The sequence below is a fragment of the Bacillus sp. ISL-4 genome (assembly GCF_018613275.1).
GTDB classification, from domain to species: domain Bacteria; phylum Bacillota; class Bacilli; order Bacillales; family DSM-1321; genus Peribacillus; species Peribacillus simplex_E.
This window is the reverse complement of sequence record NZ_JAGGQN010000010.1, coordinates 57,672-115,342: the sequence shown is the minus strand read 5'-3', so window position 1 is coordinate 115,342 and position 57,671 is coordinate 57,672. Positions and strand designations below refer to the sequence as shown.

At 39.0% G+C, this 57,671-nt stretch carries 55 protein-coding genes and 1 riboswitch (1 of these 56 only partly in view); of the genes, 47 read left to right on the top strand and 8 right to left on the bottom strand.

The window, feature by feature from the left end; all coding sequences use genetic code 11:
- Nucleotides 1-121: 121 nt before the first annotated feature.
- From J7J00_RS06885 to J7J00_RS06835, 11 genes are all read left to right on the top strand, one after another.
- Nucleotides 122-1,639: a carboxypeptidase M32 gene (locus J7J00_RS06885; protein ID WP_214789192.1), complete on the top strand. Its 1,518-nt coding sequence runs from the start codon at nt 122-124 to the stop codon at nt 1,637-1,639.
- Between the two features lie 258 nt (nt 1,640-1,897).
- Nucleotides 1,898-1,999, top strand: a riboswitch (purine riboswitch).
- A gap of 161 nt (nt 2,000-2,160) precedes the next feature.
- Complete coding sequence (locus J7J00_RS06880; protein ID WP_214789189.1) at nt 2,161-2,760, top strand: xanthine phosphoribosyltransferase; 600 nt, start codon at nt 2,161-2,163, stop codon at nt 2,758-2,760.
- Nucleotides 2,753-4,066 (top strand): nucleobase:cation symporter-2 family protein, encoded by a 1,314-nt coding sequence (locus tag J7J00_RS06875; protein ID WP_214789186.1) that lies wholly within the window; start codon nt 2,753-2,755, stop codon nt 4,064-4,066. The genes J7J00_RS06880 and J7J00_RS06875 overlap by 8 nt, the downstream gene beginning before the upstream one ends.
- A gap of 1,002 nt (nt 4,067-5,068) precedes the next feature.
- Entirely contained in the window at nt 5,069-6,157 is a 1,089-nt protein-coding gene (locus tag J7J00_RS06870; RefSeq protein WP_214789183.1) for a type III polyketide synthase, read from the top strand.
- Nucleotides 6,157-6,687, top strand: coding sequence for an isoprenylcysteine carboxyl methyltransferase family protein (locus J7J00_RS06865; RefSeq protein ID WP_214789180.1), 531 nt, complete (start codon nt 6,157-6,159; stop codon nt 6,685-6,687). The genes J7J00_RS06870 and J7J00_RS06865 overlap by 1 nt, the downstream gene beginning before the upstream one ends.
- 150 nt (nt 6,688-6,837) lie before the next feature.
- Complete coding sequence (locus J7J00_RS06860) at nt 6,838-6,996, top strand: hypothetical protein (RefSeq protein ID WP_214789177.1); 159 nt, start codon at nt 6,838-6,840, stop codon at nt 6,994-6,996.
- 190 nt (nt 6,997-7,186) lie between these two features.
- The gene (locus tag J7J00_RS06855; RefSeq protein WP_214789174.1) at nt 7,187-10,900 is read left to right on the top strand and encodes a dynamin family protein; all 3,714 of its coding nucleotides are present in this window, start codon (nt 7,187-7,189) and stop codon (nt 10,898-10,900) included.
- Nucleotides 10,901-10,916: 16 nt separating this feature from the next.
- Nucleotides 10,917-11,678, top strand: a complete 762-nt coding sequence (locus J7J00_RS06850; RefSeq protein WP_214789171.1) for a nucleotidyltransferase domain-containing protein — start codon at nt 10,917-10,919, stop codon at nt 11,676-11,678.
- A gap of 12 nt (nt 11,679-11,690) precedes the next feature.
- On the top strand, nt 11,691-12,518 hold the full coding sequence (locus J7J00_RS06845; RefSeq protein ID WP_214789168.1) for a sulfurtransferase: 828 nt from the start codon (nt 11,691-11,693) through the stop codon (nt 12,516-12,518).
- Nucleotides 12,519-12,603: 85 nt separating this feature from the next.
- A complete protein-coding gene (locus tag J7J00_RS06840) occupies nt 12,604-13,479 on the top strand; it encodes a 5'-3' exonuclease (RefSeq protein WP_214789926.1) in 876 nt (291 codons plus the stop codon).
- Nucleotides 13,480-13,588: 109 nt separating this feature from the next.
- Nucleotides 13,589-13,882 carry a DUF6123 family protein gene (locus J7J00_RS06835; protein WP_048688421.1) on the top strand — a complete coding sequence of 98 codons (294 nt, stop codon included), beginning with the start codon at nt 13,589-13,591 and terminating at the stop codon, nt 13,880-13,882.
- A 44-nt stretch (nt 13,883-13,926) separates the two neighbouring features.
- Here the strand turns inward: J7J00_RS06835 and J7J00_RS06830 are convergent, their stop codons facing one another.
- Together J7J00_RS06830 and J7J00_RS06825 are read right to left on the bottom strand one after the other, a co-directional pair.
- Nucleotides 13,927-14,835 carry a DMT family transporter gene (locus J7J00_RS06830; protein ID WP_214789165.1) on the bottom strand — a complete coding sequence of 303 codons (909 nt, stop codon included), beginning with the start codon at nt 14,833-14,835 and terminating at the stop codon, nt 13,927-13,929.
- The gene (locus tag J7J00_RS06825) at nt 14,819-15,232 is read right to left on the bottom strand and encodes a reverse transcriptase-like protein (RefSeq protein WP_214789162.1); all 414 of its coding nucleotides are present in this window, start codon (nt 15,230-15,232) and stop codon (nt 14,819-14,821) included. The genes J7J00_RS06830 and J7J00_RS06825 overlap by 17 nt, the downstream gene beginning before the upstream one ends.
- Nucleotides 15,233-15,446: 214 nt before the next feature.
- Here J7J00_RS06825 and J7J00_RS06820 point away from each other — a divergent pair, with 214 nt between their 5' ends.
- From J7J00_RS06820 to J7J00_RS06805, 4 genes are all read left to right on the top strand, one after another.
- Nucleotides 15,447-16,118 (top strand): reverse transcriptase-like protein, encoded by a 672-nt coding sequence (locus tag J7J00_RS06820; RefSeq protein WP_286201219.1) that lies wholly within the window; start codon nt 15,447-15,449, stop codon nt 16,116-16,118.
- A gap of 5 nt (nt 16,119-16,123) precedes the next feature.
- Entirely contained in the window at nt 16,124-16,309 is a 186-nt protein-coding gene (locus tag J7J00_RS06815) for a zinc-finger domain-containing protein (RefSeq protein WP_214789160.1), read from the top strand.
- Nucleotides 16,310-16,394: 85 nt separating this feature from the next.
- Nucleotides 16,395-16,565, top strand: coding sequence for a hypothetical protein (locus J7J00_RS06810; protein WP_214789157.1), 171 nt, complete (start codon nt 16,395-16,397; stop codon nt 16,563-16,565).
- Nucleotides 16,562-17,440 carry an HD-GYP domain-containing protein gene (locus J7J00_RS06805; protein WP_214789154.1) on the top strand — a complete coding sequence of 293 codons (879 nt, stop codon included), beginning with the start codon at nt 16,562-16,564 and terminating at the stop codon, nt 17,438-17,440. The genes J7J00_RS06810 and J7J00_RS06805 overlap by 4 nt, the downstream gene beginning before the upstream one ends.
- Here J7J00_RS06805 and J7J00_RS06800 read toward each other — a convergent pair.
- Nucleotides 17,392-17,856, bottom strand: a complete 465-nt coding sequence (locus J7J00_RS06800; protein ID WP_214789151.1) for an RrF2 family transcriptional regulator — start codon at nt 17,854-17,856, stop codon at nt 17,392-17,394. The two genes, J7J00_RS06805 and J7J00_RS06800, sit on opposite strands and share 49 nt — an antisense overlap.
- Nucleotides 17,857-18,027: 171 nt before the next feature.
- Here J7J00_RS06800 and hmpA point away from each other — a divergent pair, with 171 nt between their 5' ends.
- From hmpA to J7J00_RS06730, 15 genes are all read left to right on the top strand, one after another.
- A complete protein-coding gene (hmpA, locus tag J7J00_RS06795; protein WP_214789148.1) occupies nt 18,028-19,236 on the top strand; it encodes an NO-inducible flavohemoprotein in 1,209 nt (402 codons plus the stop codon).
- A gap of 171 nt (nt 19,237-19,407) precedes the next feature.
- Entirely contained in the window at nt 19,408-19,608 is a 201-nt protein-coding gene (locus J7J00_RS06790) for a hypothetical protein (RefSeq protein WP_048688448.1), read from the top strand.
- Nucleotides 19,571-20,659 carry a glutamate 5-kinase gene (proB, locus tag J7J00_RS06785; protein WP_214789145.1) on the top strand — a complete coding sequence of 363 codons (1,089 nt, stop codon included), beginning with the start codon at nt 19,571-19,573 and terminating at the stop codon, nt 20,657-20,659. The genes J7J00_RS06790 and proB overlap by 38 nt, the downstream gene beginning before the upstream one ends.
- 38 nt (nt 20,660-20,697) lie before the next feature.
- On the top strand, nt 20,698-21,945 hold the full coding sequence (locus J7J00_RS06780; RefSeq protein ID WP_214789142.1) for a glutamate-5-semialdehyde dehydrogenase: 1,248 nt from the start codon (nt 20,698-20,700) through the stop codon (nt 21,943-21,945).
- An 80-nt stretch (nt 21,946-22,025) separates the two neighbouring features.
- Complete coding sequence (locus J7J00_RS06775; protein WP_214789139.1) at nt 22,026-22,460, top strand: general stress protein; 435 nt, start codon at nt 22,026-22,028, stop codon at nt 22,458-22,460.
- 144 nt (nt 22,461-22,604) lie between these two features.
- A complete protein-coding gene (locus tag J7J00_RS27930; protein ID WP_286201218.1) occupies nt 22,605-22,736 on the top strand; it encodes a hypothetical protein in 132 nt (43 codons plus the stop codon).
- Nucleotides 22,737-23,150: 414 nt separating this feature from the next.
- A complete protein-coding gene (locus tag J7J00_RS06770; protein WP_214789136.1) occupies nt 23,151-25,085 on the top strand; it encodes a sigma 54-interacting transcriptional regulator in 1,935 nt (644 codons plus the stop codon).
- Nucleotides 25,086-25,272: 187 nt separating this feature from the next.
- Nucleotides 25,273-26,247, top strand: a complete 975-nt coding sequence (locus J7J00_RS06765; RefSeq protein ID WP_214789133.1) for a hydroxyacid dehydrogenase — start codon at nt 25,273-25,275, stop codon at nt 26,245-26,247.
- An 8-nt stretch (nt 26,248-26,255) separates the two neighbouring features.
- Nucleotides 26,256-26,525: a DUF3311 domain-containing protein gene (locus tag J7J00_RS06760; protein ID WP_309487149.1), complete on the top strand. Its 270-nt coding sequence runs from the start codon at nt 26,256-26,258 to the stop codon at nt 26,523-26,525.
- Complete coding sequence (locus J7J00_RS06755; RefSeq protein ID WP_214789130.1) at nt 26,525-28,051, top strand: sodium:solute symporter family protein; 1,527 nt, start codon at nt 26,525-26,527, stop codon at nt 28,049-28,051. The genes J7J00_RS06760 and J7J00_RS06755 overlap by 1 nt, the downstream gene beginning before the upstream one ends.
- A 50-nt stretch (nt 28,052-28,101) precedes the next feature.
- Nucleotides 28,102-29,766: a thiamine pyrophosphate-dependent enzyme gene (locus tag J7J00_RS06750; RefSeq protein ID WP_214789127.1), complete on the top strand. Its 1,665-nt coding sequence runs from the start codon at nt 28,102-28,104 to the stop codon at nt 29,764-29,766.
- An 85-nt stretch (nt 29,767-29,851) separates the two neighbouring features.
- Nucleotides 29,852-31,033, top strand: coding sequence for a Glu/Leu/Phe/Val family dehydrogenase (locus J7J00_RS06745; RefSeq protein WP_214789125.1), 1,182 nt, complete (start codon nt 29,852-29,854; stop codon nt 31,031-31,033).
- Nucleotides 31,034-31,091: 58 nt separating this feature from the next.
- Nucleotides 31,092-32,522, top strand: a complete 1,431-nt coding sequence (locus tag J7J00_RS06740; protein WP_214789122.1) for an amino acid permease — start codon at nt 31,092-31,094, stop codon at nt 32,520-32,522.
- Between the two features lie 75 nt (nt 32,523-32,597).
- Entirely contained in the window at nt 32,598-34,040 is a 1,443-nt protein-coding gene (locus J7J00_RS06735; protein ID WP_214789119.1) for an aldehyde dehydrogenase family protein, read from the top strand.
- 65 nt (nt 34,041-34,105) lie between these two features.
- Complete coding sequence (locus J7J00_RS06730) at nt 34,106-35,137, top strand: aromatic ring-hydroxylating oxygenase subunit alpha (protein WP_141993513.1); 1,032 nt, start codon at nt 34,106-34,108, stop codon at nt 35,135-35,137.
- Between the two features lie 195 nt (nt 35,138-35,332).
- Here J7J00_RS06730 and J7J00_RS06725 read toward each other — a convergent pair whose 3' ends face one another.
- On the bottom strand, nt 35,333-35,779 hold the full coding sequence (locus tag J7J00_RS06725; protein WP_214789116.1) for a DUF5392 family protein: 447 nt from the start codon (nt 35,777-35,779) through the stop codon (nt 35,333-35,335).
- 510 nt (nt 35,780-36,289) lie between these two features.
- Here J7J00_RS06725 and J7J00_RS06720 point away from each other — a divergent pair.
- Nucleotides 36,290-36,670 (top strand): hypothetical protein, encoded by a 381-nt coding sequence (locus J7J00_RS06720; protein ID WP_286201217.1) that lies wholly within the window; start codon nt 36,290-36,292, stop codon nt 36,668-36,670.
- Nucleotides 36,660-37,130 (top strand): endolytic transglycosylase MltG, encoded by a 471-nt coding sequence (locus J7J00_RS06715; protein WP_214789113.1) that lies wholly within the window; start codon nt 36,660-36,662, stop codon nt 37,128-37,130. The genes J7J00_RS06720 and J7J00_RS06715 overlap by 11 nt, the downstream gene beginning before the upstream one ends.
- Before the next feature lie 261 nt (nt 37,131-37,391).
- Here J7J00_RS06715 and J7J00_RS06710 read toward each other — a convergent pair whose 3' ends face one another.
- Together J7J00_RS06710 and J7J00_RS06705 are read right to left on the bottom strand one after the other, a co-directional pair.
- Nucleotides 37,392-37,979 (bottom strand): DUF2238 domain-containing protein, encoded by a 588-nt coding sequence (locus J7J00_RS06710; RefSeq protein WP_214789110.1) that lies wholly within the window; start codon nt 37,977-37,979, stop codon nt 37,392-37,394.
- Between the two features lie 20 nt (nt 37,980-37,999).
- Nucleotides 38,000-38,575, bottom strand: a complete 576-nt coding sequence (locus J7J00_RS06705; RefSeq protein ID WP_309487148.1) for a DUF2238 domain-containing protein — start codon at nt 38,573-38,575, stop codon at nt 38,000-38,002.
- Nucleotides 38,576-39,483: 908 nt separating this feature from the next.
- Between J7J00_RS06705 and J7J00_RS06700 the strand changes: the two genes are divergently transcribed.
- The 11 genes from J7J00_RS06700 (at nt 39,484) to J7J00_RS06650 (ending at nt 50,233) form a co-directional block, all read left to right on the top strand.
- Nucleotides 39,484-39,837: a GNAT family N-acetyltransferase gene (locus tag J7J00_RS06700; protein WP_214789104.1), complete on the top strand. Its 354-nt coding sequence runs from the start codon at nt 39,484-39,486 to the stop codon at nt 39,835-39,837.
- A 771-nt stretch (nt 39,838-40,608) separates the two neighbouring features.
- Nucleotides 40,609-42,297: a spore germination protein gene (locus tag J7J00_RS06695; protein ID WP_286201216.1), complete on the top strand. Its 1,689-nt coding sequence runs from the start codon at nt 40,609-40,611 to the stop codon at nt 42,295-42,297.
- A 35-nt stretch (nt 42,298-42,332) separates the two neighbouring features.
- On the top strand, nt 42,333-42,860 hold the full coding sequence (locus J7J00_RS06690) for a Ger(x)C family spore germination protein (RefSeq protein WP_214789101.1): 528 nt from the start codon (nt 42,333-42,335) through the stop codon (nt 42,858-42,860).
- Nucleotides 42,861-43,520 (top strand): Ger(x)C family spore germination protein, encoded by a 660-nt coding sequence (locus J7J00_RS06685; protein ID WP_286201248.1) that lies wholly within the window; start codon nt 42,861-42,863, stop codon nt 43,518-43,520.
- Between the two features lie 6 nt (nt 43,521-43,526).
- Nucleotides 43,527-43,760, top strand: coding sequence for a hypothetical protein (locus J7J00_RS06680; RefSeq protein ID WP_053535516.1), 234 nt, complete (start codon nt 43,527-43,529; stop codon nt 43,758-43,760).
- 13 nt (nt 43,761-43,773) lie between these two features.
- On the top strand, nt 43,774-44,859 hold the full coding sequence (locus J7J00_RS06675) for a GerAB/ArcD/ProY family transporter (RefSeq protein ID WP_214789095.1): 1,086 nt from the start codon (nt 43,774-43,776) through the stop codon (nt 44,857-44,859).
- A gap of 317 nt (nt 44,860-45,176) precedes the next feature.
- The gene (locus J7J00_RS06670) at nt 45,177-46,163 is read left to right on the top strand and encodes an SIS domain-containing protein (RefSeq protein ID WP_214789092.1); all 987 of its coding nucleotides are present in this window, start codon (nt 45,177-45,179) and stop codon (nt 46,161-46,163) included.
- 116 nt (nt 46,164-46,279) lie between these two features.
- Nucleotides 46,280-47,566, top strand: a complete 1,287-nt coding sequence (locus J7J00_RS06665; RefSeq protein ID WP_214789088.1) for an ABC transporter substrate-binding protein — start codon at nt 46,280-46,282, stop codon at nt 47,564-47,566.
- A gap of 41 nt (nt 47,567-47,607) precedes the next feature.
- Nucleotides 47,608-48,486 (top strand): carbohydrate ABC transporter permease, encoded by an 879-nt coding sequence (locus tag J7J00_RS06660; protein WP_214789085.1) that lies wholly within the window; start codon nt 47,608-47,610, stop codon nt 48,484-48,486.
- Between the two features lie 2 nt (nt 48,487-48,488).
- Nucleotides 48,489-49,379 (top strand): carbohydrate ABC transporter permease, encoded by an 891-nt coding sequence (locus tag J7J00_RS06655; protein ID WP_214789082.1) that lies wholly within the window; start codon nt 48,489-48,491, stop codon nt 49,377-49,379.
- Nucleotides 49,380-49,396: 17 nt separating this feature from the next.
- Nucleotides 49,397-50,233, top strand: coding sequence for a PfkB family carbohydrate kinase (locus J7J00_RS06650; protein ID WP_214789079.1), 837 nt, complete (start codon nt 49,397-49,399; stop codon nt 50,231-50,233).
- 38 nt (nt 50,234-50,271) lie between these two features.
- On the opposite strand, the gene J7J00_RS06645 is transcribed toward J7J00_RS06650, so the two are convergent.
- Nucleotides 50,272-51,030 carry a GntR family transcriptional regulator gene (locus J7J00_RS06645; protein ID WP_214789076.1) on the bottom strand — a complete coding sequence of 253 codons (759 nt, stop codon included), beginning with the start codon at nt 51,028-51,030 and terminating at the stop codon, nt 50,272-50,274.
- A 360-nt stretch (nt 51,031-51,390) separates the two neighbouring features.
- On the opposite strand from J7J00_RS06645, the gene J7J00_RS06640 reads away from it, so the two are divergent.
- Both J7J00_RS06640 and J7J00_RS06635 read left to right on the top strand, forming a co-directional pair.
- On the top strand, nt 51,391-52,584 hold the full coding sequence (locus tag J7J00_RS06640; RefSeq protein ID WP_214789073.1) for a M14 family zinc carboxypeptidase: 1,194 nt from the start codon (nt 51,391-51,393) through the stop codon (nt 52,582-52,584).
- Between the two features lie 252 nt (nt 52,585-52,836).
- Complete coding sequence (locus J7J00_RS06635; protein WP_286201215.1) at nt 52,837-53,901, top strand: M14 family zinc carboxypeptidase; 1,065 nt, start codon at nt 52,837-52,839, stop codon at nt 53,899-53,901.
- A 227-nt stretch (nt 53,902-54,128) separates the two neighbouring features.
- On the opposite strand, the gene speB is transcribed toward J7J00_RS06635, so the two are convergent.
- On the bottom strand, nt 54,129-55,097 hold the full coding sequence (gene speB / locus J7J00_RS06630; protein ID WP_214789069.1) for an agmatinase: 969 nt from the start codon (nt 55,095-55,097) through the stop codon (nt 54,129-54,131).
- A gap of 420 nt (nt 55,098-55,517) precedes the next feature.
- Between speB and J7J00_RS06625 the strand changes: the two genes are divergently transcribed.
- Nucleotides 55,518-56,864, top strand: coding sequence for an APC family permease (locus J7J00_RS06625; RefSeq protein ID WP_309487147.1), 1,347 nt, complete (start codon nt 55,518-55,520; stop codon nt 56,862-56,864).
- 229 nt (nt 56,865-57,093) lie between these two features.
- A protein-coding gene (locus J7J00_RS06620; RefSeq protein ID WP_214789066.1) for a Glu/Leu/Phe/Val family dehydrogenase crosses the window boundary here: on the top strand, nt 57,094-57,671 show its 5' portion. Its footprint extends 700 nt past the window's final position; the window shows 578 of its 1,278 coding nt (coding positions 1-578); the start codon lies at nt 57,094-57,096; its stop codon lies off the right edge, out of view.

Below are 57,671 nucleotides of genomic sequence, written 5' to 3'. Positions count from 1 at the left end.
ATCCAAAATAAGAGCCAAGGTGCCCCTTGGCTCTTATTTTGTTTTAATTTAAATCGAAGTGGTTCTGATATGAAAGATTTTTGTATAATATGGTAAAGTGTAGTTGGAAGGAGCAGTGAATATGAAAAAAAAGGGTATAAATCTGATAGAAAAAGAGTTTAAAGAATATGTAAAGAAAATCTCGGCCTATAATGAAGCTCTCGCGTTAATTTTTTGGGATTTGCGTACAGGTGCACCGAAACAGGGAGGCGAGCAGCGTTCCGAAGTTATCGGCGTGCTTTCCTCCGAGGTGTTTAATATGAGCACAAGTAAAGAAATGGAATCCTTCATTGCAGAACTTGCTCTGGAGAAAGCCACTCTTAGTGAAACAACGAATAAAATGGTACAAGAGTGTAAAAAAGAGTTTGAAAGGAATAAGAAAATTCCTGCCAACGAATATAAGGAATTCGTCATTTTACAATCGCGTTCTGAAAGTGCATGGGAAGAGGCAAGGGAAAAAGCAGATTTTTCATTATTTCAACCTTATCTGGAGCAAATTGTAGCTTATACCCGTAGGTTCGTAGAGTACTGGGGATATGAAGGGACGAAATATAATACCCTTTTAGATATGTATGAACCAGGCATGACCGTAGATATACTTGACAGCGTATTCAGTGAGCTTCGGGCGAGGATCGTTCCATTGGTAAAACAGATTGCCGAAAGCGAACATAGACCTGAAACAGCGTTCCTTTATAAAGAATTTCCAAAAGAAAAACAGCATCATCTTAACTTGGAAATTTTAAAACAGCTAGGATACGATTTCAAGGCTGGCAGGCTGGATGAAACAGTTCACCCTTTTGAAATTAGAATAAACAGGGGCGATGTCCGGGTGACGACCCGATACGATGAAAATGATTTTAGGGGGGCAATCTTTGGTACCATCCATGAATGCGGACATGCCATTTATGAGCAGAATATCGCCGAAGAATTAACTGGAACACTTCTCGATGGCGGGACATCAATGGGAATCCATGAATCACAATCATTGTTTTTCGAAAACTTCATTGGACGGAACCATAGCTTCTGGAAAAATAAATTCTCCTTATTAAAAGAATATGCTCCCGAACAATTCAAAGATGTGACACTGGATGAATTTTACCGGGGCATTAACGAATCAAAACCATCGTTCATCCGTATTGAAGCAGATGAACTGACGTATCCTCTACATATTATGATTCGGTATGAACTGGAAAAGGCTCTCTTTAATGGAGAACTTGAAGTGAAGGATTTACCGGAAGTATGGAATGAAAAATATAAGGATTATTTGGGAATCGTGCCTGAAAATGATGCCATGGGCGTGTTGCAAGATGTACACTGGGCAGATGGCAGCTTTGGTTATTTCCCTTCTTATGCATTGGGATATATGTATGCAGCTCAAATCAAGCAATCGATGCTTAAAGATTTGCCTGATTTTGATGGCCTGTTGGAAGCGGGTGATATTGCTCCAATCAGGAAATGGCTTAATGAAAAGATACATAAATACGGAAAAACAAAAAAGCCTCTTGAGATTTTGAAAGAAACGACAGGAGAGGGCCTGAATGTTCAGTATTTAATAAAGTATCTTGAAAATAAATATAAAGAAGTTTATAAAATTAAATGAATCAAAAGAAGAAGGACTTGGATTAAATGCCAAGACCTTCTTCTTTTTTATGGGTAGTTGCAAAAGTGACCTTTGTGATACCAGTAAATGGAACATGAAGATGGGGTGATTTTTTCTTTAGATAGGAAAACCCTGTTGGCTTTGTGATTTCGCAATTTTCTAATAATACGAATGATAATTTGATTTTTTAAATGAAAGTTCGGTTTTTATCAAAAATTACTTTTCAAATAGAGCCAGCGTTGTTATAATTCATATATTAATAAAATATAAAGTTTCACTCGTATAATAGCAGGGATATGGCCTGCAAGTTTCTACCGGATTACCGTAAATAATTCGACTATGGGTGAGTAATAGATCTTGTTGCATAATGAAGGCTTTAGCTGATTCATTTTTCATTCATGCCCAAGAAGTATTGCTTCACTCCAAAAAAGTGTCGCAATGTTTCTTGGGCTTTTTTATATGCCGGGAAATGATTGCGTGGTTTATGGGTCAATAATCATCCAAGATTGGGAGGAACCTTCATGCAACTTTTAAAGGAAAAAATCTTGTCCGAGGGTCAAGCTTTATCAGAAGATATCTTAAAAGTAGATTCATTCTTAAATCATCAAATGGATCCTATTCTAATGAAAGAAATTGGTAAAGAATTCGTAAAACGTTTCGAGCAAAAGGAAATAACGAAAGTACTGACGATTGAATCTTCAGGCATTGGACCTGGTTTGATGGCTGCGTTGGAATTGGAAGTTCCGTTAATTTTTGCCCGTAAACGTAAATCACTTACTTTAACAAATGATTTAGTGACCGCGTCCGTTCATTCCTTTACAAAAAAGGAAACCAATACTATTACGGTTTCTAATAAATATATTGAAGCTGGGGATAAGGTTTTAATCATCGATGACTTCCTTGCGGTCGGACAGGCAGCCAGGGGCTTGGTGGAAATCTGTAAGCAGGTTGGAGCAGAAGTGGCCGGAATCGGCATCGTGATTGAAAAGGCATTCCAAAGTGGTGGTAAGGATCTTAGGGAACAAGGTTTTCAAGTCGAATCACTTGCGAGGATTGCTGAGTTGAAATTCGGTGAGATTACGTTCGCTGAGGAAATGGAAGGAGCAACCGTCAATGTCTAATCAATCACCTTTAAAGGTTGCTTCCTTAGGATTACAACATGTCCTTGCCATGTATGCCGGTGCAGTCGTCATTCCATTGATTGTCGGTGGGGCGCTGGGATTGACTGCAGCGCAGTTGACTTATTTAGTTTCGATAGACATTTTGATGTGCGGGATAGCAACATTATTGCAAGTGTGGAAAAATAAATTCTTTGGAATTGGGCTTCCGGTCGTCCTAGGCTGTACATTCACAGCAGTTAGCCCGATGATTGCAATTGGTACGCAATATGGAATCAACTCCATTTATGGATCTATATTGGTGTCGGGATTGATCGTCGTTATCATTAGTAAATTCTTCGGAAAACTGGCAAGGTTTTTCCCACCCATTGTCACTGGATCTGTCGTTTTGATTATTGGCATAACGCTCATTCCTGTTGCCATCAACAATCTTGGTGGAGGTCAAGGTGCTGCTGATTTCGGAGACTTGAATAATGTAGCTCTTGGTTTTGGAACTTTGTTATTCATTATATTCATGTATAAATTCTCATCGGGATTCCTACGCTCCATTTCTATTTTATTGGGGCTGTTAGTCGGAACATTTGCAGCTTTCTTCCTTGGAAAAGTGGATTTTAGCTCAGTGGCCAGTGCCACTTGGCTGCATATGCCTCATTTTTTCTACTTTGGAGCTCCGACATTTAACGTCACGGCAATCATTACGATGACATTGGTGGCGATCGTCAGCTTGGTGGAATCGACTGGTGTTTATTATGCCCTTGGTGAAATCACGGATAAAGAGATATCAGAAGACGATCTGGCTCGCGGATATCGTGCTGAGGGTCTGGCCATCATGATTGGCGGTTTGTTCAATTCGTTTCCGTATACGGCATTTTCACAAAATGTCGGATTGATTCAATTGTCAGGCATTAAAACAAGGAATGTCATATACACAACAGCGGGCATTCTCATTTTCATAGGATTTGTTCCAAAAATTGGTGCATTCACGACGATTATCCCTTCATCCGTGCTTGGCGGTGCAATGGTTGCGATGTTCGGGATGGTAATTGCCGCTGGAATTAAGATGTTGAGCAAAGTGGATTTTGCTTCTCAAGAAAATTTATTGATCATCGCTTGTTCAGTAGGTATGGGACTTGGTGTGACGGTCGTTCCTGAACTATTTGCGCAAATTCCGGAAAGCTTTCAAATCTTAACGGAAAACGGTATTGTAGCCGGAAGTTTGACAGCCATTTTCTTGAATATCGTCTTTAACATCGTCCCTACAAAAGGGAAAGTGAAGGAAGCTCGTATTGAAGGGCAAAAAGTAGCCTGATTAAAAATAGATTCGGTAAACTTGATAGATTCACCATTTAATGCCCAAAATCCTCAGGTGATGAGGATTTTGGGCATTTTTTCATTTATGGCGAAGCAAATCATTGATAATGAAATTGGAGTTTTGTCAGATAAAAGGAAACTCTCTTCACTTTTTGAATATATTGATAGTATATGTTCAGGAAAGTAGTGATAGGGATGGAGAAAAAATATTGTATTCATTGTCGAACCATTTTAAGCCAGGAGTTTAGGTGCAGCGTTTGTGGAAAAGAGGAGTTTCAAAATATCATTATTCAAGTGCAAAATCAATCTTCTGTAAAGAAAGAAGAATGAAAACGCCCCCTTACCGATTTTAGGTAAGGGGGTTTAATATTCTGTGATTACATTTCGATCATTATGATGGGGAGTACCTACGCCTTTTAATGACATGGGTAAATGGATTGCTTCGTGAACCCATACATTTTGGTATTGCACACAAAAACGGTGGGAGGGGTAATATCATTAAATGCATCCCCGCCTGCTAAAGAAGTGGCGATATTCCCGGCAAGCATGTTGCAAGTTCTGCTGCAAAAGATTCAGCATCTCACCTTCTAACGGCATGAAAAACCTGCTTTCACCTAAATTGCTCATGCATCCCCGTTTGTTCCCTCAATCATTATTCTCCCGCGGATATCACCTGTCATGCCAATAAGGATGCTTATGGATTCCTGTTCGAAAGACTGTTTTATGATTTACGGTTTAAAGAGAATGGAATTACGGACTTAACGGCCACGATGGTTCCATTTAACACTTTTGTGATTATAGTGTTGATTCCATTTTCATTTCTTCGCTTGTGTGGTCATGTTCTCTATTTTATCAATTTCTTAGTCTTTTTTACCTAGTTTTTCAAGAACAAAAGAAATAATATTCTGAACCATCAATAAATATGACCATTTATCAATAAAGCATAATTGATATCCTGGTGGGTATATTAACCATATCATGAATAATAAGGGGTGCAATCATGCCGTATTTATTATCTGCATCACATATAAAGCTGCCGCATTTACTTTCTCAGGAGAAAATCATGGAATTTTCGAGAGAAATATTTGGAGCCTCATTTAAGAATATAGAACGGTTACTTAAAGCCTTTAAGAATGGACAAGTGGAAAATCGATATTTTTCTAATGATCTTGATTGGTTTAAAGAGGATCATTCTTTTGCCGATCGGAATGATTTATATATTCAACAGGCAGTCAAGTTTGGGAAAGAAGCTATAGAAAAATGCTTAGCCAACACAGAATTTTTAAAAGAAGAACTGCAGGCAAACGAGCTAGATGCCTTCTTCTTTATCTCAAGCACGGGTATTGCTACCCCGACCATTGATGCCAGGATAATGAATGAACTTCCATTTAGCCCGCATGCTAAAAGGATTCCGATTTGGGGGCTTGGCTGTGCAGGGGGAGCAAGTGGCCTATCGCGTGCATTTGAATATTGCCAAGCATACCCGACGGCGAAGGTCATTGTTTTATGTGTGGAGTTATGCAGTCTGACATTTCAAAGGAATGATATCTCCAAAAGCAATTTAATTGGAACTTCTTTATTTTCTGATGGAGTAAGCTGTGTATTGGTTTGCGGTGATGAGGTGCCTGATGAACAATTTTCCAAAAAAGTAAGACATCTGCAATTTTTGAATTCGCAATCCACGCTAATGCCGAATTCATTGGATGTAATGGGTTGGGATGTTAAAGATCAAGGGTTATATGTGATCTTTTCCAAAGATATCCCTACAATCATTAAGGAATGGCTTAAACCGAATGTTCAAGAGTTCTTAATGGAGAATGGATTGGATCTCAGTGATATAAAAGATTTCATTGCTCATCCTGGAGGCAAAAAAGTAATTGATGCTTATCACGAAGCCCTCGGGTTCGATGAAAGCATGACGGCAGAGTCAATGAGCGTATTGAGGGAATTTGGCAATATGTCCTCAGCAACTATTTTGTACGTCCTGGAGAGGTTCATGCAGCGTGGCGGGAATAAAGATGAGGTGGGCTTGGCTGCTGCATTGGGGCCTGGGTTTTCGTCCGAACTTGTGTTAATGAGGTGGAAGTGATGATCTTTGCCATTTTCATTATCTTGATCGCTATACAGCGCATGTTTGAATTATATATCGCCAAACAAAATGAAAAACAGTTAAAGGCTGCAGGAGCAGTGGAATATGGTGAGTCCCATTACAGTTGGATGGTTCTAATGCACCTTAGTTTTTTTATTGTTCTCATTTTTGAAGTGGTCGGGCTTGAAAGGGATGTGGCTGGACTTTGGCCAATTTGGCTGACCCTTTTTCTAATTGCACAGTCAGGCAGGCTTTGGGTAATCCTTTCATTGGGAGAACATTGGAATACAAAAATCATAGTGGTTCCTAATGCCGATGTAGTCATTAAAGGTCCTTATAAATATTTTAAACATCCGAACTATATCATAGTGGCAACTGAGATAATAGTTATTTCTTTATTATTCAATGCATATTATACTGCTGTCATCTTTAGTTTATTGAATGTTTGGATGATGACGGTAAGAATCCCATTGGAGGAGAAAGCATTAAAGGAACATACGGAATATTCTACGGTTTTTAAGGGAAAATAATAAAAAATGTTAATTTCTTATTGAAAACGATTATCGTTCGTGATAAGATTCTAAATGAAGATGAAAATTATTCTCATTCGGATTTCGATAAATTTATTTTAATAACTAATAACTAAAAGCTAATCAATATATAAGAGGATGGTGTTGGTAATGGTTTGGGTATTCATTTTATTGACAATCGCTACATATGGTTTTGTGATGAAACATGTATTGAATAATATTCAAAGACCGGCAAAGGCTGTTAAACCTTTTACCGGGTCACCAATGGAAAACCGAACTGCTTTTAACCCCACCCCTACAACCAGGTAAACATCCTGGTTTTTTTTTGCATTCAAAGTCAATATGAATCAAACTGCATGAATCCACCAATCGGTGGTTTTTTTTTGAACATGGCCAGTAATGAATCATATAGTAAAAATAAAGCTGATGGTATGAATAACAAACGAAATCGTTTACAATAAGAATATCAAAATGACGATAGATTAAGGGGTATGGATTCATGATTCAAGAAACATTAAAGCAACAGTCCAAATTGGGGATTTTGACTGCCATGTATGAGAAATTTCAATCGGCAGGTGATACAGGAAATGCGGATAAACTAAAACAGTTAATCATGAAAGTGAATAATGAAGAGTTCATCATTGCTTTTTGCGGGCATTTTTCAGCGGGGAAATCTAGTATGATTAACTTTTTCCTCGGTGATCAAGTATTGCCTTCAAGCCCGATTCCAACAAGTGCAAATACGGTAAAAGTCCAAAAAGGGGAAGACTATGCCAAAGTCTTTTACCATCATCAGCCACCAGTCTTATTTCCTGCACCTTATGATTTTAAAGAGGTCAAGAAATTTGCCAAGGATGGAGATTCAGTATCGGCAATAACGATAAGTTCCAATGATTTTTCACTGCCGAATTCATGTGCGATCATGGATACGCCAGGAATTGATTCGACAGACGATGCCCATAGAGTTTCTACGGAATCTGCCTTGCATCTAGCTGATGTCGTCTTCTATGTCATGGACTACAATCACGTCCAATCAGAAGTGAACTTCCTATTCACGAAAGAATTGTTAGAGGCTGAAAAACCGACATACTTAATTATCAATATGATCGATAAGCATGATGAGAACGAGCTTAGCTTTCAAGACTTCAAGCTTTCCGTTTCTGAGGCATTTGCGAACTGGAATGTATATCCTGATGGTATTTTTTATACATCCGTAAGAGACTTGAACAATCCTGAAAATGAAATAGAAGTGGTCAAGCAATTCATATCTGATATTGCGGGCAAAGGTCTAAATGATGGGAAAGATGCCATCATGCAATCGGCTAATGCCCTGGTCGAAAGGCATCTTAATTGGCTGAAAGAGCAGTATGAAGAGGAACATGCCGATGATTTTGAAGTATTATCAGAACTTCCATATGAAGAGCGAATACACCTGACGAATCAGGTGGACAGCCTATTGAAAGAAAAAAAATCATTAACTGGACGTATAGAGGAAATCGAGGTCCAATATGCTGGTGCATTAGAAACCATTTTGAAAGGTGCATACATCATGCCCGCGGCAACACGGGACCTAGGTAAATCTTTCTTGGAATCGGCTCAGCCGGACTTTAAAATGGGTCTATTATTTGCCAAGAAAAAAACGGATGCCGAACGTGAGGCACGTATCAAGGCGTTTTTGACCGATTTACAAGAAAAGGTGAAGACCCAGCTTGAATGGCATCTTAAAGAACTAGCCGTTAAAACGCTTAACCAAGCGGAGATTCATGATTCAACACTTGAAAGTAAGGCACAGGCACTTCAGGTCGAGGTAACGGAATCTTACATAAAAAACTCTTTGAAGCCTCAAGTCGATATTACGGGTGAATACGTTTTAAACTATACAAATGATTTGGCATCAGCCATCAAAAAGAAAGCACGTGATGTATCAGAAGGATTTTTGAATAATATGGTTACCGTTATGGAAGGGATAGTAGAACAGCAGTCCATATCCATCGATAAGGAACTTGAAGGTTTTTCCGAATTTGCGGAAGCCCTTAAAGTTACTGCTGCGATGAACGCGGAAATCGAGTACCAAACGGAACGATTAGAGGCCATTGCTCATCAAACTGAATCATTAGTCGATGAGCGCGATATCGATATGCTTTTAACTCAATGGAATGAAGAGGAAAAAAATATTACAGTCAAAATCATGAAAACCGATAAAGGAAGTAATTCAAGGTCCGTCAACGAACAACTTGAAACGGATCATGATAAAGAAAACAAGGAAGCTGTACCTTCCGTGACTGTTTCTTCATCTGAAGCTACTGATTTACGCGGAAAAGAAAAGCTGATGGAGACTGCAACGAGTTTACAACAGGCAGCCAAGCTAATTCAACCTTTGAGAGGGTTTCAATCACTTTATAAAGAATTGAAAGAGAAGGCAAATCGCTTGGAACAGCAGACGTTCACGGTTGCGCTTTTCGGTGCATTCAGTGCGGGTAAATCTTCCTTTGCCAATGCGTTGATGGGAGAAAGCGTCCTTCCTGTTTCACCAAATCCAACAACTGCCGCAATCAACAAAATCATGTCTTCAGACGCTGAGCATCCACATGGAACGGCAACCGTCAAATTAAAGACGGAAGCGATGCTGTTGGAAGATGTAAGCCTGGCCTTGGCAGCTTTTGATAAATCGGCAAAAACTCTAGATGAAGCACTTCAACTGGCAGGACAAATCATTGCGAAGGCGGGGGAAGTTGATAAGGGGAAAACGCATTTATCCTTTCTAAGGGCTTTTCATCAAGGGCTGCCGGAGCACCAAAATGATTTAGGAAATGTGGTTACGGTAGATCTTGAAGGATTTAAACGTTTTGCTGCAGAAGAGTCCAAGTCATGTCTTGTTGATCTGATTGAATTGCGTTATGACTGTGAAATGACTAAGCAGGGGATGGTCCTTGTTGACACACCTGGGGCCGATTCAATAAATGCACGACATACAGGAGCAGCTTTCGAATATATTAAGAATTCGGACGCCATCCTATTTGTGACCTATTATAATCACCCATTTTCACGGGCAGATAGGGAGTTCTTGATACAACTTGGACGTGTGAAAGATTCTTTCGCTATGGATAAGATGTTTTTCATCGTCAATGCCGTCGATCTGGCACAAACCACTGACGAATTGGACGAAGTGATGGATTATGTCACAGATCAATTGAATGGATTCGGAATCCGTTTTCCAAAACTATTCCCGCTTACGAGTAAGGGAGCATTGATGGAAAAACAAAAGCCTGGTTCATTTAAGCATTCGTTCCTTCCTAATAGCGGAATCTCGGAATTCCAAGGTCAATTCGATTCTTTCATAGAAAACGATTTAACGGGACTTGCAATGGAATCGGCTCAAGCGGCTGTAAAAAGAACCGAAGAACTGCTACGTGATGTAATTACAGCTTCAAGGCAGGATGAGAAAGCGAAACGAAATGCCCTGGAGATCCTTTCTCAAGAGGCACAGTCCATTTCGGAACTGCTTTCAGTCATTAAAGGGGATGCCGAAAAGCAACGTTTGAAAAAAGAGATAGACGAATTGACTTTTTATAGTAAACAACGGGTCTTCTTCCGGTTTAATGATTTCTTCAAAGAGTCGTTCAATCCGGCTGTTTTAAAAGATGATGGAGGCGATCTGAAAATTGTCCTCAAGCAATCTATGAAGAACTTATTGGATGCTTTAGGCTTTGACCTTGCCCAGGAAATGCGGGCAACGGCTTTAAGGACGGAAATGTTCGTAAATAAATTACTGAAAGAGAAACAAAGCAGTTTGCTTTTGCAAATGCAAAAAATAAGAAGAAACCTTTCATTACAGCCATATGAACCTAATGAGAGGGAGTCCCTTGAATTTACAGGAGCTTTTGCCCAATTAGATACGGGGGAATTCAAAAAGGAATTGGCATTGTTTAAAAATCCAAAATCTTTCTTTGAAAAAAATGAAAAAGCGAAAATGAGCGAAGGGCTTCAGAAGCGTTTGGATGATCCTGCCCTTGTATATGTAAAAGAACAGGGCGGACGGATTTTCGAAATGTATAATGAAGTCCTCGATCAAGAGCTACTTGCGATTCAAAAAGAGTTTAAGACGGAAATATCGGATATCTTTGCAGGTTTACGTGCAGCATTGGAGGAAACAGTCGATTTACCGTATTATGAAAATGCCGTAGCGGAATTGGCTAAAATGCATTCGAAATAGAAACGAGGTCTCGTTCATGAAAGAAAACCTTATTTCACGATTGAGATACCTGGAAAAGAAAGAGGATATGACCATTTTGATGGCTGCTGTTACTGGCAGCCATTCTTTTGGTTTATCATCCTTCCAATCAGATTACGATGTTCGATTTATATATGTTCATAATGATAAGCGGTCATACCTTAGCTTGAGTCAGCCAGTTGAAGTCATTCAAATGAAAGAAGACCTATTTGACATGGAAGGCTGGGATTTATTTAAATCATCGCGTCTTATCTTAAAAAGTAACCCTGCTCTATTTGAATTATTTCAGTCGCGAATCAAGTTGATTACGCATCCGGATTATTATAGGAAGATGAATCGTTTGATAGCTGAATGCTATTCCAAAAAGGCACTGGGGCACCATTACTATCGGATGATGAGCGACAATCTTCAACAATTGACAAAAACAAGAGGGTCCGAAAGAAAAGAACTGAAAACATGGGTACAAGTATACCGTTCGTATTTAATCCTTGAATATATAATCCAATTGGGTTCGCTGCCACCTTTATCGGTATGGGAATTACTTGATTTGGTTTCAATTGATCAAGAATTGAAAGTCAGGATCACCGGGATATTTAAAGCAAAACAAATGGAGGAATATATAAGCAACAATGAAAGTGAAAAGAATCTTTCGATAATAGAAGGAAAATCACTTTCCTTAAAGAATGAGATAACTAGGCTACATCAAGGAAAGAAGATGGAAACGGAGCTTAATGAATTAATTTGGACCATTTTGGAATAGGGGGTTTGTCAGATGAGTTTTATAATTGAAAAAGAAGAGCTGTTGCCGATGTTGAATTCTCAAGATATCAGAATTTGTGACTGCCGCTTTCAGCTAGGCTCTCCTGATGCGGGGTATAATGAATACAAAAAAGACCATATTTCCGGTGCTGTTTATTTCGATCTTGAAAAGGACTTATCGGGGCAGGTTCAAGAACATGGTGGAAGACATCCTCTTCCTGACCTGGAAACCTTTAAAAATAAACTGGAATCAAATGGAATCACCAAAGATACGGTACTTATTGCTTATGATGGCGGGGAAGGTTCTTTTGCTTCCCGGTTTGTCTGGCTGCTCAGCTACCTTGGGCATCAGAAAGTTTTTGTTCTTAACGGGGGCTTTCGCGCCTGGAGGGATGAGGGCTATCCAATTGACTCGAATCAAACGAAATATGTGCCAACAAAATATCATATCGATTTAAATGAGTCCGTTTTTGCATCTTTTCAAACAGTGAAGGATTACACTATGAATAGGCCTGACTGTCTCGTATTAATGGATTCAAGGGAATCTAAGCGCTACGAGGGAATCGAGGAGCCGATTGATAATAAAGCCGGACATATACCTGGTGCAGTAAATAAGGTGTGGACGAACGTTCTGGAAAATGGCTATTTTAAAAAGAAGGAAGATCTTCAGTCGAGTTTTACAGGCATCAGTAAGGATAAGGAAATCATTGTGTACTGCGGTTCAGGTGTAACGGCATCACCAAATTATATCGCCCTGAAAGAAGCTGGCTTTAAAGATGTGAAGATTTATATTGGCAGTTTCAGTGACTGGATCTCGTATGATGATAATCCAATTGAATAATATTTTTTCCAATTAAACGATCCTTAAAAAAGGGGACAGTTATGTTAAAATGGAAGTACATCATGATAGAGGTGATAATGTGTTAATGAAAGAAAACGAGCAGCATCCTTCCTTTATGCTTGTCGATGGGATGGCGCTTTTATTTAGAGCTTTTTATGCAACGGCAGTTACTGGTCAATTCATGATTAACTCAAAAGGCATCCCGACTAATGCCGTTCAAGGTTTTTTGAAGCATATGCTGACGGCGGTGAATCACTTTTCACCTAGTCATGTAGCGGTGTGTTGGGATATGGGCAGCAAGACTTTCAGAAATGAATTATTTGATGGATACAAGGCTAATCGATCAGAAGCTCCAGTCGAGATGATTCCTCAATTCGACCTAGCGAAACAAGCGGTTGAAGCATTTGATATCCCTAACATAGGGCTCTCTGGATATGAGGCGGATGACTGTATCGGGACAATTGCCAAGGCATCTGCCCAACATAGCCGGGTGGGTATATTGACTGGCGATCAAGATATGCTTCAGCTAATAGATGAAAGCATTTCTGTGCTATTGTTAAAAAAAGGATATGGTAACTATGAAGTTCATAATCCCGATAGCTTTTTTGAATGGAAAGGAATCACACCAAGACAAATGATAGATTTAAAAGCTTTAATGGGTGATACAGCTGATAACTATCCCGGAGTTAAAGGAATTGGGGAGAAGACAGCGTTGAAATTATTGATCCAGTATCAAAGCATCGAAGGGATTCTAGAAAATGTTGCTTCATTGACGAACGGGCAGCAGGCTAAAATTGAATCCGCCGTCGATATGCTTCATTTATCCAGAAAGCTAGCAGAAATAAAATGTGATGTACCAATTTCATGTTCTTTGGACGATGCGGTCTATCAGTATGATCGCGAGAAGGTCAAAAATCTGGCTAGCGATCATGAATTCAGGGCTTTACTGCGAATGATTTAATACGATAAGCGGAGCTTCCAAATGGGAGCTCTTTTATTTTGCATGGTGATTTTTTTGTCGAAAAATGGATAGTCAAAATCTTTGATATACGGTAAGATGAAAATAAGGCATGAAGTATGGAGTGGATGCAGAAGTGGCGAAATCAACTGAAGAGTATGTTAGTTTTTTAGAGGGTAAGGGATTCACTTTTGGTAATGACGCTATTGGTTTTATTTATTTTGGTAAGCGCTACACGGATGCGAGTGATATTTTAGTCAATGCAGCAATAGAATTGACATTGAAGGTACAAAAGAACTTTGATGGCAGCTTTTATATCTCCTTTTTGGAAAACTTAAAACAAAATGGCATTGAAACGCGTAGTGCAGCGGTATCTTTTGCAAAAGAACAGGGGCTGCTAAAATAAATCGGACTTCGTAACTGGAAGTCCGATTTATTTTATTGGCCTTTTCAAGAAAACTCCTGTGTCACGGGTTTCTTTTTCTTAACAGGCAGTTCAGCGAAAATCATCCCCAAGAATATGAATGCGCAGCCGATGATGGAGGCGGTAGTCAATTTTTCCCCTATCAATATGTATGAGGATAATGCGGCAAAAACCGGTTCCATTGAAAAGATCAGCGCCACTCTTGTAGGTGTCGTATAGGCTTGGAAGAAGGTTTGTGCAAAAAAGGCGAACGCAGTGGCAAGGGCTGCCGTAACCAATAAAGCAGTCCATACGTCCTTCTGTAACATGACCTCCGAGCTGAAGATGACGGAATGATTCTCTTTGAAAATGAAGGCTGAAACAAATGATAAGAAAGATACGGTGGAAACCTGAATCAGCGTCAAAGGTAAAGCGGGTAAAGTCTTGGCATATCTAGCGGTTGTAATGATCTGCATGGCAAAACTGATTGCGCATAAAAATACCAGTAAATCACCGATATTCAAATTGGAGCGGTCAGCGAAAGTCATTAAATAAAGCCCGATGGTTGCGGCTGCGACACCTATAATTGTATTGCGGGAAAGCCTAAGTTTTAAAAGTAGCAGGGAAAACACTGGTACCATGACGACACTTAATCCTGTTATAAATCCTGTCTTCGCAGGAGTTGTATAATTCAATCCGATCGTTTGAAGCCCATACCCCAGAAAAAGCCAAACCCCAATATGAAACCCAGCTATTAAAAGACCCTTGTTCCAAGTTTTCCCCTTTTTGTGTAAAGTAGATATATAAGGGATGAGCAAGAAAACGAACGCCATGAAGAAACGGACCGCATTAAACGTGAAGGGGTCTAGAAAAGATAGGGCATTTTGGACCATAACAAAAGTTACGCCCCAGATGAATACAACGAATAATAATGAAAAATCAGCTGTCTTGTTCATGAATTTCCTCAGACTTATTCAATCGAATGGCTCGTCTCGCCAACTCATCCGCGGACTTGTTTTCGAGATTTGGAATCCATTTCATGAAAAATAATTCAAGCTCACCGGAAAGCTTTAGCGCCCGTTCCAACAAAATGGCATACTTATTCTTTGCAAATCTTTTTTCAATGGCCTGGTTGATGGCTTGGGAGTCAGTACGAAAAGAAACGATTTGATACTTATTGGCTACGCAAATTTCCAATGCTTTGATTAAAGCATGGTACTCTGCTTCATGATTTTCCATATTTCCTAGCGGAAAGGCATGCCGCTGGACCACACCATTATTATTTATGAAAACACCTGCGCCGCTCGGCCCTGGATTGCCTGCACTGGCACCATCAATATACACTTCGATCAAGATGTGCTCCTCCTCGAGTTTAACTGCTATGATAATAAAACGTTTCATATAAAATAAAGATTGAAACATGAGAATTTCAGGCTGATATGGGAACTATAATTAAAAAAAGCGATACAAATGCTTACAATATATTATAAAGGGTAAGACGAAAAAAAGGTATGAAAATTGTTAGCTGTTCTGCATGAATGGTGAATGGATAAGGAGCTGGAAATCTTTGAAGGTAATTATGCAATGGACATATCATGCTTCAAAAAAACCATCAGCCGATTTCGTTTCGGATTGGCTTGATGCAGGGACTGCACTAGTCATTACGGAAGATCTTGAAAAGGCAGGAAGGCTGAAAGAAGTGGAGTTCAAGGATGAATTCGATACAACCTGGACAAAGAAGGAGCTAAAGAAACTCCTGACGGAAGTTGAGGAAGAACCGCAGGATGTGACTGTTTTTTTTGATGGAGGTTATCAAAAAGAAGAAAAGGTGGCAGGAATCGGTGTTGCCATTTATTTTCGTCAAGGTAAGAAGTTCTGGCGGTTACGCACCAATGTGAAATTGGAGCAATTCGAATCCAATAATGAAGCGGAATATGCGGCCTTTCATGAAGCGGTCAGGCAGATGGACGAACTTGGAATCCACCATCAAAGCTGTGTCTTTAAAGGGGATTCTCTCGTTGTTTTAAATCAACTTTCCGGTGAATGGCCCTGTATGGAAGAAAACTTAAATAAATGGCTTGACCGCATTGAGGCGAAACTGGATAAATTAAAGATCATTCCTGTCTGCAAGCCAATTTCTCGAAAGGAAAACCAGGAAGCCGATCGCCTGGCAACACTTGCACTGCAGGGAAAAGCTATTTTCAGCAAAATGGAAATTGCTGAGTCAAAGGAGCCATAACAACAATGAACAGGAAAAAAATATATGAAGAAGTGGAAGTTGTTCTCGCTTCATTTTGCCAAGATTGTTTTTTACGAAAGCATTTTCGAAAAGAGAAAGGGCGGACGTATGCCCATCAGTTCTGTATTTCAGAATGTACGGTTGGTGAAAAATTAAAACAGCTGGGCAATGAACTTAGTGACCGATCTTAAGTGCCCCAAAAATTGCTTTCGTTATGACACAAGGACATGAAGGATATGGCATTATAGGTAATAAATAGAGAAAAGTGTGAGAGCAATGAAAAATAGAAGAGGGAAGCTGAATAGTAAAGCGAATACGCCTCTTACCATACCTGAAATTGATTTCATAATGGAAGAATTGAAAAAAGGTGAATCTTCTTTAACGGAGAATCATGTACAACCTAACGGAAAGATTCATGAAAGAATCACCGAGCTTCTCTTCAAATGAAAAACATCTTTCAAGATATACGTAAAGAAGGAAAAATACAGCTTGAAAAGATTGAATTGATTAAAGCGGAAGTAGCACCTGTCATTGCAGAAGCTGCAATGAATCCTGATATTTATTACCTTTTCAATGAGATGCAAGCAAATAACGAGTACACGTATAGACATAATATCGGGGGCGGAATCATTGCCACTTATCTAGGGATGAAGCTTGGATTATCGAAAGAAAACCTTTCAGCCCTGACATTGGCAGCCACGCTGCATGACGTGGGTAAAATAAGGATCTCGGATAGTATATTGGAAAAACCGGGTAAACTGACTGCGGCAGAATATGAAGAAATGAAACGGCATACCATTTATGGGTATGAATTACTTAAAAATATCCCTGGAATCCTACCGTCGATTGCATTAACAGCTCTTCAGCACCATGAACGGGAAGATGGGCAAGGCTATCCACTTGGACTGAAGGGGAATGATATCCATCATCTTGCCAAAATCGTCGCAATAGCCGATGTATTCCATGCGATGTCTTCAAATCGTGTATATCTTCGGGCCATGCCGTTTTATAAGGTGATTGAGCAAATGTACCGCGACATGTTCGGTAAATTCTATCCGGAAATCCTGCTGGAATTTGTAAATCGTTTAATGTCCACATTGGTCGGAAAAGAAGTCATGCTTACTAATGAACGAATCGGGACGATCGTTATGATCAATCCATACGATCCCCTTAAAGTTTTATTGAAAACCAGTACAGTACAGAGATCATGGACTTGCGAATGGAAAAGGAATGGCAGATCGAACGAATCATCGGTTAATGAAAAAGAGCCCGATTATAAAAAATCGGGCTCTTCGTCATTCTTCTTTACCGAATCGAAATAGGTTTTGAGCATCACTTTATTTTCGCTGAAGTCTGCAATCGTATATTGATCAAGGACCTTTAGAAAAGCATCCAAGGCATTATTGAGAACAAATTTCAATGAACAAACGGGAGAAATCACACAGTTATCGTGATCTTTAAAACATTCCACTAGATAAAAATCCTCCTCGGTTCGCCGTACAAGTTCCCCTACATTTATTTCAGCAGGTGATTTTGCAAGCCGAAATCCGCCATTTCTTCCACGAATCGTTTCAATATAGCCTAATTTTCCAAGATTATGAACAATCTTCATCAAATGATTTTTAGACAGTTGATAAACTTCAGAAATCTCTTTAATATTTGATATTTTGCTTTGGTCGTGGGAAGCCAGGTAAATCAACACTCTAAGTGAGTAATCGGAATAACTCGTCAACCTCATGTTTATCGCCTCACATTCTATCCCCATTTGACTATATCATAAATGTGAACATTTTATAAACATGAAAACTTATTATTTGAAAAAGATGTATTAAATATATTGCTTTTAATGCATTTAAGTTCTAATATAAACATGTATTTAAAATACTTGTTTATGAAGAGGGGCTTACCTATGCTATCCCAAAAAACTATTGATGTTATCAAATCAACCGTACCTGTATTAGAAGTGCATGGTACAACAATCACAACTGTATTCTATAAAAATCTTTTCGAAGCACATCCTGAATTATTAAATGTTTTTAATCACGCCAATCAAAAAAAGGGGCGCCAGCAAAATGCACTAGCCAACACGGTTTTGGCAGCAGCTAAATATATAGATCAACTCGAAACGATAATACCTGCCGTGAAGCAAATAGCACAAAAACACAGAAGTCTTGCCGTTAAAGCCGAACATTATCCCATTGTTGGAGAATTTCTATTAGGTGCAATCAAGGAAGTGTTACAAGATTCAGCTACAGAGGAGATCCTCCAAGCTTGGGGAGAGGCCTATGGAGTCATTGCCGATGCTTTCATTAGCATCGAAAAGGAAATGTACGACGAAGCTTCCAATCAGGTCGGCGGATGGTCTGATTTCAAGCGATTCACAGTTATGGAAAAAGTACCGGAAAGTGACGTAATCACATCCTTTTATTTAAAACCGTCAGATGGAGAGAAGGTTCCATCATTTCTTCCTGGACAATATATTACCATTCGGATCGAGATACCGGGTGAACGCTATTTATTCAACCGTCAATATAGCTTGTCTGATGTTCCGGGAAAAGATTATTTCCGGATTTCCGTTAAAAAAGAAAAGCCGGGAACCTCTCCTGATGGAGGGGTCTCTAACTACTTGCATGAATCCATTCAGATGGGTGACAGTATTGACGTAACGGCTCCTGCAGGAGATTTCACCATCGATTTGGAAAAACGAACACCTGCAGTATTCTTGAGCGGAGGCGTTGGCATAACACCTTTCATGAGTATGGTCCATGCGATAGCTGAACAAACACCTGAGCGTGATGTACAAATCATTCATGCTTCCGATAATGGTCGGTTACAGCCTTTCAGAATGGAACTGACAGAACTAGCCCACAAGCTTACCAGCTATCAATTATCCTTTGTCTTTAAAAATCCGGGTGAGGATGATAAGAACCTGCCGAATTTTAAAAAGGAAGGGTATATCGATAAGGAATTATTGAGCGGTTTTGTTAAACCTGAAGCTGATTATTATGTGTGTGGCCCTGTTCCTTTCATGAAGGCCATCATTACTTATCTAAATGAGCTGGGGATAGATACGGATAAAATACACTATGAGTTCTTCGGCCCGGCAATAGCGTTATAAGGTTCATTCATCGTAGGAATGTTATTGACATCAAGCAGATAATTTTGCATACTATATTAAAACAATGAACGTTGAGAGAAGATTAGTATGCGAGAATCACTGTGACAGAGAGCGGCGTCAATTGCTGGAAGACCCGCGACAGGAAGACGCAGAACCTGCTTCTTGAGTCCTATGCAAAACATAGGCGCAAATCCTGGCGTTATCAGGCAAAGTGGAATGCATGAACTTGCATTCAATGAAGGTGGTACCACGGAGAGCAGTCCTTTTCGTCCTTATTTCGAGGATGAAAAGGGCTTTTTTTCATGTCTTAGATATTTATTGGAGGAAGTAATCGATGGAAAAGAAACGCATCGTTGTAAAGATAGGAAGTAGTTCTTTGACCAACACAAAAGGTGAAATCGACCAAAATAAATTTTCCGATCATATCCAGGCAGTGGCAGCTTTAAGGAAAGCGGGACATGAAGTTGTCCTTGTTTCATCAGGTGCTGTAGCAACAGGTTTTCGCAAGCTTGGCTATCCTACGAGACCTGTCACTCTCAAGGGAAAACAAGCTGCTGCAGCGGTCGGGCAAAGCCTATTGATTCAATCATATATGGAACAATTGGGGCATTTTGGAATCGTTCCTGCGCAGATTTTGTTAACAAGGAAAGATTTCTCGAAAAAAGATAGATATAAAAATGCATATGCGACATTGATGGAATTGCTTGAACGCGGCATCCTTCCGATTATTAATGAAAATGATACAGTATCGGTCGAGGAGTTGACTTTTGGTGATAATGATATGCTATCTGCCTTAGTAAGCGGGCTGGTCCACGCCACCAACTTGATCATATTAACGGACATTAATGGGCTTTATGATTCCAATCCACAGACAAATCCAGGGGCGAAACGATTTGACAAGCTATCCGAAGTAACGGCGGATTTATTGCAAATGGCAGAAGGTGCAGGATCCAATGTCGGAACCGGGGGTATGAAATCTAAGCTGATTGCAGCGCAAACTGCATTGTCTCTAGGGGTGAAAGTATTCATTGGTTCTGGTTATGGGAGTGATAAACTTCTAACGATCCTTGAAGGCAAAGGTGATGGCACGTATATTGGGAATGATGTCTTGACGACGGTAACGAAAAACAAACAATGGATATCCCTTCATTCACAAGTATCCGGGAAAATTTTCGTTGATGAGGGTGCCGAAAGGGCCTTAGTTTCAAATGGCAGCAGTCTGCTGCCAGCTGGAATTTATGAAATTAAAGGAGTCTTCAATAAGGGGGATGTTGTCGAAGTCTATGGTGCAAATGGATTATTGGGGCGGGGTGAGGTCCTTTACTCCGACGAAGAATTAAAGCAGGCGATGGGAAAGAGGACATCCGAGCTTGTGATCACTTCCATAGAAGTGATTCATCGCGATAAATGGGTGAAAGCATAAAAAATCAATTTTAGTGAAGGAAAAGGGGGCATTTGGAAATGAGTGAAGTGACGGCGAAAGGAAAGGCAGCCAAAAAAGCTAGTTATCAGTTAATAGGATTGAGTACGGAACAAAAGAACGAGGCACTTGGAAACATTGCTAAGCAACTCATTGTCGATAAAGATTTTTTGATAAAGGAAAATAAAAAGGACCTGGAAGAAGGCAGGAAAAAAGGCTTCAGTGAGTCTACATTGGATCGAATTATGTTAAATGTTAACCGTATTGACGACATGGCTGAGGCCATTATGCTTTTAATCGATTTAAATGATCCGGTTGGGGAACAATTGGAGACGATCGAAAAAGAGAATGGTTTATTGATTAAAAAGTTACGGGTGCCGATCGGTGTAATCGGGATGATTTATGAAGCCAGGCCTAACGTGACCATCGATGCAGCTACATTGTCCTTGAAAACGGGGAATGCCGTCCTACTAAGAGGCAGCTCGTCAGCCAAGAACTCCAATATTGCACTAGTCTCATCCATTCATAAGGCATTAGAGAATACGGAAATTCCTGTAGAAGCTGTTCAGTTGATCGAGGATACGAGTCGTGAAACCGCTAAGGAACTTTTTCATCTTAATGAGTATTTAGATGTTTTGATTCCACGCGGCGGAAAGAATTTAATTGAAACGGTCATTAAGGAGTCCACTGTTCCCGTTCTTGAAACAGGAGCAGGCAATTGCCATATCTTCATCGATCAGACCGCAGATATCACGATGGTCGAGAAAATTGTCTTAAACGGTAAAACTCAGCGTCCATCCGTATGCAATGCTATCGAGGGGCTTCTAATTCATGAAAAATGGTTTGAAGAAAATGGTGTGCGTATTTTGGAACTCCTGGATGAAAAGGGAATTGAAGTATATGGAGATGAAGCGGTTTGCAGCGCCTTTCCGAGAGCGAAGACAGCTACGGAGGAAGATTGGTCAACGGAGTACCTGGCTTTAAAAATCAGCGTTAAAACTGTAAAAGGTGTATTCGATGCGATTGAACACATTAACCGATACGGTACCAAGCATTCTGAAGCAATCCTGACGAGGGATGAACAAAACGCCTCCGTATTTTTAAATAAAGTAGATGCCGCAGCAGTTTATCACAATGCTTCCACCCGTTTTACCGACGGCTTTGAATTCGGTTATGGCGCAGAAATCGGCATTTCGACACAAAAGCTGCATGCACGTGGACCAATGGGTTTACCTGCATTAACATCAAGCAAGTACTTCATTTACGGCCAGGGGCAAATCCGGGAATGAAATTCATTTCTTTCATGGAAGATTATTAAAACTCAATTAGGGGTATTGTATAATACATTACTTTTAAAGGAGCAGATACCATGGACAAGAGGTTTATAGCAATATATGAAAATGCAAATGAAGCGACTTCAGCAGTCGAAAACTTAAAGGAACAAGGATATACATCCGATCAAATATCAGTGGTGGCAAAAAACATTGATAAATTACCTAGTGAAGCCGAGGAAGTCGGCCCGGCAAAGACTGATGGATTGGTAGCTGGGGCAGCAGCCGGCGGAGCTGTCGGATTAACAGGTCTGCTTATTGGAATGAGTGCATTGGCCGTACCAGGAATTGGTCCAATTTTGGCAGCAGGACCGATTTTCGCCACTTTTGGCGGAGCCGCAGCCGGGGCAGCATCGGGAGCAGGCGGATTGAGAAAGCCATTATTGGATATTGGACTGAAGGAAGCCGAAGTCGAACGATATGTAGAGGATATTAAAGCAGGGAAAATCCTTGTCATCGCCGATCCTTTTTAAGTTCGTAAGTAAACCCACCTTGAATGAATAGATTTACGAAGTTTGATAACTGCTCAATGCCCGCAAAAACTCAAAATAATATTTATTGAAAAACCCCGTTCAGGATTTCTTGAACGGGGTTAATATGTTTGTAGACTAATTTTATTGTCAGTAACTAAAAAATCAAAAGGAATTCCACATTTGTATGAAGAATTAAAGGAATATAGTCCTATTACCGAGAAAGGAAGGGGAATTATGGAAAATAAAGTAGATGACGATGCCACTTTAAGAAATTAAAGAGGATTTTTTCATGATGATTTTCACCTTAAGAATCATTATACTGATGATAATGTTAATAAGCGTATTCTAGTGAAGAAAAGCAAGTTTTAATGTGATGACCTGGATGACCATTCTATTATGATATTAAATATCAATCGAAATCCTTATGATGAAAAAACCCACGATAAAGGGTTTTTTATTTTTCAAAGTCATTTTCTAAATTCTAATATCTAAATAAAATGCAGAATTTTTAAGTCTCAATTGTACTCAAGACATTACCTTTCTTATTGCGGGTTTGAAAGAGAACCTTTGCGGCATTCTTAGCTTACCAAATTATATAAAGTCATTGTATGACTAGGTCTAGAATAAATAACAGGTTGCTTTTAGCTTATATCCAATAAACCAGAATGATTTAAGTTGGAGGTGGGTGTTTTGATAAAAATAAAACTCGTTGTTCCTCGAAAAGGGTATATTACGGATGCTTTTGAAAGATTTGAGGAATTCAACAAGTTGGAAGAATCGGACAACAATGATAACGGTTCAGTGAAGTTTGTTTTAGAGGAGGTAGTTGAGGATGCCGATAAGATTGGGAAGTTGAAGCTGGATGCTGATGTGATCATCTCAAGGGGATTAATCACGAAACTATTAAAAGAAAGCAATGAATTCATTCCAATCGTTGATATACCTGTACAAGGTATTGACCTCATTCGTTCCCTGTATGATTGCAAGGCACGTTTTGGCAGTAAAAAAGTGGCTGTTATAGGAGCGTTAAACATGATTTATGGCGTGGAAAACCTTTCGGATATTGTTGATTTGCCAATTCAGTCCTATATATTAAATGATATCGAGTCCTCAGTCAGTTTCGTGGATTTGGCAGCCAGAGATGGCTGTGAGGTGGTGTTAAGTGGTTTAAGTACCTGTAAATATGCTGAAGAGATAGGGTTGGGAGCCATTCTGGTTGACACTGGAAAGGAATCATTTCGGCAGGCGTTGATTGAGGCAAAGAGAGTGGCTCTTGTCAGCAGACGGGAACAGGAGAAGACCAAGCGTTACCAAACGATTCTTAATTATGCCTATGAAGGGGTTATTGCTATAGATTTAAAAGGACAAATATCTGTATTTAATACGGCGGCTCAGGAAATATTATCCATTTCCAAAGGGAGCTTAATTGGAAATTCTATATACGATATAATAAAGCCCGGGAAATTTCGTAATATGCTTTTAAGCGACGATGAATACGAAAAAGATACCGTTGCTTACCAATCGATTCAATTATCGGTAAAAAAAGTTGGGATATTTTTAAAAGGTAAAAAAGTGGGGGATATGGTCGCCTTTCAGGATGTTACCCGCATTCAAGAGATGGAAGGGAAGTTCTTTAGAAAACTTCATTCACGCGGACATGTGGCTAAGTACACATTTGATGATATATTGTATCGAAGTCCCGAAATTAAGAGGACGATTGAAACAGCTCAACGTTATAGTGAAGTAGATTCAAACATTCTTATAATTGGAGAAACTGGAACGGGCAAGGAAATATTCGCCCAAAGCATACATAATCATAGCAACCGGAAAAATAACCCGTTTGTAGCCATTAATTGCGCGGCGCTTCCCGAAAATTTATTGGAAAGTGAGCTTTTCGGATATGCAGAAGGAGCTTTCACGGGAGCCATGAAAGGCGGAAAGCAAGGATTTTTTGAACTGGCTCATAGAGGTACGATTTTTTTAGATGAAATAGGGGAAATCTCCCCAAAAATGCAAAGCCGGCTGCTACGTGTCCTCCAAGAGCGGGAAATCATGCGCATCGGTGATGATAAAGTAATTCCGGTTGATGTGAGAATTGTGTCGGCAACGAACAAGGACCTCATGCAAATGGTGAAAAGCAATGACTTTCGGGAGGATCTGTATTATCGCTTGAGTGTATTGGACCTTGTATTGCCTCCACTTCGGGAACGCAGAGAAGATATTCCGTTATTGGTGAATGCTTTTATTCAGAAAGGTCATTCGGATCAAAAACAAATTAAGATTACGGATACTGCCATGAAAAAGCTGAGCGAAGAGAATTGGGAAGGGAATATTCGCCAATTGCAAAATTTTTGTGAGCGATTATGCGCTCTTTATAAAGACAAGTTAATTGATGTGTACGATATTGAATTGTATTTTCCCAATAGAAGTAAAAAGAAAATACAGCTGACGAAACAAGACGAAGAGATGGATATGTCACCTGGGATGCATTTATCCGAGCGTGAAAGAATTGTTCAAATGTTAATTAAGGTTAATTTTAATAAAGGAAAAGCTGCCTTTGAGTTAGGGATGAGTCGCACGACTTTATGGAGAAAGATGAAAAACTTGAATATTGAAACAAATTGAAACGTAATGAAACTAATTAATTCATTTTGAAACAATTTGTTAACTTTATTTATGTCCTAATATATGAACTAATTGGCTTCTTTCCTGTATAAACTGATGTTTTTTATGTTGGCACAATAATTGTATATATAACAAAGCAATAGGAAAGATTTTTCCTTCAAGGTTAATATGAAAGGTTGGTGTGAAGGTGAGTCATTTAGTGTATATTCCTCAAGATATTGAGAAAGAGGGGAAAAGTTATTTAGTTGAAAAAGGCTATAAGATTAAAGTAGGGTCTGATCTATCGCAAGAAATTCTTATGGAAGAAATTAAGGGTTGTGATGCAGTACTAACGAGATCAACGGCTGTAATAAATAAAGAAGTTATTCAAGCAGCTGAAAACCTCAAAGTGATAGCCAAGTATGGTGTGGGCTTGGACAATATCGATATCGAAGCTGCTACAGAGCGTGGCATTTATGTAACAAATACCCCAGAGGCAAATGCGAATTCTGTAGCTGAACATGTAATGGCATTAATTTTATCATTGTCCAAAAACTTAAGCTTGGCTGATAAAGAACTGCGCAGCGGGAATTTTGCTATTCGTAATCAACTTTTTGGCATGGACTTGGAAGGCAAGACTTTGGGGATCATCGGACTGGGGAGAATCGGTAGAATGCTGGCAAAAAAGGCTTTCCAAGGCTTCGATATGAAAGTGATTGGCTACGACCCCTATGTTACAGCCAGAACGAATTCGGAGTTGGAGATAGTAACAGATTTAGAATGGGTATTCAGAAACTCTGATGTTATTAGCCTGCATCTGCCGTTAACGAAAACAACAAAAGAGATAATAGGAAGCCGTGAGTTTTCCTGGATGAAACCTTCTTCCTATTTTGTAAACGCTTCCAGGGGCGGTGTAGTGAAGGAAAGTGATTTAGTAAATGCTTTGCAAGCGGGCCAGATTGCCGGCGCTGGAATAGACGTATTTGAAGTTGAGCCTCCTGATAAATGGAATCCCCTTTTTAAATTGGATAATGTGATTGTCAGTCCTCATAATGCGGCATTGACGAAGGAAGGCTCGATACGAATGGCTGTACATGCAGCAATGCAAGTGGAACAAGTTCTTATAGGCCTGAAACCGAATTGGGCTGTAAATGAGCCCTTAACTAAAGGGCTGTCAAGGTAATAATACAGATGAAAATATCTGTTTTTTCAGAAAATGAAGGATTGGTTGGTTCAAGTCTGGCATTTGTTGATAAGGATGGTGAACAAATGAAGAAAATAATCTTTGTGATAAGTGCAATTCCGGCACTTGGCTCGCTTGTGGTTATCAATCGGATTGAACCTTATGTTTTAGGGATGCCATTTGTTCTTTTTTGGGCCATATTATGGGTTTGTCTTACATCAGTGTTTTTAATAATTGCTAATAAACTTGATCCTGCAACCGAGGAGGAAGAAGACTGATGAATGAAGCCCTGCTTGTTATCCTTTTCTTTCTGGTTCTGTGTATTTGGTTAGGGCTTCAAGCTCGAAAAGGTAAAAATATGAGTTTGGAACAATGGGCTATAGGCGGAAGAGGTTTCGGCAGCTTTTTGCTCTTCTTCTTGATAGCAGGTGAAATGTTTACGACATATACGTTTTTGGGGGCAAGCGGCGGAGCTTATAGATCAGGTATGCCTCCTGCCTTATACGCTTTCAATTGCTTCTATTTTGTAATCGCCTATTGGTTGTTGCCGCCTATTTGGAGATATGCAAAAAAAAATAATGTCATATCTCAATCTGATTTTTATGATAAAAAGTACAATAGTCCGGCTTTAGGAGTTCTTGTGGCGGTAATTAGCATCATTTCGATTATTCCATATCTGATCATGCAATTAAAAGGGTTAGGAATTATCGTATCGGAAGCCTCCTATGGGTCCATTTCGCCAAATGTGGCTATAGTTGTAAGTGTCATTGCAATTACAATTTATGTAACTGCTTCAGGGATGCATGGAGTAGCGTGGACCGCGGTCATTAAAGATATCATGATTCTGACTGTTGTCGTCTTCATGGGGATTTATTTTCCTCTTCATTATTACGGTGGTTTTCAGCCGATGTTTGAAGCAATCGATACAGCAAAACAAGGTTTTTTGATTTTCCCGGAACAAGGTTTGAGTATCTCTTGGTTTATTTCAGCTACAATTATGACCGCACTGGCATTCTATATGTTTCCTCATATGTTGGCGGGAGTGTTCTCTGCAAAAAGTCCAAAATCACTTCGTTGGAATGCTGGGGTTATGCCAATTTATCAAGTAATCATCATATTTTCGTTATTTATTGGTTTTTCTGCGATTCTCCAAGTTCCGAATTTACAGGGGGCAGAAGCAGACTTAGCTTTATTTAAAATGGCGAAGATGTCATTTGATCCCTGGTTTGTTGGGGTTATTGGAGCATCAGGGGCGATGGCCGCCCTTATACCTAGTTCACTCGTGTTGACGGCTACTGCCACGATACTTTCCAAAAATGTATATAAGGTGTGGAAGCCGAATACATCGGATGTACAGCTTCAAAGACTGAGCAGGATGTTAGTACCTGTCATTTCTATAGTGACTCTATATTTTACGTTTAATGGCGGGGATTCGATTTTTACGTTGTATCTTATGGCATATAGCTTCATGGCACAGTTGTTTCCAGCATTATTTTTTAGTCTGTGGAAAAAGAACCCCGTTACCGTACAAGGAGCTTTTGCCGGAATGGTCGTTGGAATTCTAATTGTCATATACTCGACTACTTCAGGTACGACACTTGCTACTTTATTTCCATCTCTACCGCAAGTAATACAAGATCTTGATGTAGGGTTAGCTGTATTATTCATCAACATTGCAGTAACTTTGGGAGTGAGTGCCGTTACAAGAAAAATATCAATTGGGATGGAAGTAGATAATAAACAAGCTTCAGGTATGGACAAAACTAGTTCAATGATAGTGGGAATGAGTCCAATTTTAATATAATCATAAATTACTAGAACAATGAAACGTACTTGAAAGCGGGAGGCTTGATTATGAAAGTCAGTGGAGGAAGAGCAGTCGTAGAAGTAATGGCTAAAGAAGGGGTAAAAAAAGCTTTTTGTGTACCAGGTGAAAGTTATCTTAGTGTAATGGATGCACTATATCAACATCCTGAAATAGAACTTATTTCCGCCAGGCATGAAGGGGGTGCTTCTTTTATGGCGGAAGGGTATGCCAAGGCTTCGGGAGAGGTAGGAGTTTGTATGGCAACGCGTGGAGTGGGTGCTACAAACTTAGCTATCGGCATTCATACTGCTGCTCAAGACTCAACCCCTTTGGTTGCGCTTATTGGCCAAGTCGAACGCCCTTTTAAAGAAAAGGAAGCATTCCAGGAAGTGAATTTGACGGGTTTTTTCAGTCATTTATGTAAATGGACGGTAGAGATCGATCGTGTGGAAAGGATCCCGGAATTATTGCAACGGGCGTTCCATATTGCGCGATCGGGGCGTCCGGGCCCTGTATTGGTGGCTTTGCCGCATGACATGTTAGAAGATGAGGCAGAGTTGAACATAAATCCTTCTTATCGCTCGCTTCCTCCTCAACCACATATGGAAGATGTGAAGCAGGCGATGGATATGATACGAAACGCGGAGCGTCCCGTATTGATTGCTGGTGGAGGTGTGATTCATGCTAAGGCCAACAGGTTGCTTGTACAGTTTGTGGAGGCAAAGAAACTTCCTGTCGTTACAGCTTTCCGTCGATTTGACGCGTTTCCGAACTCACATCCTTGCTATGCAGGATGGCTTGGGTTTGGGACACCACAATATTTACTTGATGCAATCCGGGATGCAGATGTAGTTTTGGCATTAGGGACACGATTCTCTCAAGTAGGAACACAAGATTACACATTGCTTTCTAAAAATTCAAAGCTGATCCATGTGGATATTTGTCCCGATATTTTTGGTAAAGTGTATGCACCTTCTCTTGCCATTGAAGCAGATGCCAGGAGCTTCTTGGAACAAGCCATACAAGCGCCAGAACCAGGATCTATTATTTCAAGCGAAGATCATTTGAAAGAATTGCATGATAAATATATGGAATTTTCTGAACCGAAGGCTGACTACACAGAAGACTTCGTGGATATGGACGGATTGATGCATGATCTTGCCGTCTGTCTGCCGAAGGATACTATCATTACTAATGATGCTGGCAACTTTTTCGGATGGCTATCCAAATATTACCGTTTTGAACAAGAAAACACATACGTAGGGCCAACGTCGGGTGCGATGGGATATGGACTGCCTGCTGCTATTGGGGCAAAGCTGGCGCAGCCTCACAAACATGTTGTATCAATTTCAGGAGATGGCGGCTTTATGATGACTCTCCAAGAGATTGAAACCGCTGTACGGTATAAAATTCCGACCATATCAATTGTTGTCAACAACAATACTTACGGAACAATTCGTGTACATCAAGAAAAGCATTTTCCAAATCGGGTCGTTGGAACTGACTTGTCTAATCCTGATTTTGCCGAATTGGCCCGCTTATTCGGAGCACATGGTGAAAAGGTTGAAAAAAATAGTGATTTTGCGCCAGCGCTGCAAAGGGCGATTACTTCTGGGCTGCCGGCTGTAATCGAAGTTGCAGTCAATCCAAAGGTTCTATCTGTAGGCCAAGACAAGAAGGAAGTAAACGAAAAGCTGGTATCAAACAATTAATTACCGGCATGACTGCTTTGGTATTGTTTGCATTGGAAGTTAGCAGGAACCAATAAAAGTAAGATATTTAAGGGAGGTTTCATACTTGTTAAAACCATATTTAGTTTTGGAATGGAATGATACGGAAACAGATGCTAAAGGCTGGCTGGTCGTCCATAACTTTGTAAAAGGCTACACAGGCGGCGGTACAAGAATGCACCCAACGGTTACAAGAGAAGAGGTCGAAAGGTTGGCCGAGGCTATGGCTTATAAGTATGTAGCCTGTGAGTCTGAGACGACTGGCGGTTGTAAAGCGGGCATTGCCTATGATTATAAAGCGCCAGATGCATATGCAGTGTTAAGAAGATTTCTGATTGCGATGATGCCTTATATAGATATAGGGGTATCTTTAGGCAGTGATTTAGGTACCAAATATGAAGATGTGCTCAAAATATTTAATGAATTTGGTATTGATATCCCACTAACGAAATCAATGAAGCAGAATCCGAATGTTCTGCAAGGGATAAAAGACTTCGATGAACTGTTGACGACAAAAATCGACGGGTTGTTTTTAAACGATGTCGTAACAGGCTATGGTGTGGCATTTTCCGCAGATGAGGCATGGAAATTTAAAAGCGGAAAAGGTGGAGCGAGAGTTGTCATTCAAGGATTCGGCTGTGTAGGAGCAAGCTGTGCATTGAAAATGTCCCAGTTAGGTTATAAAGTTGTGGGAATTTCCGATGCAGCTCTTTTGGTAACGTGTGAAGAAGGATTAGATGTCCAAAAGCTCATAGATCATAAGAACATGTACGGAGAAATGGATAAAGCCTTTTTTGAACCGCATTATGATGTAAGTCCAAACACGGAATGGCTCGACATAGAGTGCGACATTTTAATTCCGTCCGCATTGGAGGATGTCATCCACAGATCTAATGCTAAAAGCGTAAAAGCGAGCTTGATTGTGGAGGCGGCAAACATTCCCCTTTCTTCTGAGGGAGACGAAATCATAAAACAAAGAGGAATTGATGTTGTCAATGATTTCGTTGCCAACCTGGGGGCGATAAGATTTTATGATGTGGTTATTTTCGGTCTAGTTAAACCAAATCCACAAGCTGTCGTTGATGATATTGAAAAACTATGCAGGAAAAATACGTATCACTTGTTTACACAAGCTAAAAACCAAAATAAATATCAAAGAGAAGTAGCTTATGAAATATTTAAACCGACAATCAGCGACTTGCCGGAATATGCAGAGCCTTCTGAAGCGTTATCGGGGAATTCCCGTTAACTTGTGTTATTCATAAAAGTGTTCAGGCAGTTTATCGATCAGAAACGGGGGGGAATTCATGCAAACGGAACATGAAAGTCAGCCAAAAGAATTACAGCGTTCAATGAAGAGTAGACATTTATTCATGCTCTCCTTAGGTGGGGTAATTGGAACAGGTCTTTTCCTGGGATCAGGATATGCAATCAGTGAAGCTGGACCCTCAGGAGCGATTGTTGCTTATTTGGTCGGTGGTGTATTAATGTACTTGGCGATGATTTGTCTCGGTGAATTATCGGTAGTGATGCCTGTGTCCGGTTCCTTTCAGGTCCATGCAACGAAATTTATTGGACCCGCCACTGGTTTTGTAATTGGCTGGATTTATTGGCTGAGCTGGGCTCTTTACGTAGGCTTGGAATTTGTAGCGGCCGGTTTGCTCATGACTAGATGGTTTCCCGATATACCAGTATGGATATGGTGTGTGATATTTACGGTACTTTTATTCACTATAAATGCTTTAACAACGAGAAGTTTCGCAGAAACAGAGTATTGGTTCTCCGGAGTTAAAGTACTTGCCGTTATTCTATTCATAATTATCGGTGCGGCAGCGATGTTTGGATTGATTCATATGGAGGATGCAAAACCAGCCCCGTTCTTTTCCAATTTTATAGGTGATGGACTATTCCCTAAAGGATTCACTGGTGTGTTTATATCGATGATGACAGTCGTATACGCATTTCAGGGATCGGAAATCATGGGCGTTGCAGCAGGAGAGACGGAAAACCCGCAACAAAGCATTCCGAGAGCGATTCGAAACATCGTAATACGTGTGCTGCTTTTCTATGTCCTAGCAATCTTTGTTCTATCGGCTATCGTTCCGTGGCAAGAAGTCGGGGTACTGGAAAGCCCATTTGTTACCGTGTTTGAAATGGTAGGCATTCCTTATGCAGCTGACATTATGAATTTTGTAATTTTGACGGCGGTACTCTCTGTTGGGAACACGGGTCTGTTTGCTTGTACCAGGATCCTTTTCTCCCTTTCCCAAAATGGTATGGCGCATTCTGCATTTGGAAAGCTCAATCGGAGCGGCGTACCTTTTAATGCCTTGCTCATCACAATGTTCTTTGCCTTGCTGTCGCTACTTACTAGTGTAATAGCGGAAGAAACGTTATTTGTTGTGCTGCTTTCCATAAGCGGCGTTGGAGGGGTGCTTACTTGGATGGCGATTGCGTTCGCACAGTACAGATTCCGTAAACAGTATATCAGAGCAGGCGGAAAGGTTGAAGATTTGAAGTATAGAGTACCTTTCTTCCCGTTTGTCCCGATTCTCTGCATCCTTATGTGTCTAGGTATTTTCGTTTTCACCGCTTATGACCCGACACAGCGTAATTCGTTGTATTGGGGATTAGGTTTCGTCGTTGCTTGCTATATATTTTACTATTTTAGATATACGAGAAGGAAAATAGAGGTTCCGGCATTATCGAATGAACCGCCCAATGATTTCGTTCAATAGAAATTATTATTCATATGCCGACAAAGTGCAACCATAAAGAAAATCTACCATCAATAGAATGTGGGAGGAAATCGTATGCGTTACTTAAATTATATTAACGGAAAATGGCAAGAACCAACTACTAGGGAGTATAAGGCAAATCTTAGTCCCCATAATGGAGAAAATTTAGGGGAATTTCCATCCAGTGCGGCCACAGACTTACATGATGCAGTGGCTGCCGCAAAAAGTTCATTTCCTGCTTGGAAAAAACTATCGTTTCAGCAACGGGCTTCATACTTGCAGAAAGCAGCTGATATTTTGAAAAAGAATATGCAGGAAGTAGGTCGGGATTTGATAAAGGAAGAAGGAAAAACATTCTTGGAAGGGATGGGGGAAGCCAATCGAGCTGCTAGCATTCTTGAATATTATGCTGCTGAAGCCCGGCAGCCACTTGGGGAAGTGATTCCTTCGGCGAATGCCAATACATTTTTGTACACAACCCGTACCCCGCTCGGTCCGGTCGGGTTGATTACACCATGGAACTTTCCAATTGCCATCCCTGTGTGGAAATTGGCGCCTGCCCTGATTTACGGAAATACAGTCGTCATTAAACCGGCTGATCTTACACCTAAGTCGGTCTATCATGTAATAAAAGCATTTGATGAAGCGGGTCTTCCGGCTGGAGTCATTAATTGTGTATTCGGAAGGGGTTCCGTCATTGGTGCTGCATTAGTGGAACATCCTGATGTGAAGGCTATATCTTTTACCGGCTCGAATCAAGTAGGTCAGCAAATTCAAAAACAAGCCATTGAACATGGGAAGAAAGTGCAAGTGGAAATGGGAGGGAAAAACCCGCTCGTCGTACTAGCTGATGCTGATCTAGAAAAAGCAGTGGAAATTGCCGTAGGCGGAGCCTTTAAGTCCACTGGGCAAAAATGCACAGCCACTAGCAGGGTGATTGTGGAAGAAGGAATATATGAAGCATTCCGTGACCGTCTTGTCGCCCGTACGAAAGAATTAAAAGTGGGCGATCCGCTCAACGAAGAAACATATATTGGTCCCGCTGTATCTAAATCACAACGCGATGGCGTGCTTAAAATGATTGATGCTGGGAAATCAGAAGCAACACTATTGTGTGGAGGAGAGATTCCGACTGAAGAGGAATTGGCGAACGGTTATTATGTCCGACCGGCTATCTTTGAAAATGTTGCTCAGCATGCCCGCATTGCACGTGAAGAAATCTTTGGTCCAGTCATCGCCCTGTTTAAGGCAGGAAATTATGAGGAAGCAGTTATGATGGCGAATGATACAGAGTATGGATTGAGCGCAGCAATTTGCACGAATAATTTAACGGCGGCTCAAAGGTTTATTGAAGATGTCGAAGTGGGTCTTGTCCATGTCAATTCGGAAACAGCAGGAACTGAACCGCAAATGCCATTTGGCGGATGTAAAAATTCAAGTGCAGGCAGCCGTGAACAAGGGAAGAGTGCCGTTGAATTCTATACAGAAGTCAAGACAGTCTATATGGATCGGGTATAACAATAAATTGTACCATGCGTTTTTTAAACTTTAAATTAGAGCATAATACAGGAGGGATTTTCAATATGTCCACTAAAGAAAATGTACAGTTCAGCCCTACACTCCCATATTCACGGTATGTTGATCCAAAGGTATTCGATGAAGAAAGAAAAAAAATTTTTAGAAAGAGCTGGATATTAGCGGGGCATGCAAGCCAAGTTGAAAAAGTGGGTGATTTCATGACATTGGATATCGCCGGAGAGCCTATTATCGTTTCTCACGGTACCGATGGTGAACTGCGTGCTTTCTACAATATTTGCCCTCATCGCGGAATGAAAGTAGAAAACTCCGATAAAGGAAATAAAAAAATTTTACAATGCGGATACCATGGATGGACGTTCAAATTAGATGGAAGTGTTTATAGAGCTCCTAATTTTAAAACGAATGAACTGGGCATACACAGCTGTATGAAATCCATACGCTTAGAAGTTCAGAATGCTATGATTTTTGTCAATCTAGACAAAAATGCACCTTCTATGGCAGAAGCATATCAGGAATTTTTAGAGGAAATGAAAGAGTATCCCTTCTTTGATTCACTGAAACTAGTTAGGGAAACCCGCCGTGTAGTTAAAGCTAATTGGAAAGCTGTTGTTGACAATTACCTTGAATGTGATCATTGTTCCATTGCTCATCCTGGCTTTGCAAAATCTTTTGATTTATCAAACTTTTGTACAACGACACACGACAAATTCACCTATCAATATATGACGGTAAGCAAGAATGGTGAGGGTGACCAAGCACGTTTTTATTGGGTTTGGCCAAATATGATGATTAACGTTTATCCAGGAGACGGGAACGTGAATACCATTCAAGTAATTCCTGTTGATGCTGAGACGTCGTTAGGTATTTATCGTGATTACTCCCTCGATGAAAAAACAACCATAGAAAAAGAAGAATATTTTAAATTTGTTGATCAAGTACGGCAGGAAGATTTTGAACTGGTGGAAAAATTGCAAAAAGGATTAAGTTCCGAGGCATTTACAAATGGTATCTTTTCTCCGACTGAACATGCTGCAGTTTATTTTCATGAACTTATTGATAATAACCTCCAGAACTAACGAGCTGCCAATTGGAAAGTACTTAAAAAAGAAACGTTAATAGAGAAACTTGTAAATTTAATAGCTCTTAAGCAACCAACCAGTGTGATTCGGTAGTTTACCGGAGCATACTGGTTGAATTGTTTTATTTGTGATGACTTTTTTTGCTTATTTGAACGACCGATAAAGTTATGAAATTTGCGAACTGCTTTTTATTTATTCCGGGTGTGAGGATTTGTTCTTCCATTGTTGTTCTTCTGCAAGAAACTCAAAAAAAACATTCATGGCATTAAGCGGATGCTCATTTACTCTTTTAAAGTAATTACTTTTTCTGGCATCTGTTAAATAGCTGCTTTTTTTGATTCTCTCCAACATATATTTTTGACTCATTTTCACTATTTCCCTTTTGTTGTGTTTGTTTTCTTTTAATAAGGCAAATCCTACAGCTCCCACCAATGCATAGATTCCAAGTGCGATTTTCGAGATGGGTAAAGATTCGTTCTTAAATAAAAGAAAAAAAAGATTAATGATGGAAAAGCCTATCATCACCGTCGAAAAAAAACCGTATTTCATATTTTTCTTCAACAAGGGGGACAATCTTGATTGAAGTTGTTCGAGTTCGGCTTGCATGAAGCCCGGTATATTATTTATTTTGATATTCATTGTTTCCTCCTTATTATCTTGCATGAACCCAATAAGTATATGGCACTAAAAAAATTGTACCTATTTAATGAAACAGGAAAAGGAACCTGATAATATATATCTTATCGTTTGGAAACGTGTTTGTCATTTAATATACCCCATGGACTTTTTTAGGGAAAAGTAAACGAAATTGACGTATGTGGGTGATGAATGGAATGCCTAATTATATGTGTTGAACTAACTCAGATAGACAGCGTTCTTGCAGTATGAGGATGCCAAATAAAGAACATTTGCCTTAATATATTAACAATGGTATAAATGATGGATGGATTATGGTAAAATGGTCCTCAAATGGAAGTCATGTTTTTCGTTTTTTCATCATTAATAGTTATGGATGGCCATCCTGCGCCTTCTTATGTCATAAATACGTGACTATTGTGGTATTTTGTTCTTTTAAATCGAGTTTTGGAACAAATCAATATATAATTAGAAAGCGAGATATTAGATTCAAAGATTAAGGAGGGACATAGAATGATGGAATGGGCTCTGATCATTTTGTTTGCTGCAGCAGTATTACTGTTCATTTTATCGTTTATTAAAAAGGATTCTGTAAAAGTGGACAGTCAATTGGAACAGGTTGCTATCACTTTTGGAGATGAAATGAATGTATTACAGGAAAAAATCAGGAACATCGAGATAGATGCTGAAATTACGGTGCAAGAGGCAGGCGTTCTAGCAATGTCTTCCGAAACGCGGATCTTGTTGCGTGAAGTACTCGACCTACATAAGCGAGGCTATTCATTTGAAAGCATCGCACTGAAGACAAACCAGCCGGAAGATGAAATAGAACGCATGCTTACTCCTTACATAAAAACGAAGAATGAAAGGAGAAATGTGGCCAATGACATCTAAATCAATGCGCAGCTTTGCCGGAGGCATTGTTGTTGCAGCAGGCTTATGCGGTGCAGTGTACTTCTTTGGTCCAGGTGAAGCGACCGGCACATCGGAGAAACTATCAGAAGATGAAATGAAAGAGTCTCTGGCTTCAGAAGGGTATGTCATACATTCCGAAAAAGAATGGGAAGATCAGATTGCTGAAGCACAGTCGCTTAAAGATAAAGCGGAAGCGGAAAAAGAAACGGTAAAAGAACCGGCAGAAAAAATCATATACCGTACAGTTCTTACTGTGTCTAAAGGCTCGACAAGCATCGATGTGGGTAAAAACCTGCAAAAGGCAAAAGTCATTAAAAATGCCTATGATTTTTCCGACGCGGTTGAAAAGAAAGGCAAGGCCAACGGATTACGACCTGGAACGTATGTGGTAGATAGTGCGATGACGACGGAAAAAATAATTTCCATCATATTTAAATGAACATAAAACGACCATCGATATGATGGTCGTTTCTGTTTGTTGACAAAAGGGTGTTATTAATGTCTCATCCCGTATCCTTTTCTCGTTTTGCTGAGGGAATGATTACCTATGTTTGTTTACTGTTTTATATGGGATGAAACCTCATTAGATTGAAGAAATTTGCGACACTCCTGCCGAATAACTGTTTAGCCGAGACCCCGAAGACGTTTGCTTTGATGAGGCTTGGCAGACAGTCGGCGGAAAGGGAGCGGATTTCTGAAATCAACTGGAACGTTTTTTTATATTTAACTTAATCTTTGTCCGCACTCCGGCCCACACTGCAATGATAAGTCCTCCAATAGTATCCGCGATTAAATCAATCATTGTATCTTTATTTCCCCCGCCTTGTAGTGTCATTCCGAATAATTGATCAGAACTGAATTCGTAGATCTCCCATATGACACCACCAAGTGCTGAGAAAGAGAGGGTAAACAAAAAGACAAACCAAGGGGATATCTCTTTGCCTGCATTTCTGTATACCATTCGTTCATATAAAGCAATTCCCGTAAAAGCAAGAAGGGAACCGCTTAGTAAATGTAATAATGTGTCCCACCACCCCAGTCCATACCAACCTAAAATAGAACCTAAAAATTGTGAACTGAATAAGAAGATTAAATAGGAAATGATAATTGGCAGATTGAATTGAAGCTTGGTAAATAGGGCCAGTAATAGGGGAATTGCCCCACATACCACACCGCCTATCGAAACCAGTGATTTGAAAGTTTCATCGGCTGTATAGTGAAAAATAGATAATGCTGCCATGAAAAGTACATACACCAAACTTAATGAAATAACTAGCTTACGATTCATATGATTACCTCAACAAATCATCATAATTTTAATTTTTGTACACAAGAATAAATGGAAATAAGCAATCCGCCTGTAAGACCGAAAATTATATCGTACATGGTATCTTTATTACCGCCTCGCTGCATGGTATGAGTAAAAGTGAGATCTCCTGCGAACTCATATATTTCCCAAAGAACAGTGGCAATGACTGAAAGTGAGAGAACAAAAAGAAAGATGACCCACCTTGAAACATCTTTTCTCGCTTTTTGCGGGATGAATAGTTTATAAAGAACAATCCCAACAAAACCCACGAAGATACCTTTGTAAAAGTGAACGCCAGAGTCCCACCATTTAAAATCACCATAAAAATTTGCGATAGATCCTAAAAATGTCGTACAGAAAATAAAAACATAATAACCGATTATGATTGGAATGTTAAAGGGGTTATTTTTTACAAACAGTAATGAAATGGGCAAGGCACTTACCAATATTCCCCCTAGAGCCACCATCCATCGCGAAGAATCACCTTTTATGAGATAAAAGATGAGTAAACCAGTCATGAATGCTATAAAAACCAGACTAAAAATAATGATTATTTTATGTTTCAATATACTCACCTCATTGGTAAATATTCATTACGATCATATCCAATTCAGCCAGATGCAACCCGGCAAATTGAATTTTGAGGGTATTTTTATGGATGTTCTTTTTTTAATCCTCTAACTCACATCAGTGTTATAATTGTTGGCTACCATGGTGCTTTTTAAGATATTTTTAAATTTAGTCGTAATAAACAATAATAAAGGCATGACCAGACCAAAAATCGATACTCCTTATTTTGGGCTATTCATTTTAAAGTTATTCACACAGAAATTAAATGCCTTTCTTCAACAATCCATCCCCGTTTCATTATCCGGGCCCGCTTTTCCCGGGATTCACCTCAAAATTCCGATATGTCATTAGAACCAATTTCATTGGTAAAGGTATAGAAATATATCGCGAAATCGCTTTAAAAGAAATACAATGAATTGCCAATTATTTAGTACTGCTAGATTTAAAATAGAAAATAAACAACCTGTATTTTAAAAAGTGCATCACTCCTATATGTATTATGTATGCTTGTTTATAACCTGCGTAAATATTAAACCCGAGGCAAAATGTTCAAGGATAGTAGTGATAAAACACACAGGAACTACACAATAAATGAGTGGTAATCAGTGATGGCATTAGCGAGACAAAACAATACGAATGAAGAATATATTACTTATCACGCTTTTTCTTAAACTTTCCACTGATGCGCTCCTTCGCGATTTTTGAACTGGTACGATTCTTGCATATTATTTTCGTGTATGTCTCTTGTGTGTATATTGAGTAAGGAAAAGAATAGGAATCTGTTAAACACACAATTATTGAAAAATATTTATTTGACGTTTAATTTACCCTTGGTTATATGTCAGAAAATTAATCCAGATTCATAAAGGGAAGGCAAAGCAATTAAATTTAAAAAGGTTAGGAGAATTTTCGTATGAAAATACCAGTGGAAAATATAGTAGAGTTAACTGTAGAACATCAATTCTTACAGGCTTATCCTATATTGAGTCAGTTACGAACTGATTTAACTTTAGAGGAATATCCAGAATTATTAAATGATATGCGTAAGGAGGGTAAACAGTTATTTGCTTTATATCATGATACAAGCATCGTAGCTTTAGCAGGTATTAGCTGGCGTGAAGATTCATATAATGAACGCTATGTTTTTGTACAAGATTTGGTTACTGATGTAAATCATCGTCCTAGTGGCCTTGGATATAGTCTACTCAGTTATATACATAATTGGGCAAAAGAACATGGAGCTGAATATATTACAATGGAACCTTGAATTCGGCGCCTTGCCACTATAAATTGTTCATTTCCAATTTTTTTTGGATGGGTTGCACCTACTGGGTGTAGCCTTTTTTCGTACATATGCACCAGCAATGAAATTTTAAACGATTTCTAGAGTGCAGGGAAAATGGGAACAAAACATTTAGGAAATAAGGGTGAAAAGACCAGGTATTTATAAACTTGGAATCAAACAAAAATTGAACAAGTTTAAGGGAAAATTCTTTGCACATATTCAAAGGTAAGTTGCTCTGTCACCCAAAAAATTAGTTGAAAGCTTATAGAAACTCTGTGGAGGTCTGCAGAGTTCTTCTTCACGTTTTTCTGCCCCGAAACCATCCAACTTTCTGCAACTTAGTTCAACAAATAAATAGAAGTTTTTGCTCTCGAAAATGAAAAAAGAACAAAATAATTATGCAAAATTGGCGATTTATGCATTTACTCATAGAATTCCACTAATACGACTTTTTCATTTATCTGATTTCCACATTGTAATCCAAAAGCAGCGCCATTCCTGTCATTAATCCTTCTCAACAAAACTAGGTCCAGAAAGGTTATCCGAGGCACCTTCAGCAACCTTTAATTAAATGATCGATCTTCACGAATAAGCGTTTTTTGTTGAACAGAAAAGTAGAATTTTGATAAAGATTATCATGTCTACAATGATTTAGCTCTTTATTCATTGCAATTAATTTTACTTAGATGGATATAATTGCAGCCAAGGTGAAAACATAATTTTAACAGGCTATTGGTTAAGAGGGGGTAAGCATTGAAATCTCGAGTTCCTATCCCATTGAGGAAGTTAATTGAAGATAAACAATCAGTGAAAAATAAAAAACAACAAGAAGACCTAAATCAAAGCAAAAATCCAAACTCCAGTAAAACTAAAAGTCAAAACCAAAATCCAGTTCAAGACGAAAATCGAAGTAAAGACTCAAATAATCATGAAACGAAACTTATATCCTCTGATCTTCAATATAATTTAGACCATATTAAGAAAACGTTAGGAAATAGTTCAGACTTAGTTATAAGGGATTTTCAAGCAGGTAAAAATGGGGAAATTAAGTTAGGCATCGTTTACACAGATGGATTAACGGATTCGGTATCCGTCCAAGATTTCATCCTCGACACTTTGATGATTGAAATTCGGAACTCGGATTTGGACGTAGCGGTCTTTAGTCCCTCTGACTGTTTTGAAATGATAAAATCACATACTCTCCCTGTAGGGGGAATAGGGGAAGTAACTGATTTCCAAAAACTTTTTAACCATGTTTTATCGGGAGACACGATGTTATTGATGGACGGCTCCCCAAAAGGAATAGCACTAGGCTCAAGAGAATGGGTCGATCGCGGAGTTCAGGAACCTTCTTCACAAACAGTAGTAAGAGGCCCGAAGGATGGGTTCACTGAAACGCTGCGAACAAATACTGCTTTAATAAGACGGCGAATCAAGGATCCTAACCTTTGGCTTGAAACAAAACAGATTGGTGAAAAAACGCAAACAGATGTTGCAATTATGTATCTAAAAGGTGTTGCCAATGATAAAACGGTTTCAGAATTGCAAAGCCGGTTAAATCGAATCAAAATAGATGCGATTCTTGAGAGTGGTTACATTGAAGAACTTATACAGGATGAAGTATATACTCCATTTCCAACCGTATATAATACGGAACGTCCAGATGCTGTAGCCGCTGCCCTGTTAGAAGGAAGGATTGCAATATTTGTTGACGGAACGCCGTTTGTCCTTATCGTTCCAGCACTGATGGTGCATTTTTTTCAGTCCAGTGAAGATTATTATCAACGGGCAGACATTGCCACATTAATTCGAATATTACGGTATTTATCTTTTTTCCTTGCTTTGCTTACACCGTCACTTTATATAGCTGTCTCAACCTTTCATCAAGAGATGCTTCCTACTCCTTTACTCATAAGTCTTGCCTCACAACGTGAGGGTGTTCCTTTTCCAGCTTTTGTAGAGGCGATGATAATGGAGGTAGTGTTTGAAATCTTGCGTGAGGCAGGTGTGAGGATGCCCAGGGCTATCGGTTCGTCCATTTCCATCGTAGGTGCATTAGTTATTGGGCAGGCTGCTGTCGAAGCAGGGTTCGTTTCAGCAACAATGGTTATCATCGTGTCCTTAACAGCCATCTGTAGCTTTGTGTTCCCAGCCAATAGCATGGCCATGGCTTTTCGGATGCTTCGGTTCTTGTTTATGATCCTTGCCGCTACATTTGGATTATACGGGATCATTTTGGGGCTGATCGTGATGGTCCTGCATTTAAATAGCATACGATCTTTTGGTTTGCCATATCTAGCTCCAAATGCACCATTCATTTTACAAGATCAAAAAGACAATATCATTCGATTGCCGCATTGGTCATTATTAAAGCGGCCTCGTTTGATCAGTAAAAATGATACAGAAAGAGGAGATGTCAGTGCTCCGAAACCACCTAAATAACACCAAGATAAAATGATGAGATGATGAGGGTCACGATGAAAAAAATGCTAATCGTATTTTTAATGGTACCTATAATTTGTTTATCCGGCTGTTGGAGCAGCATTGAATTGAATGAACTTGCCATCGTTACTGCAATGGGAATCGATAAAACAGAAGGTGGGTATCTGGTAACCGTCCAAGTTCTAAATCCGAGTGAGCTGGCAGGTGATGCCAGGTCTGGTCGCACGGAAGTTGTAACCTTCAGGAAGAGTGGAAAAACCATTTTTGAAGCCCTTAGAAGCCTATCAACTGATGTGCCAAGGAGGTTATATGTAGCACATCTTCGTGAAGTTGTCTTTGGTGAGGAAATGGCCAGGGAAGGAATAGCAAAGCCTCTGGATTTCCTTTCCCGGCTAAAGGAGTTGCGTTCCGATTTCTATATGACTGTTGCTAAGGGTTCAACTGCTTATGATACGCTTAATGTGCAAACAGCACTTGAGAAAATACCGGCAAATAAAGTCTTTGACTCCTTGGAAAATTCAGAGAGAAGATGGGCACCGACAAGGACGGTCACTTTGGATTAGCTGGTCAGCAGTATCGTCAGTAAAGGCAGACAGGCCATGCTAACGGGGATTTACGTTTATGGTGATCCCGAATCCGGAAGCAATGTTACGAATGCACAAAATATCTCCCCGAAATCCGGCTTGCGATTGGATTATCTTGGAGTATTCAAGAAAGATAAACTTGTCGGCTGGTTAAACAGGAACGACAGTAAAGGTGTTAGTTACATTACAGATCATGTTAAGTCCACTGCGGTAAATATTCCATGTAAAGGTGAGCAAATTACGATCAACACGACTAGTTCAAAAACGAAAATCAAGGGGAAAATGGAAAAAGGAAATCCGAAAATTGATATAAATGTCACGTCAGAAGGGAGTATAGGTGAAGTAGAATGCACAATTGATTTAACTAAACCCGAAAAAATCGAAGAATTGAATAAAAGATACGCAAAAGATATTAAAGGTAAAATAGAAGGATCGATAAAAACGCTTCAAGAGAAGTATCAAAGTGACATTTTCGGTTTTGGTGATGAAATCCATAGAACCGATCCTAAAGAATGGAAACGTTTAAAACAAAATTGGGAACAGGAATTCGCAAATTTGGACGTGAATGTAACCGTTAAAGCAAAGATTCGTAATTTAGGAACGATATCAGAATCCTTTCAAAAAGAAATCGAGGAGTAAAGATCAATGTGGGCAATTATTGGAACAGTGTGTACTGGAGCTATTATTTCATTTTTCGAAATACCTCCGCTTATTAAAAAGAAATGCTGGAAGGAAATTGTCATTTTCATTTTATTGCTTTTAGTTGGCATGACGTTGAGTATTCTGATAATCAAGGATATTACCATTCCCACTCCTATAGACTGGATAACGAAAATATATAGTCCACTCGCTCACTTCATGGATCGTATTTTATCCTAGGGAGGTATCGATCATGCTCGAAAAAGGAAAAATCAGCTCTGGTGAATTTCTTATATTGGTCATCATATTCACCATTGGAGGAGCGATACTTACTTTACCTTCCGTACTTGTCTCATTAGCAAAACAGGATGGGTGGATTGCCTATATTATAGCTACTCTCATCGGTTTATGTTTCGTTTTCTTATTTACCCGGCTCGCCTCACTTTACCCATCCATGACTTATATAGAAGTTAATGAAAAAATATTTGGTAAATGGATCGGGAAAATCTCGGCACTGCTATTCCTGTTTTATATTTATTATCTTTCTTCTGCATTACTAAGTGAAATTGGGAACTTCTTTTCGACACAGGTTCTGGGTGAGACACCTATGGAAATAATCATGATCTTGTTTATATTAACAAGCGTATTTGGTGCACGGCTAGGATTGGAAGTCATCTCCCGAACTGCATTAATCTTTTTTCCTTGGCTTGTTCTGCTGCTTTTCATATTATTCGTATTTCTAATCCCCGATATCAAAATCGAAAATATGCAACCTATATTTGAAGAAGGCATGAAACCAATTATGAATGGATCATATCACTCTTTAGCACTGCCTTATGTTCAGCTTGTTTTCTTTTTAATGCTCACGCCATATGTAAACGAAAAGGCTGAAATGAAGAAAAGCTTTTATTTAGGGACTTTAGTAGGTGGCGGCGTTCTATTGTTAGTGATCATTTTCAGTATCCTCGTATTGGATGCTTCAAATACAGCAAGATTAACCTATCCTTCTTATAAACTGGGGATGAGGATAAGCATTGGTAATTTTTTTGAAAGGGTCGAGGTCATTGTGGCATTCATTTGGGTTTTTACAGAGTATTTTAAGTTGACCATATGCTTTTATGGACTCGCCTTAGGACTAGCTCAATTGCTAGGATTAAAAAATTACAAAATTCTTCTATTCCCATTAGCTTTTCTAATTCTCACTTTTACCATCTTTTCGCATCCAAATATTGTACATTATCAAAACTTTATAGCTACAGCTTGGACACCTTTATCCTTAACGATTTGTTTTATTCTGCCATTGTTATTATTAATGGTTGGGAAAATTAGAAAAAAGTAAGAATACCCGTAGCATCATTAGGAAGTTACATCTTAATGAGGGCAAATGCTAGAGGATAGCCGATATCGTTAGCTCAATTAGTAAAGAAATCAAGCCTACAGATAACTTGGTAAACAATTAAATGTGTCATGAAAGTTTTTGATGGATAAAGAATGCGATGTAGCAGTTAACTGATTCATGGATGTTAAAGGGGAAGTGGGAAAAAAGAATAAATAAAATATTCTGACAAATATATTGACTAAAGAAAGTTGATGATTTAATATAACAATATATAACATTACATAATGTTGTATATCAAATATTAAAGGAGTGGGAAAATGAGCAAATCGGTTATTAATGTAAAAAGTAATGTAAAAACAGTATTGGATCAATTAAAGGGTAGGGAAATTGACAATATTTATTTTGTAGCATGCGGGGGATCTTCTGCCATTATGTATTCAGCTAAGTATATACTGGATCGTGAAGCTAAAAATATAACTTCCGATCTATATAGTTCAAATGAGTTTATACATCGTAATCCACAACAACTAGGGAAGGAATCTTTAGTAATTTTATGCTCTATGTCTGGAACAACTCCTGAAACAGCAGAAGCGGCTAAGTTTGCAAAAAGTAAAGGTGCGTTTACAGTGGCATTAACTAACGAACCAGCATCACCATTAGCCCAAAATTCGGACCTTTTCATTAAATATGAATGGGGTAACGGTGTAAAAGCCTTTGATACAAATCTCAGTGTTTTATATCAACTAGTTTTTGGTGTACTTCATATAGCGGAAAACAATGAGAAGTTTGGAAAACTAGTATCAAGTTTAGAGAACTTACAGCCAGTGTATGAAAAAGCTCTACAGCAAGAAGCTTCTAATGCAAGAGTGTTCGCACAATCTCATGCAAAAGAACCTGTTATCTATACAATGGCAAGTGGTTCCAACTATGGGACAGCCTATTCTTTTAGTATTTGTATCTTAATGGAAATGCAATGGATACACTCACATGCCATTCATGCTGGTGAGTACTTCCATGGACCATTCGAAATTATTGACGAAAACGTACCGTTTATCATTCTATTGGGATTGGATGAAACAAGACCATTAGAAGAAAGAGCATTATCCTTTTCTCAGCGTTATGGCAAAAAGCTAACGGTGTTAGATGCAAAACAGTATGATCTTGATGGTATCGATGAAGAAGTAAAAGGATATATTGCACCGCTTATCTTAAATCGTGTATTACGTCAATATGCAGAAGAATTAGCGGAAGCGCGTAATCATCCATTAAGCAAAAGGCGTTATATGTGGAAAGTAGAATACTAATAGTTGGACATAACTTAATATTCGGTATATTTTATTTACGAATTATACTATAATGTTTTATAACATTATAGTATAATTTCCTGATAATAAAAGCATTTATAAAAAGGAGGGTATTCATGAGAATAACAAAACTTATATTTGCATCATTATTAAGTTTATCTTTAATGCTTGGGGGATGTTCTGGTGAAAAAACATCTTCAGAATCAGATGTTGGAAAAACTACATTAACATTTTTCCATAGGTGGCCAAAGGAACCGGAAAAAACTTATTTTAATGAAGTTGTAAAAGAATTTGAAAAACAAAACCCCGATATCCATATTAAAACCGAAGCAGTGCTAAACGATTCGTATAAAGATAAAATTAAAGTAATGACTGGTACAAATAATCCACCTGATGTTTATTTCTCATGGAGTGATGAATTTGCCAGTCAGTTTGTGCGAGGCAATAAAGCTTTGGATTTAACTTCTTATTATAAAAACGATCCGACATGGTCTTCTCAACTCGTTCCATCCCAAGTCAAACCATATACATTTAATAATAAGGTTTATGGTGTCCCCGTAACAATGGATGGGAAAATGTTTTTCTATAACAAGAATGTCTTCGAAGAATTGAACATACACCCACCTAAAACCTGGAATGAATTAATCGATGTATTAAAAGTGTTAAAAAAGAATAACTACACAGCTCTTCAATTCGGTAGTCAGGATACTTGGACAATTTCCCATTATGTGGGCACATTGAATCAACGCCTTGTTAGACCGGAAGTGCTGACAATGGACTATAATCGAAAAACCGGAAAATTCAAGGATGATGACTACATAAAAGCGCTTGAAAAATTCCAAGAGTTGTTACCTTATTTTAATGAAAATACGAATTCAATAGATCATGAATATGCTAGGCAGCAATTTTCAAATGGTAAAGCACCTATGATTTATGCAGAAACCGCAGAAATCAAGCTATTTGGACCCACTAAGTTTGAACTTGGCATGTTTAACTTTCCTGAAGTAGAAGGCGGAAAAGGTAATCAAACAAATCTAACGGGTTCGCCTGAGGGCTTTATGATTTCTTCCAAGACAAAGCACCCCAAAGAAGCAATGGAGTTTTTAAAGTTTTTATCTACTAAACAGATGGGAGAAAAACTAGTCACTGATGTGGGCAAATATAGTGCAGTTAAAGGTACAGTGAATGAAAATAATTCTACCCCAGAACAGCTGGAAGCGGTTCAAAGCATTTTAAACGCAAAGGAAATGGCCCCATGGTTTGACATGAGCATTGATGCGCGTATTGCAGATGCCTATTTAACAGGAACACAAATGATGTTAAATGGAGATAAAACACCTAAACAAATTATGCGTGATGTTCAAAAAGCCGCTGATACTGTTAGAATTGAAGCGGGGAAATAAGGGAAAGCATTTTTCCGTTTTATTAAGGGAGTGATATTTTAATGATAAAACTCGATAAATTTGTACCTTATCTATATCTTCTTCCAGCCTTAGTTTTTTTACTGCTCGTTTATATCCCTATTTTCCAGAATATTGGCGATAGTCTGTATAATTGGAGTACTTTTTCACCAAATAAAGCATTTGTAGGGTTGGACAACTACTTTACTTTGTTTAAAGATCCCGTATTTTATGAAGCTTTAAAAAATAATATTCTTTATGCAGTCATTTCAATTGTTTTCCAGGTTTTTGGAGGGTTAATTGTTGCAGCTGTTTTAGAAGATAAATTAATCCGTAAATTTTCACCTATCTTTCGAACAGTCTATTTCCTACCAGTCGTCGTTTCAATGACAGTCATAGCATTGCTGTTTTCATTTTTTTACAACCCGGAAGTGGGATTGTTAAATCAGTTTCTTAAAATGATTGGATTAAATGATTTAGCACAACCATGGTTGGGTGATAGTGAAACGGCAATCTATGCAGTCATTGCTGTCTCACAGTGGCAATCGATTGGTTATATAGCTATGTTATATATCGTATCCATTCAAAAAATATCACCTGAACTATATGAAGCGGCTGAAATGGATGGAGCGAATAAAATAAAAACGTTTTTTCACATTACGGTTCCAGCAACCAAGGAAATGACATTTGTAGCCGTAATATTAACATTGACAGGTGCTTTTACAGTGTTTAATGAGCCATATATCTTAACCGGAGGGGGACCGGGAACTTCTTCGGAAGTCCTAAGTACCTATTTATATAAAACGGCTTTTTCAAAGGATATGATGGGATATGCTTCTGCCATTGCTACGGTTATCTTAATTATTACGTTACTTATTTCTCTTGTTCAAATGAAAATATTTAAAACAGGAAAGGAGGACTAATAATGGAGATGCCTAAATCAACTATCAGAGTACCGGAATTAGTAGTCGAAAATCTAAAATATTCCAGGAAAAGAAAAGCCTATAATATGAGACTAGCGCTTGTCTATGCAGGTTTGATCGCCTACTTTCTTGTTGTTGCATATCCCTTATTATGGATGGTCATCAGCTCTTTCAAAAGCACAGAGGAAATTTTTAACGATAGTTGGTCCCTTCCTCATACATGGTTGTTTGAAAATTATGTAACAGCTTGGAATGGCGGGATTTCCTCCTATTTTTTAAATAGTGTCATGGTTACTGGCTTGACTTGCATTCTAACGGTATTAGTAAGTGCGTTAGGTGCCTACGGATTATCTCGCTTTGATTTTCGTGGAAAGGCTTTCATTTTGGTCATATGCTTAGGCGGTTTGATGCTATCCCCCCAAGTTAGCTTGATCCCTTTGTATAATATCATTCAGAAGCTAGGTATATATAACACCCATTGGGCGTTAATTTTACCTTATGTAGCATACAGAATTCCGCTAACCATCTTATTGATTCGGGCCTACTTCCTGTCCATTCCGAGAGAACTGGAAGAGGCTGCTCGATTAGATGGATGTACAAACCTTGGAATCCTTTTTAGAATATTCATTCCTATGAGTAAGCCTATTTTATTAACATCGACAATTTTAACAGCTTACTATACATGGAATGAATTCATGTTCGCCATCATCTTTATAGACGATGATAGTTTACGTACAATACCAGCCGGTTTAATGCAATTCCGAGATGCACTGCAAACCGATTGGGGAGTGTTACTTTCTGGATTGACGATTTCTGCGGCACCTATCGTCATTTTATTTTTATTCATGCAGAAGTATTTTATCCGTGGAATTGCTAGTGGAAGTGTAAAATGATAACAGGGGGAACAGGCATGAAATTAATTGGAATCGGAGATAACGTAGTAGATTTTTATAAAGACCAAGGAAAGATATATCCTGGCGGCAATTCATTAAACGTGGCAGTATTGTACAATCGTTTAAATGATGAGCAATCTTCATATATTGGCATTGTAGGAAATGACGGGGCAGCAGACCATGTGTTAGAGGTATTGCAAAAGGAAAAGATAGAGATTAGTAGAGTAAGACAAGCAGTAGGAGAGAATGGTATGGCAGTCGTCGCGTTGGATAAGGACGGTGACCGAATCTTTATTGGTTCCAATAAAGGGGGAATTCAATCCAGATTGGGGATTGTACTGAATGACAAGGATTTGGATTATATTCGGCAACACGACCTTCTTCATACAAGTGTATATAGCCGTATAGAGCACAGTCTTCCAATATTAAGCCAATTCATTGACATTTCTTTTGATTTTTCCACAAATCAAGAGGATCACTATTTACAAAAAGTTTGTCCGGATGTGACTTATGCATTTTTTTCCGGAAGCAATTTGAACGTGGCAGAGTGCAATGCACTGATTCAAAAGGTGGATTCGTTCGGCACAAAAGTGATATGTGTTACTCGTGGGGAAAAGGGAGCAATTTTATCAATTGAAAATCAATTATATGAACAAGCTATTATCCAAACCAAAGTTGTAGATACGTTGGGGGCGGGAGATTCCTTTATTGCTGGTTTTCTCTCATCATATGTCCAAGGACGAGATGTATATAAAGCCTTACAAAAAGGAGCTTTAGCTGCCTCCCATACCTGTCAGGATTATGGTGCATTTGGATATGGTAAAGAATATAATCCTAAACATATGATGGTTTAATATGATTTATAGATGGAAAAAGGTAACGAGATCCCGGATTAGGACGGGGATTCGTTACCTTTTTCTTGCGATATAGAACTATCAATCGTAAAAGTCACGCGATTAGCAGGATAATATAGGAAGGATGAATGGATAGGCTGCTTCTTAGCGTCATATGCCACTTTCTCCACTTTGAAAAGGGGATCTCCCACTTCGCATTCTAAATTTTTTGCTTCATCAGCATTTGCCAAAACCATATTTAAAAGTTTCGAGTTATGAACTGGAGTTATATTATATTCATGCTTTATGATATCATACATGGAAACAGAGTTATGGACATGTTGATTTAAATTTGGCAGAACCTTTAAAGAATAATGAGAAATTTCTAAGGTGAGAGGTTGATTATCATAGTATAAGATCCGTTGTAATTCAAGAACATCACTTTCAGGAGTAATCTCCAAGGATTTGGAAATATTAGCCGGTGCAGGTATTATCCCAAATGAAAGGATTTTAGTTTGAGGTATTTTCCCTAATTCTGACATATATTCAGCATGACCATTAACAGCAAATAATTCCCTTTTTACTTTAGGATATTGAACGAATGTTCCCTTTCCTTGTTGGCGTATTAGAAGCCCCTCTTCCACCAAGTCCAAAACGGCTTTTCGAACAGTAATGCGACTTACACCATATATGTCGCATAATTCTGTCTCCGTTGGTAATCTTTCGCCAGAAGAGTAAATCCCTTTGTTTATATCTTCGATAATAGATTGTTTTAATTGCATGTATAATGGCGTAGAACTATGTGTGTTGAGTTTCATATTTTCCCCTTTCTCGTGTTTTTCCTTTTATTATAACGTAATGTGATGTTATAGTACAAATCATCAATTCGACTATTGCTTAGCCAATATTTTTACATGGTTAAAGACCTCCAGCAACAACGATCCGTGATAAGAATGTCGCTGATCTTTTTGTGCGGGAAAATCTGCACCTTTTACACAGTTACAATAAAAAAAGCATATAATTATGATTTGAATAAGTGAGTGTACACCCATATTATAGATAAAGCTGATGCACGAATCATTAAAACCCATAATACGACATCATATTCCAACATATTTCTACTTTGCCATTTTGTATAATGAGATAGAAAAATATTTTAAGGGAGTGATTGTTGTAATATGAAAAACAGGAAACTTGTTTCAACTCTAGGAGTTGCCGTTTTATCGGCGGGTATTGCGGCACCAACATTTGCAGCTAATGAAACATCCCCAGGAACACCCATTCAACAAACTTATTCGGTTTCAGGTTTTACAGATCATGCTGAACTAGGGAAAAAGCTAGAACAAATTGCGAGTAATAGCCAAGGTAAAGTAAAAGTGGATGTAGCTGGATATTCTAATAGAAATAGAGAAATCTATAAAGCAACCGTGGGAACAGGTGACAAAGTCGTTTTAATTCAAAGTGAGATTCATGGAAATGAGAAAACTGGTACGGATGCCATCTTGAATATCTTGAAGTTTTTGGGGGCCAATTCTCCTGAAGCGGAGAAAATTCGTAAAGAAATTACCCTGGTGGCTTTGCCTAAAATGAATCCGGATGGTGCTGAATTGAACCGTCGGGGAAATGATATGACCTGGTCAGAGGTCGTGGAACAGTTTCCACAGTTAGCAGGAGCGAATCCATCTTGGAACTATTATACATACAAAAATGAATTATTCGATTATGAGTCCAATCCTGGTTTCGATGTCAATCGTGACTTTAATCCTGATTTAAATTATATTCCTCAAGCTAAAGACTTCCCTGGAAAATCATCCACCCCTGGTTGGTTCATAACACCTGAATCACAAACAACGCGTGATGTATACAAGTCTCTCCTGAAGCAATACGGAAAGGTGGAGATTTTTGTGGACTTGCACCACCAAGCTCCCTATTATGAAGTTGATGGAACGGATGATCTAGTCACATACTCGCTTTCTGCTCAATTTGTTCCTGATCCAAGCTCGCCTTCAGGACAAGCGTATGCCAAATATGCAAAAAACTATAATTATGATTTGTCCAGACAATTGAATGTAGCGGTATATAATGCGATGAAAGAACAAGGTAATTCTCCATATGGAAATATATCCTTATATCCGCAAAACCAAAACCTTCCTGGAACGGCTTTAGGAGCCTTTGCTTTAAACGGAAGTGGGACAGTACTCTTTGAAGTCAGAGGCCAAACACAGTCTTTTGGCCAAAAGAAAAAAGGCATGCTTATTAAAGCAGTGGAAAGAGGGTTATATGGAATAATTGATGGAGTTACTGATGGCTCAGTATATAAAATCAATCCGGAACAATACGAGTCAATTCCACTGACGGAGGGCAGGCAATAATAAAAATTGATAGTTTTATCAACTTAGTAACCAGGCGGGTACCCGCCTGGTTTTTCTTCATGATCGGTTTCGGCAAACAGAAAATGCCTTTTTGAATATCGCCATTGTCGAAGTAATTCCTTTCAAGTTATATGGTGCAGAAGAAAACTTTTTGAAACATAGTTATTTTTCACTATTAACACAAAGTGTTAAAAATGTCAGAATATTAGTAATAGTTATTCTTTAGTAATTAAATTATAAGGAGGGTTTTTATTGAATTTTAAAAAGAAAGTCCTATCAGTTTCATTATCTAGTTTAATGACATTAAGCGCAGTTACAGCTGTTGCGCTGCCAGTCGGAGCGGTTGGAAATGGTCCCAGTGCTGGAAATGGTCAAGTGACAACTTCAAATCTTCATACATATGAAAGCCTGGTAAGCTATCTTAAAACGCAGGATGCTAAACAAGAAAGGCTGGCACTGGAAGTAATCGGCGAAACGGTAAAAGGGAGGGATATTTACCTAGCGAAATACATTTCAAATCCCAAGAATCCTACTATACTATTTTTAACTCAACAGCACGGAAATGAACAACTGACTACTGAAGGTGCACTCGAATTCATTAAACATCTAGGCACGAATAAGACTAAAGGTTTATTGGAAAATGTTAATATACTGATCATTCCCATGTTAAATGCAGATGGGGCAATGGGAGATGTTAATTTCCCTCTTGATGACTATTTAGCAAAAGGTGATCGACATCTAACACGGGCAAATGCAAATGGGATCGACTTAAACCGTGAGCATGATAAAAAAACTGATTCCATGCAAGTGGAGGTAAAGGCTTTACACGAAAATGTATTTGCGAAATACGATATAGATTACATGATAGATTTACATCATCAAGGGACGCTAAGCGAAACAGATGGTGAACTTGTTTCAGGTTCAATTCTTTATCCTACAAACGCTAACGTAAAGCCTGAAGTATTAGAAGCGTCAAAAAAACTGGGTGCTGTTGTATATAACTCCATTGAACCAACTGGTTGGGGGCATATTGGTAGGTATGATGGCGGTTCTGGGGGAAATATAGGACGTAATGGTGCAGCCATTCGTTATGATATTGCCACACTGCTCTTTGAGATGCGAGGTATGTCGGACCACAATATCGAGTCAGTGGCGCTTGGACAAAAAAGTAATGGCTATCTAATAAAGCAAACGGTAACCACTTTGGATGCAGCTGTCAGAGCTATTGCCGATGATTCAATAGAAACTGTTGATGCAAGCTTTTGGGATACCCTGCCAACACAATACAATCGTCCTGGGGCAGAATCAGACGAATAAAATGATGACACATCCCATTCTTTCAGATGGGATGTGTTTTTTTAATTTTCCCACACCGATAGCTCGAACTTGTTCATCAGTTTATCTGAAATGATTTATAGAGGAAATGCAGGACAAGATTAAAGATGATATAGAAAAAAGGCATCTGCTTTCACTACAAGCAGATGCCTTTTGAACGATAACGTATTCGACCTGAAATATCCTTCTTTAATAATTACCGCTTGCTTCTATAAACTTTTTTCGGATGAATTCTCCTTTTTTTGTTCTTCTTTTAGCTGCAAGGCTACTAAACTGGCAAAGTCATGAATGATGGTGGCTGCCAATAGTGATGTAATTTGTGTTGGATCGTACGGCGGGAGGACTTCTACCAGGTCGAACCCAATAAAGTTGAATCCTTGCAGAGAACGTATCATCTCTAGGGTTTCAAGGCTATTTAGACCGCCGACCTCCAAGGTGCCAGTTCCAGGAGCACATGATGGATCTACAAAATCAATATCAAAGGTCAAGAAACAAGGTGTATCCCCAATGGTTTTCTTGACTTCCTTCACGACATCTTCGATTCCTCTTTTCTTCAGCTCGGGAGTAGTTATCACATTGTAACCTAGATCTGTACTTGAATCTATATCTCCTGGATGATTGAGCGTACCTCTGATGCCAATCTGGAAAACTTTATCCGTTTGGAGCAAGCCTTCCTCATATGCACGGATAAACGGGGAACCATGCCAGTATTTTTCATCATAATAAGTATCCCAGGTATCTGTATGTGAATCAAAATGAAGAAGTGCAACAGGACCGTGTATTTTTGCGGCAGCTCTTAGATTAGCCAATGTTACTGAATGATCTCCCCCGATGCCTATTGGAATGATACCGTTTTTCATCAAGTCTACCATAGCCTTTTCAATTAACTCATAGCTTCGATGTATATTATGGGGAATCACCGAAACGTCCCCAATATCAATTGCATTACATTCATCAAACGGAAATACCTTGTGAATGGGATGGTAAGGAAACAACGTCATGGATGCCTGGCGGACAGCCTGTGGAGCAAACCGGGCTCCTACCCTGAATGATGCAGCTGTATCAAAAGGCATACCTATCACTGCCAATTTGGCATTTTCCCTTGAAGAAGGTAAGCGCATAAATGATCCAGTGGTACAAAACTCTGGTTTAACATCAGGGGATAAAGGATATTTCATTTTTCTATTCCTCCATTTTCTTATAACGATAATAGTTTTGAAACTCATATAAATGAATTCCTATGGATGATTAATTATGCAATTATCATGCCAGGTCACAGTAAGTTATTTAAAGAGGGTTTTTACCAGATTTCATTGGCTTGGGTTATGCAAAGGCGAATAATTTATGGGAAATTGAATCGCAGATGACGAGATGCTCCAAGAATTCATTTCTATGAATCAATCATGTGCCGTTAAGAATACAGGAATTAAGTAGCATTTTTGGCGTTTTTCGTTTGTAGAGTAAACCAAAATCATGTGGCACAGAAATTGCATTAAGTTATACAGGTGAAACTTTTAAAAAAGAGGGAGGCATGGGGATTTATCAAGTTAAGAAATTGAACTTACTGATTTGAAAGCGGTTTCAAGGAGGAATGATAGGTGGAAAATGAGGTTACATTGAAAAGATCACTGAAATTATGGCAAATCGTTATGATGGGGTTAGCATATATGACCCCCATGGTCGTATTTGATACATTTGGAATTGTATCTGGGATTACGGGCGGCCATGTGCCGACTGCCTATATCTTTGCATTGGTGGGGATGCTTTTTACAGCGGCAAGCTATGGAAAACTTGTAAAGGTTTTTCCTGCTGCAGGTTCTGCCTACACTTATACGCAAAAGGCCATAAACCCGCATTTAGGATTCCTGGTAGGATGGTCTTCGTTGTTAGACTATTTGTTTTTACCTATGGTCAATGCATTGTTGACCAAAATTTATCTTACAGCATTATTTCCAGGAGTTCCCACGTGGATTTGGGTAGTATTGTTCGTAGCAATCGTCACCATTCTCAATCTACGGAGTGTCAATGTACTTGCAAACTTTAATGCGCTTTTTGTTTTAATTCAGATTGTCATCATGGCAGTGTTCATCATTCTTGTCGTCAAAGGTTTAAATGATGGAGAAGGTACAGGAGAAGTGTTTACGATAAAGCCTTTCGTAAATGAAGGAATGGACTTTTCTGCAATAATAACCGGGGCCACAATCCTTTGTTTTTCCTTTTTGGGATTCGATGCGGTAACGACACTATCTGAGGAAACGCCGGATCCGAAAAAAACGATTCCAAAAGCGATATTTTTAACTGCACTTTGGGGTGGAATCATCTTCATTACCGCATCTTTCTTTATTCAGCTCTTTTTTCCGGATATATCCCGTTTTAAGGAACCGGATGCTGCATTACCGGAAATCGCCCTTTATGTAGGTGGGAAGCTATTTCAATCCATTTTTCTTTGTACGACTTTCGTCAATACGCTAGCCTCGGGACTAGCATCGCATGCCAGCGTTTCCCGTCTTTTGTATGTTATGGGACGTGATAAAGTGTTTCCGGAAAAATGGATTGGGTTTATTCACCCTAAGTGGAAGACGCCAGCCATTAATGTACTCATAGTTGGAGTCATTTCATTGTCGGCTTTATTTTTTGATTTAGTGACAGCAACGTCACTGATCAACTTCGGTGCATTAATGGCATTTACCTTTGTAAATCTGTCAGTGATCAGCCATTTTATCATTCGGGAAAAGAAACATCGAACGATAAAAGGGTGTATTCAATACTTAATCATGCCTTTAATTGGAGCTATAGCAATTGGCATTCTTTGGATCAACCTTGAGACAAGTTCCCTAATAATGGGGACAAGTTGGTTCATTATTGGTTTTTGTTATCTATTATATATCACAAAGGCATTCCGGAAGGCTCCGCCCCAATACCAAGTTGAAGAAATTCAGATATGAGACTTTGCAAGGATAAAACGCATCCTAATAAGGATGCGTTTTTTTGTATTTAATCATCCTGTTTACATATGCAAACTTGAATTGCTTATGAATTAATACATATGTCCTGATGATTGTATATGTGAATTTGATGATTGCAAATGGCGGTATTTGGCTTTCCACACGATATCTTCAAAGCTGGCATGAAAGTTGCTTAAGTAAGTTATAAGAATAAAAGTGAGGTGCTAAAATGACAGGGAAAATTAAGGTAATTGATAAACGTCATTCGGATAATCCACAGCAAGAGTTCCAGGATATCTTAAAAGAAGCGATTCATGTTTTGGACTATCCAGATCAGGTTTTTGATTTTTTGAAAGTGCCAATGCGTTTTCTGGAAGTCAGTATTCCTATTCAAATGGATAATGGGGAGACAAGGATGTTTCAAGGGTATCGTGCTCAACATAATGATGCAGCCGGTCCAACGAAAGGGGGGATTCGGTTTCACCCGGATGTCACTCCTGAAGAAGTTAAGGCATTGGCCGGATGGATGAGCTTGAAATGCGGAATAACCGATCTTCCATATGGAGGGGCAAAAGGTGGCATTGTGTGTGATCCCAGACAGATGAGTTCATCTGAGCTAGAACGATTAAGCAGAGGGTATGTCAGGGCAGTTAGTCAAATAGTGGGCCCTACAAAAGATATTCCGGCACCTGATATGTATACGAATTCACAAATCATGGCCTGGATGCTGGATGAATACGATCACATCAGGGAATTCGATTCACCCGGATTCATTACAGGAAAGCCTCTGAGATTAGGAGGATCGAA

What these genes read in the sequence shown, in the direction of transcription:
- J7J00_RS06885 (WP_214789192.1), top strand. Translation starts at nt 122, where the DNA reads ATGAAAAAAAAGGGTATAAATCTGATAGAAAAAGAGTTTAAAGAATAT.
- J7J00_RS06880 (WP_214789189.1), top strand. Translation starts at nt 2,161, where the DNA reads ATGCAACTTTTAAAGGAAAAAATCTTGTCCGAGGGTCAAGCTTTATCA.
- J7J00_RS06875 (WP_214789186.1), top strand. Translation starts at nt 2,753, where the DNA reads ATGTCTAATCAATCACCTTTAAAGGTTGCTTCCTTAGGATTACAACAT.
- J7J00_RS06870 (WP_214789183.1), top strand. Translation starts at nt 5,069, where the DNA reads ATGCCGTATTTATTATCTGCATCACATATAAAGCTGCCGCATTTACTT.
- J7J00_RS06865 (WP_214789180.1), top strand. Translation starts at nt 6,157, where the DNA reads ATGATCTTTGCCATTTTCATTATCTTGATCGCTATACAGCGCATGTTT.
- J7J00_RS06860 (WP_214789177.1), top strand. Translation starts at nt 6,838, where the DNA reads ATGGTTTGGGTATTCATTTTATTGACAATCGCTACATATGGTTTTGTG.
- J7J00_RS06855 (WP_214789174.1), top strand. Translation starts at nt 7,187, where the DNA reads ATGATTCAAGAAACATTAAAGCAACAGTCCAAATTGGGGATTTTGACT.
- J7J00_RS06850 (WP_214789171.1), top strand. Translation starts at nt 10,917, where the DNA reads ATGAAAGAAAACCTTATTTCACGATTGAGATACCTGGAAAAGAAAGAG.
- J7J00_RS06845 (WP_214789168.1), top strand. Translation starts at nt 11,691, where the DNA reads ATGAGTTTTATAATTGAAAAAGAAGAGCTGTTGCCGATGTTGAATTCT.
- J7J00_RS06840 (WP_214789926.1), top strand. Translation starts at nt 12,604, where the DNA reads ATGAAAGAAAACGAGCAGCATCCTTCCTTTATGCTTGTCGATGGGATG.
- J7J00_RS06835 (WP_048688421.1), top strand. Translation starts at nt 13,589, where the DNA reads ATGAAGTATGGAGTGGATGCAGAAGTGGCGAAATCAACTGAAGAGTAT.
- J7J00_RS06830 (WP_214789165.1), bottom strand. Translation starts at nt 14,835, where the DNA reads ATGAACAAGACAGCTGATTTTTCATTATTATTCGTTGTATTCATCTGG.
- J7J00_RS06815 (WP_214789160.1), top strand. Translation starts at nt 16,124, where the DNA reads ATGAACAGGAAAAAAATATATGAAGAAGTGGAAGTTGTTCTCGCTTCA.
- J7J00_RS06810 (WP_214789157.1), top strand. Translation starts at nt 16,395, where the DNA reads ATGAAAAATAGAAGAGGGAAGCTGAATAGTAAAGCGAATACGCCTCTT.
- J7J00_RS06805 (WP_214789154.1), top strand. Translation starts at nt 16,562, where the DNA reads ATGAAAAACATCTTTCAAGATATACGTAAAGAAGGAAAAATACAGCTT.
- J7J00_RS06800 (WP_214789151.1), bottom strand. Translation starts at nt 17,856, where the DNA reads ATGAGGTTGACGAGTTATTCCGATTACTCACTTAGAGTGTTGATTTAC.
- hmpA (WP_214789148.1), top strand. Translation starts at nt 18,028, where the DNA reads ATGCTATCCCAAAAAACTATTGATGTTATCAAATCAACCGTACCTGTA.
- J7J00_RS06790 (WP_048688448.1), top strand. Translation starts at nt 19,408, where the DNA reads ATGCAAAACATAGGCGCAAATCCTGGCGTTATCAGGCAAAGTGGAATG.
- proB (WP_214789145.1), top strand. Translation starts at nt 19,571, where the DNA reads ATGGAAAAGAAACGCATCGTTGTAAAGATAGGAAGTAGTTCTTTGACC.
- J7J00_RS06780 (WP_214789142.1), top strand. Translation starts at nt 20,698, where the DNA reads ATGAGTGAAGTGACGGCGAAAGGAAAGGCAGCCAAAAAAGCTAGTTAT.
- J7J00_RS06775 (WP_214789139.1), top strand. Translation starts at nt 22,026, where the DNA reads ATGGACAAGAGGTTTATAGCAATATATGAAAATGCAAATGAAGCGACT.
- J7J00_RS06760 (WP_309487149.1), top strand. Translation starts at nt 26,256, where the DNA reads ATGAAAATATCTGTTTTTTCAGAAAATGAAGGATTGGTTGGTTCAAGT.
- J7J00_RS06755 (WP_214789130.1), top strand. Translation starts at nt 26,525, where the DNA reads ATGAATGAAGCCCTGCTTGTTATCCTTTTCTTTCTGGTTCTGTGTATT.
- J7J00_RS06750 (WP_214789127.1), top strand. Translation starts at nt 28,102, where the DNA reads ATGAAAGTCAGTGGAGGAAGAGCAGTCGTAGAAGTAATGGCTAAAGAA.
- J7J00_RS06740 (WP_214789122.1), top strand. Translation starts at nt 31,092, where the DNA reads ATGCAAACGGAACATGAAAGTCAGCCAAAAGAATTACAGCGTTCAATG.
- J7J00_RS06735 (WP_214789119.1), top strand. Translation starts at nt 32,598, where the DNA reads ATGCGTTACTTAAATTATATTAACGGAAAATGGCAAGAACCAACTACT.
- J7J00_RS06730 (WP_141993513.1), top strand. Translation starts at nt 34,106, where the DNA reads ATGTCCACTAAAGAAAATGTACAGTTCAGCCCTACACTCCCATATTCA.
- J7J00_RS06725 (WP_214789116.1), bottom strand. Translation starts at nt 35,779, where the DNA reads ATGAATATCAAAATAAATAATATACCGGGCTTCATGCAAGCCGAACTC.
- J7J00_RS06720 (WP_286201217.1), top strand. Translation starts at nt 36,290, where the DNA reads ATGATGGAATGGGCTCTGATCATTTTGTTTGCTGCAGCAGTATTACTG.
- J7J00_RS06715 (WP_214789113.1), top strand. Translation starts at nt 36,660, where the DNA reads ATGACATCTAAATCAATGCGCAGCTTTGCCGGAGGCATTGTTGTTGCA.
- J7J00_RS06710 (WP_214789110.1), bottom strand. Translation starts at nt 37,979, where the DNA reads ATGAATCGTAAGCTAGTTATTTCATTAAGTTTGGTGTATGTACTTTTC.
- J7J00_RS06700 (WP_214789104.1), top strand. Translation starts at nt 39,484, where the DNA reads ATGAAAATACCAGTGGAAAATATAGTAGAGTTAACTGTAGAACATCAA.
- J7J00_RS06690 (WP_214789101.1), top strand. Translation starts at nt 42,333, where the DNA reads ATGAAAAAAATGCTAATCGTATTTTTAATGGTACCTATAATTTGTTTA.
- J7J00_RS06680 (WP_053535516.1), top strand. Translation starts at nt 43,527, where the DNA reads ATGTGGGCAATTATTGGAACAGTGTGTACTGGAGCTATTATTTCATTT.
- J7J00_RS06675 (WP_214789095.1), top strand. Translation starts at nt 43,774, where the DNA reads ATGCTCGAAAAAGGAAAAATCAGCTCTGGTGAATTTCTTATATTGGTC.
- J7J00_RS06670 (WP_214789092.1), top strand. Translation starts at nt 45,177, where the DNA reads ATGAGCAAATCGGTTATTAATGTAAAAAGTAATGTAAAAACAGTATTG.
- J7J00_RS06665 (WP_214789088.1), top strand. Translation starts at nt 46,280, where the DNA reads ATGAGAATAACAAAACTTATATTTGCATCATTATTAAGTTTATCTTTA.
- J7J00_RS06660 (WP_214789085.1), top strand. Translation starts at nt 47,608, where the DNA reads ATGATAAAACTCGATAAATTTGTACCTTATCTATATCTTCTTCCAGCC.
- J7J00_RS06655 (WP_214789082.1), top strand. Translation starts at nt 48,489, where the DNA reads ATGGAGATGCCTAAATCAACTATCAGAGTACCGGAATTAGTAGTCGAA.
- J7J00_RS06650 (WP_214789079.1), top strand. Translation starts at nt 49,397, where the DNA reads ATGAAATTAATTGGAATCGGAGATAACGTAGTAGATTTTTATAAAGAC.
- J7J00_RS06645 (WP_214789076.1), bottom strand. Translation starts at nt 51,030, where the DNA reads ATGAAACTCAACACACATAGTTCTACGCCATTATACATGCAATTAAAA.
- J7J00_RS06640 (WP_214789073.1), top strand. Translation starts at nt 51,391, where the DNA reads ATGAAAAACAGGAAACTTGTTTCAACTCTAGGAGTTGCCGTTTTATCG.
- speB (WP_214789069.1), bottom strand. Translation starts at nt 55,097, where the DNA reads ATGAAATATCCTTTATCCCCTGATGTTAAACCAGAGTTTTGTACCACT.